The sequence below is a fragment of the Rathayibacter iranicus NCPPB 2253 = VKM Ac-1602 genome, assembly GCF_003149025.1.
Taxonomy (GTDB): Bacteria; Actinomycetota; Actinomycetes; order Actinomycetales; family Microbacteriaceae; genus Rathayibacter; species Rathayibacter iranicus.
On the sequence record NZ_QGDV01000004.1, the window covers coordinates 1 to 57,671 of the forward strand.

A 57,671-nucleotide genomic window follows, 5' to 3' on the forward strand; every position below is an offset into this window, starting at 1 on the left:
CCGAAGCGATCAACGGCCGCCTCGAACACCTCCGCGGCACCGCCCTCGGCTTCCGCAACCTCACCAACTACATCGCCCGCAGCCTGCTCGAAACTCGCGGCTTCAGACCCCGACTACACCCCCAATTACGATGAGCCCTTTAAGAGGAATGGAAATCATTGACAGTCTGTATCCAGACGGAAATATCGGCGAGCGCGTCCGCTTTCCTCTATGCGGAAGAAAAAGTCTGTATTTTTCGGGCTACTTGTCGGACGTCGCGGAACTCGCAAACCTTAGCGCCACCATAACCACCATCGGAAACGGCGCGATTGTCGTAAAACATTAGCTATTGCCTTATCGTACTTTTCCGTCTGCTCCAGATCGATACTCCCATCAACACGCCTGACACATCTGTCGCTTAGACTATTCATGCTCTTCCAACGTAGCTTGAAAGGCCAGCCGGCAGTTCAGCTATGGGATCGCCTCGACGAGTATCCTTACCCGGCCCTGGAATGGCAGAAACTCTCTGTGCCATCGCGGCTAATGCCATCGACCACGACCAACATTTTCGGGATCAACGATCGCTAAGGCGACGCCGATCAGATCACGCGAGATTCCTCCCAACTCTAGAGCGAACATCAGATCAGCCATCTGATGGTCTGAGACATCTTCCACACCTTGGTCAGGGACGCTTGATACACCCACGTTGTCTCCATGTCAATCGTGCCATCTGCTCGGACGACGTGGGCTTCCTCCAGACCACCGATCGTGTGCCCATAAGACAGTCGGACTTTTTTGCAGAGCCCGCGCATCTGTCCGAGCGTCGTAGCCCGACGAGCGAATCGCGCATAACTGGCAAACTTCGGAAAAAGATAAAACTTCTTCACCGTCAGAATTCTGACGGAAAGATCAGCAAGCGCATCCGCGTAATCATCTCTGCGCCGGTCGTTCACGGAACAAGGGGCCACGATTGCATCTCCTTCACGTCGTTCCACACCATCGGCATATAGGTCTGATGAGTTCCACCTGGGTACAACTCGCCAGCCGGCCCTCGCTGGGGGGCGATCGTTCCGCTGTAAGCCGGCCACCCTGCCGGCAGCTCTGACGCGAACCCCGTATTGACGTGGGAGGGATGTCCGTTGGGCCACTGCGGCGGCAGTTCCTTCTCAGACCATACACGGCTGACACTCAGCGGCGCGTCTGTCGACCACCACTCGCCAGCATTAAAGCCATTGATGTCTCCCGCCCGGAACGTCACCGTCGGTTCCGTCGGATACCGAGACCGACAGATCCAGTTATCGAAACGCTTCGTCTCTTTCAAAGACAACCGCGGAGGGATCCCCACCGTGGTCGCACCGATCAGCGCGTTCTCCGCGCCTGCCGCGAGGAGACCCTCAGGCGTTTGCGGCCCCGGCTCTGCCACATACGCGCCAACGCCCCCAACCGCACCACTCGCAGCGGCACCAACCGTCAGCGCCGCAGTATTATTCGACCCCAGCTTCGCAAAAGCTGCTCTCACTCCCGCGCCAGCCGCACCCGACACCGCGCCGACAGCGGAATCGATCCCACCCGCCTCGAAGCCGACCGAGCACTACTCCACTTTTGTGAAGTCACAGAGACTCGACCATTCGCAGACAGAAGGCGTCCCGCCCCTGCGCAACGTGAGCGCAGGGGCGGGACGGTCGATCAGCTTCCGCCGCCGGCGGCGAAGATGTTCTGCGAGATCGTCGCCAGCTGCCCACGCAGCTCCTCGAGTTCCTGCTTGGCCTTCTCGAGCGCCGACTTGGTCTCAGGCCAGGTCGAGGACCGGAACTGCGACGCCAGCGGACCGTCCCAGACGTTCGGGTCGGACAGCGTCCGCCCCTGCGCGTCCAGCTGACTGATCTGATCCGTTAGACCGCCGTTAATGATCGACTGCATCTGCTGGATCGCCGACTTCGCCTCTTCTGTTGAGAGAACACGAGACATGAACCACACCCTTCTTCCCAGTGCGGACGGGACCATCCCGCCCGCTCCCCCGCGGATAAACACCCGCTGAGAATGCCTCGTAAGCGTAGGGCCGAAATCGGCGATCCGTCATTCTGCGACAGTCGTTTGGCGCGAGACGACGGTCTCAGCCGCGCGTCGTAATCGCGAAGGGACTGCTCGAGAGGTCGGAGAAAGCGCCGACCCGCGCTCGTAGCTCGCAGGAGGGGGTCACCGACAGGGCCGTCACCGTCAGGCCGTCAGAGGACACTGCAACAGCTCCACCGCAACCGTCACTGAGCCGAACACCGCTCACGCCACCGGCGACCGCGTCGAGCATGCTGCTAGCGCGGCCGACGGAGGGAGTCACGAGCAACGGGTTCACCGGATCCGCTCCGCCCGGCCAGACGGGCACAAGCGTCACCGGCAGCGGGGTCTGACTGACTGTACGAGCCGGTGTCTCGATGCGGATGTCGCGGAGGCGCTGCACTGGGTAGGCCGTCCCAGCGACGGCAGGGTCGGAGACGGCCGTCGACGTCGCTGCCGATGCGCGGCGGAGCCACGCGTCCAGAGCCGCCTGGTCGGCCACAGGCATCGCGACAGTGGCGGTCACGACGACGGTCCCCTGCGCCGGAATGTCGAGCCCGGTCAGGTTCCAGCCGCAGGCGACTCCGACCCCCGTCACGCTCGGCTGGTTGCGCACGCCTACCGCTCCCGACCAGGTGACGGCGGGACAGGCCGCCGCGTCCTCGAGGCCCGGCAGGACCTCGAGGAGTGCCCCGCTGAGGGGCGCACTCTGTGCGGAATAGGAGAGCTCGACGATGAGCGACTGCCTCTGCGGATCCCACGACGCGGAGCGCGCAAGGCCGAGGCCGGTGGGGAGCGGCCTGTCCTGCTGCTGCGCCGAAAACGCGGCCGTCGATGTTCCACTCTGCACGTCCTCGCCCCGCGGAAGGATCGCCACGACGACAGCCCCGACGAGCAGGGCCGCAGCACCGACAGCGGCAGCGATCATCCGCGGGTCGAACCGCCGCCGAGCCGCAGCCACGGGCGCGGGCGCCGCCGCTGCACGCAGCTCGCGCCGCGGCCTCGAGCGCAGGACCGTCGCCTGGGAGGACGGTCCCAGCTCGGGTGCGGGCCCCTCTTCGGCGACAGGCGCCGGCTCCGCCTCTACTCCGGGGTGCGCGCCGCGCAGCACCGTCGCGGGGCGCGCTACCTCCTCGAACGTCGGCAGATCGGCGGCGCGGGCGAGCGCGGGAACGCCGGCGAGTCCGGTGACGAGACCACGCAGTATCCCGGCCGCCTCCGCCGCGGTGGGCCGCCCCGAGGGGTCCTTCGCGAGCATTCGGTCAAGGATGGCCCCGACACTGGCTGGCACGTCGATCGGGGGCGGCAGCATCGAGACGTGCCGGTACGCCACCGCAAAGTCGTTGCCGATCCCGGCGAACGGCGTGCGCCCAGAGAGCAGCTCGTAGAGCAGGATGCCGGTGGAGTACACGTCGCTGGGCGGCCCGGTCTCCCCCGTCGCGAGCATCTCGGGTGACAGGTATTCGGGCGTGCCGATGATTCCCGTCGTCGCCCGAGGGCCCTCCGCGACGACGTGCGCAATGCCGAAGTCGGAGACACGGACCGCCTCGCCGAGGTCGGGCACCTCCTGCGCGAGCAAGACGTTGTCGGGCTTCACGTCGCGATGCACCGTGCCGATGGCGTGGGCGGCAGCGAGAGCATCGAGGACGGAGGCGGTCGCCGCGACGGCTCGACCGGCGGCGAGCGGCCCCTCGGTGTTCAGCAGGTCGCGGAGCGAGCCCCCGCCGACCAGCTCCATCACGATCGCGAGTGTGTCGCCCTCGACGACCAGGTCGCGAACCGCAACCACCCGCGGATGCCGTAGCCGCGTCAAGACTGAGCGCTCGCGAACGAACCGCTCGACGAGCCCGGTGTCCTGGGTGTGCTCCCGTCGGAGGAGCTTCGCCGCGAGCTCGGACCCCTCACGCACGTCGCGCACGCGCCAGACCTCGCCGGCCGCTCCGGCCCCGATCCGGTCAAGCAGCCGATACCGCGCACCGAGGGCGTCCCCCACGTCCTCCGCCACGCCATCCTCCGATCCGAGATTCCATCGATTTCGAAGGAGATCGTATCGGGTACTGGCACCCTCACCGCTGCGCAGGCGCGGCGTTGCTAGAAGCCCTCAGCGAAGCGCGGCGCGTAATCGGCGCTCAGCGCCGCCAACTCGTCCTCACCGAGCGTGAGGTCGAGTGAGGCCACGGCGTCCTCGAGGTGCTGCATCTTGGTGGCGCCCACGATTGGCGCCGTGACCGCCTCCTGCTGCCGCACCCAGGCGAGCGCCACCTGCGCGCGGGAGACACCGTGCTCGCCGGCGATGCGCGCAACGATCGCCGCCGTCCGCCGGTCGGAGTCCTCCTGCTGCCGATAGAGGGTGCCGCCGAAGACGTCGGTCTCGGTGCGGACCGTCGTCTCGTCCCAGTCGCGGGTCAGGCGACCGCGCGCAAGCGGCGACCACGGGATCACGCCGACCCCCTGGTCGCTGCAGAACGGGTGTAGCTCGCGCTCGTCCTCGCGCTGGATCAGGTTGTACTGGTCCTGCATCGAGACAAAGCGCGTCCAACCGCCGAGGTCGGCGGTGTACTGGGCCTTCGCGAACTGCCACGTCCACATGCTGGAAGCGCCGATGTAGCGCGCTTTTCCCGAGCGGACGACGTCGTGCAGAGTCTCCATCGTCTCCTCAATCGGCGTCTCGGGGTCCCAGCGGTGGATCTGATAAAGATCGACGTACTCGATGCCAAGACGGCACAGACTGTCGTCGATTGCGCTCAAGATGTGACGACGCGAGAGACCACCGCCATTAGGCCCCGGGCGCATCTGGCCGTGCACCTTGGTCGCAATCACGACCTCCTCGCGGACAGCGAAGTCGGCGAGGGCACGCCCCACGAATTCCTCGCTGGTGCCGTCGGAGTACACATCGGCCGTATCGAACGTGGTGATGCCCAGCTCGAGCGCACGGCGCAGGAACGGGCGCGACTCCTCCTCCCCCATGCTCCAACCATGCGCGCCGCGGTCGGGTGCGCCAAAGCTCATGCAGCCGAGGATGATCCGGGAGACCTGCAGGCCGCTGGAGCCGAGTCGGGTGGAGTCCATGCGTGTTTCTTCCGGGTCGTAGGAGTCGTAGGAGGAGAGGCCACTCCAGCCTCGCATCCGAGCGGGAGAAGTCGCTAGCCGAGGCCGATTTCGCGGCGGGTCACGGCGACGACACTCGGGAGAAAGAGCGTCACGGTCGCGACGAGCGCGGGAGCCAGAAGCGCCCAGCCGATGTCGGGCACCGCGTACTGACCCTGGAAGGCGCCGAGGGCGATAGCCATCACTACCAGTTGCATCGTGAGCGCTGACCCGCGCATCCAACCGCGGCGCCGTACTGCGCCGAGAGTGGTGGCGACCGCCCAGCCGAGCGCGATCAGAGCGAGCACGATGATGGCGATTCCGCCGTCTGGCGTGTCCGCGGCGGTCGTCAGCAGCTCGACGACGAGCCAGATCGCGAGCGCCGCAACGGCCAGAGTCTCGAGCGCGAGGACCGCGATCAGGATGAGGAGCCCGACCGGTCTCACACCGGTGGTCCGGGGTCGGCGCGACCCGTTCTCCTCAACGGTCACAGCCACATCCCACCCAGATCTCTTGATTCGGATTCATCCTCGTGACAGGCTAGTCCAGTTCGTTTCACCGCTCACAGGGTCGTGGGTTTCCGTCGATGTGAGCATCCGATCCCGTCGTGTCGAGAGACACGGGGGCGAGTCGGGTGACCAACTCTGGAACCGGTAGTCGGCATAGTGCTTTCGCACCGTGCCGGGCCTGCCGGGCTTGAACCGAGCGCCGACCCGACCACCACCCGAAACACTCCGCGCCGTCGCGTGGAGTGTCGTGGCGTGCGCAGGTGAAGCGCGAGGTCCAGATGAAGGTCGTGATCGTCGGCGTGAATCGATCATCCCACCCGAACACTGCGTGGTTCCTCCGCGCACGCCTGCATACAAGGAGCACCCGCATGGACTGGCGCGACAAAGCCGCTTGCCTCACCGCAGACCCCGAGCTCTTCTTTCCGGTCGGCAACACCGGACCGGCGGTCGACCAGATCGAGAAGGCGAAGTCGGTGTGCGCTCGCTGCACTGTCACCGAGGTCTGCCTCCAGTACGCCCTCGAAACCGGCCAAGACTCGGGAGTGTGGGGCGGGCTCAGTGAGGACGAGCGCCGCGCCCTCAAGCGCCGCGCCGCGCGCGCGCGCCGCGCCTCGTAGTCGCGCCCAGCCGCTCAGCAGACCGACGACCCGGCCCCCGTCGCCCCTTTCAAATGACGGGGGCTTCGTCGTTCCGAGGGGCACGGGTCGACCCTCCCCGCAGGAGCTGTGCCGCGACGTCCTCAGGAGCGATCGCGCTCCAGCCAGCGCAGCGGCATCTCGATGGTCACCTCGGTGCCTCGACCGACCAACGTGTGCCAATCGATCGTGCCGCCCAGCTCACCCTGGATCAGAGTGCGTACGATCTGCGTCCCCAGACCGGAGCCGACTTTTCCCTCGGGCAGTCCGACTCCGGTATCGCGCACCTTCACGGTCAGCTCGTCGTCGCTGCGCGTCGCGACGATCTCGACGTCACCCTCGCGACCGGCCAAGCCGTGCTCGACGGCGTTGGTGACGAGTTCGGTCAGAGCCAGGGCGAGCGGAGTCGCATACTCGCTGGGCAGGTTGCCGAAGCTCCCGCTCAGCTTGGGGTGCACCGTTGTGTTGTGTGTCGACGCGACTTCGGCGATCAGCAGCAGGACCCGATCGAACACCTGGTCGAAGTCGACGTCCTGATTGAGCCCCTCAGAGAGCGTGTCGTGGACGACCGCGATGGCGGCGACGCGGCGCATCGCCTGCGTCAGCGCATCGCGAGCGAGGTCCGAGTGCGTACGACGCGCCTGGATCCGCAGCAGCGAGGCTACCGTTTGGAGGTTGTTCTTCACGCGGTGGTGAATCTCGCGGATCGTTGCGTCTTTCGTGATGAGTTCGCGCTCCTGGTGCCGCAGCTCGGTCACATCCCGACAGAGCACGACGGCGCCGACGCGCTCGCCCCGGTCGCGGATCGGGATCGCGCGCAGTGAGATCGTCACGCCGCGGGTCTCGATGTCGGTGCGCCAGGGCGCCCGGCCGGTGACGACGAGCGGGAGCGATTCGTCGATGACGAGCTTGCCGGTGAGCAGCGCCGTGGTGACTTCGGCGAGCGATTCGCCCTCGAGCTCGTCCGCGAAGCCGATGCGGTTGAACGCCGAGAGTGCATTAGGGCTGGCGAAGGTGGTGATGCCGTCGACGTCGAGGCGGATGAGCCCATCCGACGCGCGCGGAGCCCCACGGCGCGGGCCGGTCGGGGCGCCGAGGTCCGGGAAGTCGCCCGACGCGATCATCGAGAAGAGATCATTCGCGCAGTCGTTGAACGTCAGCTCTTGGCGACTCGGAGTGCGGGTCTCGCTGAGGTTGGTGTGTCGCGTGACGACGGCAATCGGTCGATCGGTGGTCGCGCCGTCGGAGGCGCCGAGCCGGCGCAAGACCGGTACAGCACGCACGCGCGTGGGCGTCTCCTCGAACCAGTCGGGCGCGGAGGTGTCGACAATGCGTGCGGTCTCGAATGCCTCGACCACCTGGGCGCGCCACTCCGACTTGATCCGCTGCCCCACGAAGTCGCGGTAGAAGAGGGTCGCGGCGCTGGACGGGCGAGCGTGGGCGACAGCCACAAAGCTCTCGTCGGCCGTCGGCACCCAGAGCACAATGTCGGCGAAGGCGAGGTCGGCGAGCAGCTGCAGGTCGCCGACCAGGAGGTGCAGCCATTCCACATCCGCTTCGTCGGACCGGCCGTGGGAAAGGACGAGATCGCTGAGGGTCGACACCCGGCCAGCCTAGGCCGCTGTTCGACGACGGGACGCGGCCGGGCGCACCGCACCGGAGAGGAGCGTCCTTGGTTATCCACAGACTGGCGCCGAAGTCACCTTGAGCTTACCTCGACTGATTCGATGGGGCTGTCCCTGCGCGCTTGACCCGAGCGCGCTTCACCCGACGAGCCGAGAGGTGACCCGAACCCATGAGTCGCTCGCCCTGCCACTGGAACACGCCGAATGAGCCTCCCACTCCACGCCTTCGATTACCGCACCCTGCCGTTCGACCCAGCCCCACCCGATGAAAAAGCCCCGGCGGCAGCCTTTTTCGCGGCGCAGCCTGCGACCCGGGATCAACTGCCCGACCCGGAGCCGCTCCTCGCTCGGCTCACCCTCGCCGTGCTCGAGATCCTCGAAGGCTCGCGCGAGATCGACCAAATCGCCCGCTGGCTGACCGACGAGGTCTACCACCATCTGCAGAAGCGCGTTGTGCTCTCGGCGCGCTCACGGAGCCTGAAACGCCGCACAGGGCAGCGGATCCCCTTCACGGTCGGCCGCGTCGTGATCACCGAGCCCCGCGACGGAGTCGTCGAAGGAGTGGTCATGGTACACACCCGCGTGCGCACGAGGGCCGTCGCCATCCGCCTCGAGGGCATGGACGCCCGCTGGCGTGCGACCGCGATCAACGTTCTGTGACCGCGGGCGACGCCTCGTCGTCGCAAACGTATCGGCAAGCTCATCATTGAGGCGGGCAGGACGGTCTCCACCGTGGTGAATCGTGCCCATTTCAGTGCACTCGGGCGTGAACCGCCCAGCTGCCGCCGTCTGTTCCGGCGAAGATGGCGCGTGTCGCGTTGGGCCAGCCGAACACGATGGACACTCGGACACACACCGACACCGGCGAGGTGGACGCATCGTCGTCCGTTCGTCGCGATGACGCAGGCGGACCAGAGGCTGGCGCCGTCGTCATGCGCCTGCGTGTGCGCGGCGAGGAACTCGGCTTGATAGCGATAGGGCAGGTTAGAGGTGTGCTCACGGGCGAGGCCCCGACGGACGAGCTGCTCGTTGAAGAGGGGGCCGCCGGGGATCCAGACGGACGGCTGAGGCTTTGGTTGACTCCTGGTGCGTGGTGGCTGATGGTCGCTGCTGGAAAGATGGTTGTCGTGCCTAAGCCGTATCCGGAAGAGTTTCGACGGGATGTCGTCGCGGTCGCGCGGAGAAGTGAAACGCCTCTAGCGCAGGTCACGAAGGACTTCGGGATCTCGGAGAACTCGATAATGAACTGGATGAAGAAGGCCGCTATCGAGAACGGGGCCAAGCCCGGAGTCACGGCGGCCGAGTCGACCGACGTGCGCAGACGGCTCGCGGCGACCATGGTGTACGGGCCGCCATAAACCCAAGCTCGGTAAGAAAATGTATAAAGGAAGTGGCCGAGACGGTGAGCGTGTCCACGCGGTGACTCAGATAGCGGCAAGTCTTACCGCGAGCCGCCCTCCATCTGTTATCGCCACCTCAGCTCCTCCTAGGTTCGAGATGGCGTATCACTGAGCGAGAACGATTACTGACGAGCTAGATCCCATGAAAGACGCCCTAAGATCCGGGTGACCGCGAGCGCGCCAAGCTAATGGTCCGGCCCAGCATCTATGATGCGCTAGCCCCATTTGACCTGACATGTTACGGGGCTTTGATATGCGCGTGTTCTTCCGTGTCACCAAGGCTTTCGCGTTTCTGGGCACGGTAAGAGCGGCGTAGGTATCCAGTGAAATCCTGCCAGATCAGCTCCCGTGTTGATAGTGCCTGGTTGGGCGGGACGTCTTTCCACAGAATTCCACCGTAGACATAATTGCCTACTAGTAGCGAGACAAGTAATACTATTCCACTAAAGAGAAGTGCTGGCCATACGAAGATCAGGACGGCTATCGTCATAGTAATCAACAATAAAATTGCAATTGCGGGTGCCATCCGACTTTGCGGCACGCGCGTGGTCGCAAGCAAAACACCCAAGCACACACCTACAAGGATGATCAATAAATATATCACGAGGTCTCCGCTCGTTTGCGAACCGGCAGTGGTCAGTTACATTCCGGGGAAAGCCATCGCATCGCTATAGGGGCGGGTACGGCCGCAACGAAAACGCACTGGTCTTCGTTCGCTGCCAACCCTGCTTGAATTCCCCAGTCTGCGCTAGCGACGATGCAAAACGTTTGCAGCGCGCCAGAAGGAATTTTGCCACACAATGCTCCCGCCCCTGCTGCGGCGGCGAGGTTCTTGGTCTCTGTCTTACTGAAGCCCGCGCCGTAGGCAGTGTTATACCACTGCCATGTGGGATCGGCGACAATGGGGCAGGAGGTGGCGTCAGTGGGTTCAACGACCTGAATTAGCGTGTCTCCTTGCGCCTCATAGTGAGTGGGCACCTCGTCTCCGTTCGCATCGCGGGCCCATGCCGGCGCGATGCTGAAGGATGTGAAAGATCCGGCCTCATCAAAACCAACGGCCCAGAATTGTCCAGCGGCATCTTTAGCCACCTGATAGCGATCTCCTACGGAATATACAAACTCATGAGCTGATGACGGAGAATTGATTACTGTCTGGATTCGGACGGCACCGCTGTCGAGGGACTGCACAGTTGCGGCCACACCATCCCGCTCCGGAAACACGACGGTGCTGTCAGCTGCAACCATACCGCGATTCACTGCGAGCCCTTGAGGCAGGGATACCTTTAGCAAGGTACCTGGCCCATGCACCGGAATCGGCGCAGACGGATCAAGTGAGAATTCATCTCCAGAAACAATTTGACCTTGGTGAGGAGCAACTTCTGCGACGAGCGTCGAAATCTGATTTGCATTTTCACCGCCGCCGCTTCGGTCTCGTTTGCTTTCATTTCTACAGCATGGGCGCTGGTGCCGACCCCAGCGAGTAGGAGAGCGCTGCTCGCAACAACAAGTGCTTTGGTGCCGAACCTCATTGGTGATTCTCCTTCGTGTTTCTGACCACTTCAGGTCGCCTACGCCACATCCTGTGTACTCTGGGTTACAGCCGTGGTCAAGGAAAAAGAAATGTTGTAAGCAAGCTCTAATCCGGTCCGCGCGACTTCACCTGTATCTGCGTCTCGAGATCGTCACCTGGAGCGAGGTCACCTACCACCGAAGACGCTGACAATGCGGCCTGGGTCACCCACCCCGATCAAGTTTGAGATGATCAACATCCCCGCACCCGGGGCATCGCGAATGAGTCAACGAAACCCTCAGCAGCCCCTGACGCCTGTCGCTCAGGACCAATAATTCGACCAGTATGAGTCGCATACGGCCGCATGGATCGTTGCTGGTGGTGAGAACTTTTTTACTCGTCTAAGTGCCGGGTTCCAGCCGGCGGACCCGCCTCCGACGCGTCGGTCTTCGCGACGCGCGGTCAAAGCGCTCTTCGGCGGGTCCGGCCGTGGCCGTTCAAGCCGTTAACCAGCGAGACCCGTCGATCCGCGTATGTATAGGGGGCGAGTCCGCTGCTTCAGATGACGGGGGAGGACCGTACCCGTTTGGTCGACTCGGGCATGTGTTGCTGGGGTTCTCGGGCCATAGGAGACTACTTCCACGGGTTCCACCCGACGAAGCTTCACCGAGGAATATGAGCGCGACGCCGTCGCGCTCATCAGTGAAGGCGGCTATTCCGTCGCAGAAGTCGCGAGACAGACTGACATAAGCGAGACCAGTATCAGAAAGTGGATGGCGAAAGCCGGTCTACCCGCCCACCGAGCCGGGCGGCGACGATGACGAGCCTGTGACAGGGGTGGCCGTGCGGAGTTGAAGCGTCTTCGACGTGAGCGCGCGCCTATGAGATGCAGATCGACTTCGCACACAAGTATCGACCTGGTTTGCGAGCGGCCAGCGGTAATACTCGCTGCCATCGCGGACTGGGCAGCATCCCACGCCTACCCCGTCGCCTTCATGTGTCACGAACTTCAGGTGTCGAAATCAGGGTTCCGCGCCTGGCAGAAAAGAGCAGTCAACGCTCGGGCGCTCAACAACGAGTCTCTACTTGCGGTCATTAGCGACGCACACACGTCCCCGAACGGTCATCCGGGAATGCGCCGCGATGCATGAGCGAACGACGACGACGCCCCGGCTCCCGCTGGTGCGGGACCGGGGCCGTCGTCATGGCGGCGTGTCAGCGGCGCTTGGCCTGCGCGCGACGCTCCTCGCGGTTGGCCGGCGCGGCTGGGGAGCCGCCCTTCGTCTGGCCGAATGCGCCCGTCGTCGTGGGGCCTTCGTCAGTGTCACCCTCGGGAAGGGCCTGACGGGCCTCCTCGGCCCGCGCCTTCGCGGTGGCCGCCTGCTGTACCTGCCCGCGCTGATTGCGAACCTCGACTCCGCCCGAGTCGCTCGGTGCGGAGTAACTGAGCTTCTCGGTCGGCGCGACCGACTCGGAGAGGCCCTTGGCAGCGACTCCGGCGACCTCGCCCTGCTTCTCAGTCACTTCGACCTCGAGGTTGAACAGGAAGCCGACGGTTTCCTCGCGAATTTGACCCATCATCTGCTGGAACAGGGCGAACCCCTCGCGCTGGTACTCGACCAGCGGATCCCGCTGAGCCATGGCGCGCAGGCCGATGCCGTCCTTCAGGTAGTCCATCTCGTAGAGGTGATCGCGCCAGCGGCGGTCGATCACCGAGAGGACAACGCGGCGCTCGAGCTCACGCATGGCCGGGGCTCCGAGCTGCTCCTCGCGGCGCTGATAGGCGAGGGTGGCATCCGAGAGGATCTCGCGGCGCATGAATTCCTTGTTGATGCGGCCACGACTGCCGGCCTCCTGCACGACCTCGTCGATGGTGAGACTCACCGGGTAGAGCGTTTTGAGCTCGGTCCAGAGAGCGTCGAAATCCCAGTCGTCGCCGTTGCCGTCGCCCGTATGCACCTCGAGGATTTCGTCGATCACGTCGACCAGGAACTTCTGGGTCCGCTCGTGCAGATCGTCGCCCTCAAGGATGTGGCGGCGGTCGGAGTAGATGGCTTCGCGCTGACGGTTGAGGACGTCGTCGTACTTCAGGACGTTCTTGCGAATCTCGGCGTTGCGGGCTTCGACCTGCGACTGGGCGCTGCGGATGGCACGCGAGACGACCTTCGACTCGATCGCGATGTCGTCCGGCACATTGCCGCGTCCCATGAGGGCCTCGGCCGCGCCGGAATTGAACAGGCGCATGAGGTCGTCGGTGAGCGAGAGGTAGAAACGGCTTTCGCCCGGGTCGCCCTGTCGGCCGGAGCGACCGCGCAGCTGGTTGTCGATCCGGCGCGACTCGTGACGCTCGGTACCGAGCACGTACAGCCCGCCCGCGGCCTGCACCTTTTCGGCCTCCTCGCCGACCTCCGCCTTGACGGCCGCGAAGACGTCGTCCCAGGCGGCCTCGTACTCTTCCGGAGTCTCGGAGGGGTTTAGGCCCTTGGCGGTCATTTCGGCCACGGCGAGGAACTCCGCGTTACCACCGAGCATGATGTCAGTGCCACGACCGGCCATGTTCGTCGCGACCGTGACGGCACCGAGGCGACCAGCCTGGGCGACGATAGCCGCCTCCCGGGCGTGGTTCTTCGCGTTCAGGACCTCGTGGCGCACACCCTTCTTGGCCAGCAGGCGCGAGAGGTACTCGCTCTTCTCGACACTGGTCGTGCCGACGAGGACCGGCTGCCCGGCGGCGTGACGCTCGGCGATGTCCTCGACGACCTGCTCGAACTTGACCTGCTCATTCTTGTAAACGAGGTCGGCCTTGTCGATCCGCTGCATTTTGCGGTTGGTCGGGATCGGCACGACGCCCAACTTATAGGTCGACATAAACTCGGCAGCCTCAGTCTCGGCGGTGCCCGTCATGCCCGAGAGCTTGCCGTAGAGACGGAAGTAGTTTTGCAGCGTGACGGTTGCGAGGGTCTGGTTCTCGGCCTTGACCTGCACGCCTTCCTTCGCCTCGATCGCCTGATGGATGCCCTCGTTGTACCGGCGGCCGGCAAGGATGCGGCCGGTGTGCTCGTCGACGATTAGGACCTCGCCGTTCAGCACGACGTAATCCTTGTCTTTCTTGAATAGCGCACGCGCTTTGATGGCGTTATTGAGGAACGAGATGAGCGGGGTATTCGCCGACTCGTAGAGGTTGTCGATGCCGAGGTAGTCCTCGACCTTCTCGATTCCGGGCTCGAGGACGCCGACGGTGCGCTTTTTTTCATCGACCTCGAAGTCTTCACCGTCGATGAGGCGGGTGGCGAGAGTGGCGAATTCGGCGAACCAGCGGTTGGCCTCGCCTGACGCCGGGCCGGAGATAATCAGCGGAGTGCGGGCCTCGTCGATGAGGATCGAGTCGACCTCATCGACGATCGCGTAGAAGTGACCGCGCTGCACCATGTCCGGCGCCTGCCACGCCATATTGTCGCGGAGGTAGTCGAAGCCGAACTCGTTGTTCGTGCCATAGGTGATGTCAGCGGCGTACTGCTCGCGGCGCTGCTCCGGAGTCTGACCCGAGAGGATCACACCCGTGCTCATCCCCAGAGCACGGAAGACGCGGCCCATCAGCTCGGACTGGTACGAGGCGAGGAAGTCATTGACCGTGACGATATGCACGCCGCGGCTAGCAATCGCGTTGAGGTACGCCGGCAGGGTTGCGACCAGGGTCTTGCCCTCGCCGGTCTTCATCTCGGCGATATTGCCGAGATGCAGAGCGGCACCGCCCATGAGCTGAACGTCGAAGTGGCGCAGGCCGAGGGTGCGACGGGAGGCCTCGCGCACGGCGGCGAACGCCTCCGGCAGCAGGTCGTCGAGGGACTCACCGCTCGAGTAGCGCTCGCGCAGCTCGACGGTCTCGTTCTTCAGCTCCTCGTCGCTCAGGTGTGTGAAATCTTCTTCGAGGGCATTGACGGCCTTCGCGTAGTTCTCGAGGCGGCGGATAACCCGCCCCTCCCCGACGCGAAGGACCTTTTCGAGGACAGAGGCCACGGGGTACTCCAAATAAGTAGAAGACTGAGGCCGCGCGCCGAAGCGCGGACCGCGACCAGCCTAGCCGGGGCCGGCCGTGGTCGGCCCGAGCCTCGTGTCCGCCCTGGGCGGACTCCCGGCCTGCTCGGCGCGCGCAGACGCGCAAGGGCCCCGATGCGGAGCACCGGGGCCTCTCGTGCTCGTCGATCAGCTGGCCGTCTGCTCGGCCAGCTCGTCGGTCTCGTCGCCCAGCCCGATCACTCCGTAGTCCCAGCCTTTGCGGCGGTAGACGACGCTCGGTCGATCCGTCTCGGAGTCGATGAAGAGGTAGAAGTCGTGCCCCACGAGTTCCATGTAGTCGACGGCGTCGTCGACCGTCATCGACACGGAGGCGAAGACTTTTTTGCGGATGACGACGGGGCAGTACGGCTCATCGACTTCGTCCTCTACCGGCTCCGGCTCCGACGCCTGCACGGGGACCACGCCGGTGCTGAGCTGCTCCAGCACCGCGGCATCGGCGGGCTGGATGGCGACGACGCTGAAGTCGTCGGCGGCCGCGTCGCGGAGTGACGTCGGCCGATGCTGGCCGCGATGGACTTTCCTCCGGTCCTTCGCTCGTCGGACGCGTTCGAGGAGGCGCCCGATGGCGACGTCGAAGGCCGCGTACTTGTCAGCCCCGCTCGCCTCGGCCCGCACGACGGGGCCTTTGCCGATCAGCGTGAGTTCTACCCGGTCGCCGCCGCTCGCACCCTTGCCCTCGGCGTGGCGACTCGCCTTGATCTCGAGTGCGAGAGCACGATCGGCGAGATGCGCCACCTTGTCCGACTTCTCCGTCGCGTACGCGCGGAAACGATCGGTGATGTCGATGTTGCGTCCTGTGATGTCGATGTCCATGACAACCTCCCAGTCGAGTACGGCGTGCCGCCTTGCTCCGGGGCGGACCGTTCACGCCGTGACCCCACCGTAGACCCCGGTCACCGGATCGTCACCGGGTGTTCATCGAGACGCGCCTGATATCGGCTCCGATCGCAGCGGGGTACCAGCTAGTGCGACCGCGCCGCGCACCGCGGCGCCTGCCGCACGTACTGCGCGCCGCAGTTCGAGCAGGGTCGCCCCCGAGGTGACGATGTCGTCGACGAGCACGACCCCCGGCGCGCCTGCAAGAGACCGGCGGGCGCGAAAGGCACCGTCGAGGTTGCCACGGCGCTCGACGCGACCCAAGCCGACCTGGTCGCGGAGAGTGCGCGTGCGACGCAACGAACTCTCGACGCGCCCGCCGGCACCCGCCACGAGGAGCGCGACCGGATCGATGCCGCGGCGCACACGGCTCGCGTAGGAGCCAGGTGGCGCGATCAGCGGCGCGGGACTCCCGTGGAGCGCGGCACTGAGCGCCGGTCGCAGGACACTGGCGAGCGGGCGGACAGCGGCCGTACGACCCTCCTCTTTGAGCGCGAGGACGAGCCTGCGGACCACTCCCGCGTAGGGCGCGCCCGTGACCACTTCGAGCGGATCATCCGGCGGGCCGAGTGAGCGCCGCGTCATCGCCGCCGACTCGGCCAGCTCCCGCGCGCAGGGGGCGCAGGGCACCCGGGACACGGCCGCGCCGCAGGCCGGGCAGTCGAGCGGGAGGAGGACGGCGAGGGCATCGAGGAGGTGATCGGTCAGCATTCCTCCACACTGTCGGGGCGGCGAGCCAAGCGGCGCCCGGAACGACCCTTCCGGGACGATTTGAGGGTGTAACGGACCTGTGGAGGAGCGTTCAGGATCCCATGCCGGTCTGCGCCGCGAGCAAGCGGATGTCGGTCGCGATCGTCTGCCAGGCCGACCCGCGCTGCTGCCGCAGCTCGCCGCCCTCGGCGAGGAGGCGGATCTGGGTGGACGCGTTGCCGGCCGCGATCTGCACGGTGCCGGTGGTGGTGCCCAGCGGAGTGGCTCCGCCGCCGAGGAGATTCATGGTGACGGTGTCCTCCCCCGTCGATCCGCGAACGACCGCAACCACGTCGAGCTCATCGGCCCACGCGGCGGTGATGGCGGTGCCGAGCAGGGAGCGGAGGACGACCGGCTCGCCGACCGCGACCGGATCGCCGTCGCGTGAGCGGGTGATGCCGGCGACGAGTACCGTCGCCTGCTGCCCATCCTGCGCCAGCGCGAGCATCCGCGTGCCGTCGCGCGAGACGGCGATCGAAGCGAGCGACTCGATTTCACTCCACGCAGTCGCGACCTGCATGGAGCGGGAGCCGTCGGCCGTGTAGGCGACCAGCTGTCCGGGCGAGCCGCCGGGCACCGACCAGACATAGCCGGACGGGTCGATCGTCGGCGCGATCAGCCCCGACCGTGCGTCGAGGAGTACGTCGCCGCGCTCGGGATCGAGCAGGCTCACTCCGGCGTCTGAGAGCACCGCAGCGGAGGCGTTCGAGTCGGCACCGCGTTGCGCGCCGAGCACGGCGGCCCGTGGATCGAGGTCCTGGATCCGCTCCGACAGGCCGGTCTTCGCGAGGCCGGACGAACCGAGGAAGCCGAACCCGTCCTCCGTCAGCACCAGTGGCCGGGTGTCGACCCGTGGCGACACCGGTAGGCCACTGACTTCTGCGGAGACGTCGATCGGGTTCTGCTCGACCGAGAGAGCGACTCCGGTCACGTTGGACACGTTCGCGAGGCTGCGGTTGAGCTGGAGCGCCATCAGCCGCCACTGGCGCTGGTCGGCCTCGAGCGCAGCCGGGTTCAGATCGACCACGGCGCGCTGCGACTCGACCGGGACGGTCTCGGCGGCGAGCGCCGTCCCCGTGGGAAATGCCGAGACGACCGCGGCGGAGTCGCGCAGCCAGGGCGTGGGTCCGCGCAGCAGTTCCGTCACGATGGTCGTGCTGGTCGAGCTGTCGGCGCGGGAGGCGAACCAGCGCAGGTCGGGCACGAGGTAGCGGTAACTCGGGTCGAAGAAGTAGAGCGCATGGGTTGAGAAGACCTGCTCGAAAGTGGTGCGATCGATCACGACTCCGCTCGGCGGTGCACTGATGCGCCACTGGCCGTTTTCCTGGACGAAGCCGTAGTCGAGGGTCAGCGCGGCCGTGGTGGCGACATCGGCGTAAACCCCTGTCGCGTCCACTTCGGCCACGGGAGTGATCGTGAGGGAGAGTGTCGACGCCGACAGGGAGGCGGAGGAGCGCTGGCCCTCGTCGACGGTCACGTGCTCGCCCGGCGTCCAGGCGGCTCCGGTGGAGAGGAACTCGCGGGCGATCTTGTAGTTGCTCTGCGGACTCGACGCGGCGTCGATGAAGCCGGTGAGGATGTCGCGCTGCGACGCACCGACGGCGGGGCCCGACGGGAGGAAGTCGTATTGCAGGTCTTGTGGCGCCGGATCCGGCCGTCCGACTCCGACGTCTCCGGAACGCGGGATGCCCGCACAGCCGGCCAGGCCGAGGGCAAGGAGCGCAGCGACAGCCGCCGCCCGGAGCGCGCCGCGCCTCACGGGAGGACCTCCGCCGTCTGCACGGGCGGCAGAACGATCGGCCCGCTGTAGGCCTGCTCCCCTGCGTCGACCGGGGGTAACGCGAGCGGGGAGGAGTCGATCCGCTCGCCGCGGTGCCGCGGAAGGGTGAGGCGGAAGCACGCGCCGCGACCGGTCGTCGACCAGACCTGCAGCCAGCCGTGATGCAGGGCCGTGTCCTCCTGCGCGATGGAGAGGCCAAGTCCCGTGCCGCCCAGGGTTCGGCGGCGGGAGGGGTCGGCTCGCCAGAAGCGGTCGAACACGCGGACCACCTCCTCGGAGTTCATGCCGTGACCGTAATCGCGGACGGCAAGGGCCACGGCGCTCGCATTGCTGTCGACGGTGACGATAATCTCGCGGCCATCGCCGTGCTCGATCGCGTTGCCGAGCAGGTTGCGCACGATCCGGCGGATACGACGCGGATCAAGCTCGGCATCGAAGTAGCCGCCCGGTGCCGAAAGAGTGAGCCGGGAGCCGTTTGTCTCGGCGATCCCTCGCATCGCCTCGATTTCGTCCCCCACGAGACGCACCAGGTTCACCGGCTCGAGCTCGAGTTCGGCCGAACCGGCGTCGTGGCGCGAAATCTCGAGCAGGTCCGCCAGGAGGCTCTCGAACCGGCCGATCTGGCCGTGCAGGAGCTCGACGGTGCGCTCAGCGACCGGAGGGAAGCCCTCGCGCTGGTCGTAGAGGACGTCGCCGGCGAGCTTCATCGTGGTGAGCGGTGTCCGCAGCTCGTGGGACACGTCCGAGACGAAGCGCTGCTGCACCTGGCTCAGGGTGGCTAGCTCGCTGATCCTGTCCTGCAGGCTGTCGGCCATGCCGTTGAAGGAGCGAGCGAGGGTCGCGATCACGTCCTGCCCGCGCTCCGGGATGCGCACGTCGAAATCGCCGGCGGCCAGTCGTTGGCTGGTGTCGGCGGCGACCCGCACCGGTGCGACGATGATCCGCACGACCACCCAGCTGACTGCACCGATGAGCAAGACGAGCAGGACGCCGGCGATGTTGAGCACCTGCTGCACGAACTGGAGGGTCCGCTCGGCGTCGGCGAGGGAGTAGCCGATATAGAGCTCGTAGCGCCCTGCCGAACTCGGCAGATCGAGGGTCGAGCCCACGAGAATGCCGGGCTGCTGCCTCCCGGAGCCGTCGAGCGTGACCGACTGCCAGTACTGACCATCGGAGCCGGCCTGCACCCGCTCCCGCAGCGCGGTACTGATGATGCCGTTCTGAAGCTCGCGGTTGTAGACGTCCTGCGGAGCGAGCGAGGACACCTCCTGTTCCGGCGAGCGGACGACAGCGATGAGGGCGGAGGAGGAGGCGTCGCGCACCGCGGTCCGTACCGAACTCATCACCTCCTCCATGTCCTGGCGAGTCGAGACAGTCGCCGCGTCGAGATAGCCCTGAGCCGCCCGGGTAGCGCGCGCGGTGTCGCCGGTGACCTGCGTGAGCCGCGACTGGAAGAGGTTGTCGCTGATGCTGTAGGAGAGGTAGATCCCCGTCGAGCCGATGGCGATGCCGCTGAGGAGCACCGTGATCGCGACCGCGCGAAACTGCAACGACGTGCGCCACACCCGCAGCACACGGCCGGGCCAGCGGCGCAGAGCGGGAATGGAGGATCGGGGCACAGTCAGCTCGGTTGGATGGCGCCGGCGCGGTAGCCCACGCCGCGCACGGTCGTCACGATCCGAGGGTCATCCGGGTCCTTCTCGACCTTCGCGCGCAACCGCTGGACGTGCACGTTGACCAGCCGAGTGTCGGCCTTGTAGTGGTAGCCCCAGACCTGCTCGAGCAGCATCTCGCGGGTGAACACCTGCTGCGGCTTCGAGGCGAGGGCGAGGAGCAGGTCGAACTCGAGCGGAGTGAGACCGATGCGGGTGTCGCCGCGGCGCACCTCGTGCCCGGCGACGTCCAGGCTCAGATCCCCCACCTGCAGCACGGCATTCGCCGCAGCCGACGCAGGACGCAGCCGGGTTTTGATCCGCGCGACCAGCTCCTTGGGGTCGAAGGGCTTGACCATGTAGTCGTCGGCGCCTGACTCGAGGCCCTGCACCACGTCCGCGGTATCCGACTTGGCGGTGAGCATGATGACCGGGGCGCCGGACTCCGCTCGGATTGCGCGACAGACCTCAATGCCGTCGATGCCGGGCAGCATGAGATCCAGCAGGACGAGGTCGGGGCGGGCCCGCCGGAAGGCCTCGAGCGCGCCTGTCCCGTCGGCGCAGAAGGACACGTCGTAGTCCTCTGCGCGCAGGACGATGCCGATCATCTCAGCGAGGGCGGCGTCATCATCGACCACCAGGATGCTCGCGCTCATCGTCCTCGTCCTCGTCTCGGGTCGCGTCCCTGCGCTGACCGCGCGGGCTCCTTCTCGCATCGCATCCCCTGATGGGTGCACGCGGTGACCGACTCAGGCTAACCGACGCGGGACGGGGAAGGGCCGGGAGCCCCCACACCGCTTCGGAGGACGGACAGCGACGGGAGAGGACCGCTCCGGCGAGCCTGTGACAGCATGGGAGAGATGACCGACGCAGCTCCGTGGCCACCGCCCGCAGGCCGCCCTGACGACGCGGACACTCCTGCCCAGGAGGCGGCTCGACACCCTCCTGCCGCCCCCGCTCCGAGGCCCCCCGCTCCAGTGGCACCTGCCTGGTCGCCGGCGTCTCCTGCTGGGGCGTGGTCGGCCGATCTGCGACAGAACTTTGCCCCTGCTCCGGGCTGGACTCCCCCGCCTCGGCCGGGCCTCGTGCCGCTGCGCCCGCTGGGTTTCGGGACGCTCCTGGGTGCGCCCTTTCAGGTGCTTCGCCGGAGCCCCCGGACCACCCTCGGAGTCGCCCTCCTCGTGCAGGGGCTCGGTTCGGTGCTCGCGCTGGCTATTTATGCGCTGATCGCCCTGCTGGCCGTCGGGCGCATCAGCCAGGCGGAGGCGGACGACCGCGACGCCGTGGGGGCCGGCTCCCTCGCCATCGTCATCCTCGCGGCCCTCATCCCCCTCGCCGTCTCGCTCGCGACCGGCGCGCTCGTGCAGGGTGTCGTCGTCCTCGAGGTCTCGCGCGGCGTGCTCGGCGAGCGCGCGACGCTCCGGCAGCTGCTCGGACGCCTCCGCGGCCGCTGGTGGGCGTTGATCGCGTGGACCGTGCTGCAGGGGCTGGGCTACCTGCTCCTCGTCGTGCTGGCGGCCGCTCTTGCGGTGCCGCTGTTCGTCCTCGGCGCGCAGGGGGGCGGCTCGGGCGCGATCATCGGCGGCGTCCTGGTGCTGATCGGGGCGGCGATTGCCGCCCTCATCCTGGGAACCTGGCTGAGCACGCAGCTCGCCCTCGTGCCGAGCCTGATCGTGCTCGAGCGGCTGGGTCTGCGACGAGCCGTCGTCCGCTCCTGGCAGCTCGTCCGGGGCGGATTCTGGCGGACCTTCGGCGCGCTCGCCCTGATGCTGATCATCATCCAGGTGGCGGGTCAGGTCGTGGCGACTCCGTTCAGCCTCCTGATCCCGATCGCTGGGGCCCTGATTGCGCCCACCGACCCGAATGCCCAGCTCGTCACGTCCATCGTTGTCACGATCCTCTCGGTCGCCGTCGGCCTCATCATCGGCGCGGTCGGCTCGGTTCTGCAGTCGGCCCTGACGGGGCTGCTGTATCTCGACCGGCGGATGCGCCGCGAGGGCTTCGACCTCGTGCTGATGCGGCACGTCGAGGAGCGTGCCGCCGGCCGTCCCTCCCCTGATCCGTTCCCCGTGCCGGAGCGCTCGTGATCCGGTCGGCGGTGCCGCTTGACCCGGACGCGGAGCAGGCGCGGAGCCTCCTCCTCGAGGAGCTTGCCGATCCCCGGTACCGCGCGGCCGAGCCGAACCTGTTCGACCGCGTGGTCCAGGCGATCCGCGACTGGTTCGCCGACCTGACTCTGCAGGGCGACGGACCATCGGTGCCGGTCGCCGCCGTGATCGGAGTTCTCGTGCTGGTCGCGCTCGTCGTGGCGGCGCTGCTGATCGCTGGGCGGCCCCGGACAGCACGGCGCAGCACCGTCATGGGGGCGGTCCTGGCCGCAGACGACACCCGCTCCGCGGCGACCCTGCGTGCGCTCGCGGACGCGGCGGCCGCGCGCGGTGCATGGGACGAGGCACTCGTTGAGCGGTTCCGCGCGCTCGTACGCGCACTCGATGAGCGGACGGTCCTGCGCCTGTCCCCGGGTACCACGGCGCACGGCCTGGCGTCGCGCGCCTCCGCCGCCTTCCCCGCCTCCGCCTCGACACTGCGGCGGACAGCGGACGACTTCGACCGCGTCCGTTACCTCGGACTCCCCTGCGGCCCCGCGGAGTACGAGCGGGTCGCCGCACTCGATCGCGAGCTGGCCGCGACGGCGCCCGTCTTCGAGCCGCTCGGCGCCGCTCGATGAGCGTCGACACTGTCTCGACGCCCCGCCTCGGTGCACGACTTCGCCGGGGACGCGTCTGGCTTGTACTGATCGTCCTCGTGGCCGTCGGCACACTACTGCTGACCGTCGCGACAGGGGCGCGAGTGCCCGCTCCAGACCTCGATACCGACAGCGCTGCACCAGACGGGGCCCGCGCCCTCGCCCAGGTCCTCCGCCAGCAGGGTGTGGACGTCGTGCGGGCGGACAACCTCGACTCCGCTCTCACCGCCCTCGGCCCCGGTGCGACGCTGCTCATCGAGGATCCAGATATGCCCCTCGACGAGGCGCAGTACAGCCGACTCGCCCGTGCGTCCGACTCTGTGCTCCTCGTCCGGCCCGGGGCTGCCGCGCTCGACTCGCTGCTGCCGGGAGTCCGTTTCGCCGGCTCACCGGCCGACACCGGCGTCCTCCGTGCTGACTGCGCGCTGCCCGCGGCCGAGCGCGCCGGCACCCTCCCCTCGGGCGGCAGCACGTACCGCGTCCTCGATTCCGGCGCAGTGGGTTGCTTCCCCTCGGGCGACGACGCGTTCGCCCTGGTGAGCGCCGAGGGTCCGGGAGGCGCCCGCATCACGGCAATTGGCGACTCCGACCTGCTACGCAACAGCACGATCACCGAGGAGGGTCGGGCCGCCCTGGCGCTCGGGCTGCTCGGCGGCGAGGAGCGCCTGGTCTGGTACCGCGCCGGTGCCGCCGATTCCCCAGCTGCCGCAGTGGACCCGTCCGACCTCGCGCCCGGCTGGGTGACTCCGGCTCTGCTCCTCCTGGTCGCGGTCTTCATCGCGTCCGCCGTGTGGCGAGGTCGCCGTTTCGGGCCGCTTGCCATCGAGCCGCTACCCGTCGTCGTGCATGCCAGCGAGACTGCCCGCGGCCGCGCCCGGCTCTACGCCCGCGGTGCACTGCGCCTGCGCGCGCTGGACGCCCTGCGCATCGGCACGCTGCATCGCACCGCCTCGCTCCTGGGCCTTGCCCCGGCGACGAGAGTCGACGACATCGTCGCCGTCAGTGCTGCCCGTCTCGAGCGCGATCCAGCTGCGCTCCGCCGCCTCCTCATCGACGACGAGCCCGCCGACGACGGCGCGCTCGTCGCCGCCTCTGACGAACTCCTCCGCTTCGAGAGCGCGCTCCGCGGTGCCCTCTCACCCGCTCCCACCCGACGACCGGAAGGCCCCCTCCGATGAGCGATCCCACCCTCTCCGCACGCCATCACGCGTCGATCCCGGAGGACGACCTGCGCGCTGAGCTGGACCGCGTCCGCGCCGAGGTCGGCCGGGCCGTCGTCGGCCAGGACGGAGCCGTCTCGGGGCTCCTCATCGCCCTCCTCGCCGGCGGCCACGTCTTGCTCGAGGGCGTTCCCGGAGTCGCGAAGACGCTCCTCGTGCGCGCGCTCTCGGTCTCGCTCGGGCTCGACACGCGGCGGGTGCAGTTCACGCCGGACCTCATGCCTGGCGATATCACGGGCTCGCTGGTCTACGACGCATCGACCTCCGACTTCGCCTTCCGCGAGGGTCCGGTGTTCACGAATCTCCTGCTCGCCGACGAGATCAACCGCACGCCGCCCAAGACGCAGGCAGCGCTGCTGGAGGCGATGGAGGAGCGGCAGGTCAGCGTCGACGGGCGCACCCTCGCCCTTCCCGACCCCTTCCTCGTTGCCGCCACCCAGAATCCCGTCGAGTACGAGGGCACCTACGTGCTCCCGGAGGCGCAGCTCGACCGGTTCCTGCTCAAGCTGGTGTTGGAGGTCCCCCCGCGCGACGTCGAGGTCGAAGTGCTCTCGCGCCACGCTGCGGGCTTCGACCCGCGCGACCTCGGTGCCGCCGGCGTGCGGCCCGTGCTCGACGCCGGGCGCCTGCGCGCTGCCCAGGAATCGGTGCGCCGCGTGGGCGCCGGCCCAGACGTGCTCGGCTACATCGTCGACCTGGCCCGCGCCACTCGCGAGAGTCCGAGCGTGAAGCTCGGCGCGAGTCCCCGCGGATCGACCGCTTTGCTCGCCGCCGCGCGCGCCTGGGCATGGCTGAACGGCTACGGCTCGATCACCCCGGACCACGTCCAGGCGATGGTCCTGCCGGTGCTGCGCCACCGCCTCCAGCTCGAGCCGGAGGCGGAGCTCGAGGGCGTCCGCACGGAGGCGGTCCTGGGCGCGATCCTGCAGCAGGTCCGCGTCCCGGTCTGAGCCGTGCACCTCACCGGACGCAGCGTCCTCGTCCTCCTCATCGGCCTCGTGCCGGTCGTCCTGCTGGGTGGCCGGGCCGAGGTTGCCTTCGCCGTACTCGGGCTCTGGCTGCTCGTGTGGGCCGCGCTGATCACGGTCGACATCGCCGCCGCGGGCTCGGCTCGCGCGGTCGCGCTTGACCGGCACATCCCCGACAGGGTGCGGCTCGGCGAGCGCGCCGAGGCCGTCCTCCTCGTTACGAACACCGGCAAGCGGAGGATCACCGGCGTGCTCCGCGACGCCTGGGAGCCCTCGGCCGGTGCCGTGCTGACGCGCTCAACGCTGCGGCTCCCGCCCGGGGAGCGGCGCGCGGTGACGACGATCCTGGAGCCGCGCCGTCGGGGCGAGCGCCGGGCGCTCCACGTCACCGTCCGCTCCCGCGGCCCGCTGGGCCTGGCCGGACGGCAGGCAACGCACGCCGCCGGCGCCTCGGTCCGCGTGCTGCCGGCCTTCCGCTCCCGCCGCCACCTGCCTTCCCGTCTCGCGCGCCTGCGCGAGCTCGAGGGGCGCACCAGCGTGATGATCCGCGGGCAGGGCACCGAGTTCGATAGCCTCCGCGAGTACGTCCGCGGCGACGACGTCCGCTCGCTGGACTGGCGGGCGACGGCACGGCGCCGCGAGCCCGTCGTTCGCACGTGGCGCCCGGAGCGTGATCGGCGGGTGGTCGTCGTGCTCGACACAGGGCGCACCTCCGCTGCCCGCATCGACGACGAGCCGCGGCTGGACACGGCCATCGAAGCCTCGCTGCTCCTGTCCGCCCTCGCCGCCTCGGCGGGCGACCGGGTAGACGTGCTCGCGTTCGACCGCGCCCGGCGCGCCCGGGTGCACGGCGCGACGGGCACGGAGGTGCTCACGCGCGTGGTCGACGCGCTGGCCCCCGTGCAGCCGCAGCTGGTCGAGACCGACTGGGCCGCGGTTCCCGCGCAGGTGCGCGCCCTGGTCTCGCAGCGCTCCCTCGTCGTGCTGCTCACCGCGCTCGACTCGGTGGGATCGGCGGAGGGGCTGCTCGCGGTGCTCCCGCAGCTCACCCGCGTGCACACCGTCGTCGTCGCCTGCGCGCTCGATCCGGAGCTGCAGCGGATGGCCGGAGACCGTCGCGACCGGGCCGCGGTGTACAGCGCCGCCGCCGCAGAGCGCTCCCTCGCCGATGTCGAACGCCTGTCCGCCGCTGTCCGGCGCCTCGGGGGCGATGTCGTCCTAGCTAGCCCCGAGCGCCTGCCGCCAGCGCTGGCCGACCGCTACCTCGCGCTCAAGGCCACCGGCCGGCTCTGAGGGCTCAGGACTCGGCGATGCCGCGCGACCCCGCCTCGAAGCGCCCGAGGTCGCCGGTCTCGCCGGCTCGAGCAGCCCGGCCGCCAACGACAACCATGTAGAGGAGGAACCCGAGCAGGGCGAGCGAACCTATCCCGATCTTGACCCACCACGGCCACGGTGCGGGGGTCACGAAGCCTTCAATCACGCCGGACACCAGCAGAACGAACACGAGCCCGATCGCGACGGTGAACAGGCTCCGCGCGTCCTCGGCCAGCGCCTGGCCACGCGTGCGGGGACCGGGCGCGATCCATGCCCAGAAGATCCGCAGTCCCGCTGCCGCCGCGACGAAGACGGCGGTGAGTTCGAGCTGGCCGTGCGGTGCGATGTAGAGGAAGAACGTGTCGCCCTCGCCCACGTGAAACATCACCGCGATCGAGGTGCCGAGGTTCTGCGCGTTCTGCAGGAGGATGTACGGCACGTAGACCCCGACGATCCCGAAGGCCACGCACTGCGCCGCGATCCAGGCATTATTCGTCCAGACCTGCCCGGCGAAGGATGCGGCCGGATTCTCGGAGTAGTAGTTGACGAAGTCGTCCTGGGCGAAGCGCCGCAGCTGCTCGTCGTCGCCGAGCGCCGCGAGCAGGCGCGGGTCGCCGAGAATCCAGACCGCGTAGAGCGTCGCCACCAGTGCGGTCCCGAGCGCCACGGCCAAGGTCAGCCAGCGGAGCCGGTACAGGGCCGCGGGGAGCGCGAGGACGACGAAGCGCGAGAGGGCCGCGAGCGGCTCCTCCCGGGTGCCGGTCAGCCTCCCCCGCGCGCGCGAGAGCGAGACGGCCAACCGGGTACCGACCGCGGTCGATCCGGCGGTGGAGGAGATTGCTGCGAGATCGGCGGACGCGGCCTGGTAGCGCTCCACCAGCTCATCCGCTTCGCTGCCGCTCAGCCGGCGCTGGCGAGAGAGTTCGTCGAGCCGCGTCCACTGCGGCTTGCGGGCGGTCGAGAGAGCGTCGATGTCCATCTCCTGACAGGATAGCCACCGGCACGCCGCCGCAACCGCGCACTCGGGAGGAGCACCGTGGACGATCAGCGCACCGACCTCTTCGATTCCCCGGATCTGCTGACCGGCGAGGCAATAGCCCTCGAGGTTCCCGTCACGTCGTTCGTCCTGCGCGCGGTCGGAGCGATCGTCGACCTCCTCGCCGAGCTGCTCCTTGCCCTCGGCCTCTTCCTGCTCGTCGCCGCGCTGTCCGGCGACGACGGCCTCGACCAGGCGGCATCCTCGGCACTCGCGATCACCGCGCTCGTCATCTCGGTCGTGCTGGTGCCGGTCGCCGTCGAGACCGGGACGCGAGGCCGCTCGCTCGGCAAGCTCGTCATCGGCGCCCGTGTCGTCCGCGATGACGGCGGCTCGATCGGCTTCCGGCACGCTCTCGTGCGCGGCCTCACCGGCGTGCTCGAGATTCTGATGACCGCCGGCGGCCTTGCGGCGGTGGTCGGCTTGCTCTCGCCGCGCTCCCGCCGTCTGGGCGACGTGCTCGCCGGCACGCACAGCCAACTCGAGCGCGTGCCGACGGCGGAGCCGTTGCAGGTCGAGGTCCCCGAGCCGCTGCGAGGGTGGGCGCTCACTGCTGACGCCGCACGACTTCCGGATGCCCTGGCGCGGCGGCTAGCGCAGTTCCTCCGCCAGCGGCATGGGATGACCGAGCCGTCGCGCTCCTCCCTCGCGGCCGCTCTGGCCGATGAGGCCGCCGCGTTCGTCTCCCCGTTGCCCGACGCCTCTGCCGAGGACTTCCTCGTCGCCGTCGCCGCGCTGCGCCGCACACGCGAGGAGCGCGCTCTGCGGCTCTCTGACCAGCGCCTCGAGCGCTTGGCACCCGTGCTGGCGAGCGCTCCGCCCGGCTTCCCCCAGCGCGACCGCGCCTAGACCTCCAAGGCCGTGCTGCCAGGCGCGTCGCTGCCAGGCGCGTCGCTGCCAGGCGCGTCGAAGCGGACGGTCCGCCAGCCCTGCGGAACCAGGAGCCGCCGGTCATGCGACGCGCAGAGATCGTAGCCGTGGGGATCGGGAGTCGGGCTCAGCGGGCCGACCGCCACGAGGGAGTCGCGGTAGTCGTAGGTGAGGGTCACGGCTGCCTCCGCGCGGCAACCTGTCCGCGAGCACTGCCGTCCGGTCATCGCGCCCACAGTAGCAATAGGCTGAACGCATGTCCCGCGCCCGTCGTCCTGTCGCCCGTCCGGCAGGCCCGCTGCGCGGAGGTTCTCGCGATCGGCACGGGCGGGGCGTCCGCGGCCCGATCACCGGCCCGCTCCTGCCGCCGCTGCAGACCCGCACCGACTTCTTCGAGACGACAATCGGCTCGGCCATCGACTATCTCCGCGGAACCTGGCCACAGGATCTCGTCGGCATCCGGGTGGATGTCGCGGCCACACCGGACGTCGATCCGAAGAGCCTCGACGGAGCGGGGATCGCGCGGTGGAGCGTGGACCGGGCCGCCCGGCGCATCATCCTGTACCGCGTGCCAATCGAACGCCTCGCCAAGCTGCACCGCCGCGACGACTGGCACCAGCGGATGCTGATCGAGAGTTACGTGTTCCGTGCCGTCGCCGAGCTGCTCGGCCGCGACCCCTGGGACCTCTCCCCAGACCGTTTCCGCGGCCTCTGACACCACCACGCGCTCAGCGCGCTAGTGCGAGTAGACCGTGATCGGCGAGGAGAGCGGGCCCGGCGGGACCACGGCATAGGAGGCAATCCCTCCGTCGCGGGCGACCGAGACCGACGCCTGCACGGGCTGGGTGCTCGAGACGACGGCCGAGTCGCGGCCGAGGGAGGTGGAGAGCACGGCGAAGGGGCCCAGCTCAAGCGTGCGCGATTCGCCCGCTGAGGCGATCTCGACAGCGGCGGTCGAGTCGCTACCGTTTGCCAGATGCAGGACCGAATCAACGTCGCCCGCGCTGCCGACGCCGAAGGCTGTCGATGTCGCCGTGCCTGCAACGAACCAGGCGAAATCAGTACCGGCGCTGCCGGTGGACGTCGAGCGAGCCGCGGCGACGATAGGCTGATCGGCGCTGAGCGTGATCCGGTACGAGCCGTCGGCAAGACCCGAGATCGGGACCTCGCCCACCCGGCCGGCGGGCACGACGACCTGGGTCGAGGCGCCCGAGCCGCTCGGGTTCTCGTTCGAGACTTCGACCGAGACCGTACTGTCGCTGTCGCCGGGCACGAGGATGCGCAGGATCGGGACCCCCGCTCCACCACTGCCGTCGTCGCTCCCGGTCTGCGTGGGCGGGGCGGTCGCGGTGAAGCCCGCGATGACCGCGGTTGTGCCAGGACCTGCCGTCGGCCCCGTCACTTCGACGCCCTCGGGAGTGAGCCCTGAGATCGTGCTGCTCTGTATGCTCGCCGCGACCTCTCCTCCGCGGGAGGTCACGTGCACGACCGGCTGGAGGATGCCGGGAGCCAGTCCCGCCAACGGGAGTTCGCGCACGGAGCGAGCGGGGACGACGATGCCCTTCGCTCCGGTGGCCTGGATGGCGCCGTTCTCGCCGAACAGGGTGAGGTCGACGGTAGCGGCGACGGCGCTGGGGTTCGCCAGGATCAGGACCGAGGTTCGGCCAACGTCGGTGGACCCGGCGACCAGCCAGCTGTCGGCGGAGGGCTCGGCGCAACCGCGAGCCGAGAGCCCTGAGACGGTCTCGTTCGCGATGGACTGGACACGGACGCCTCCCGGAGCCGGATCTGCTCCCGCGGGCACGGCGAAACCGACGATGCCGGTACCGGGCGAGGCGACATCGGCCTCTGTGAGCCGGGTCGAACCGGTCGTGGACCCCTCAGGCCACACCGTCGAGGCCGAGCCACCGAACGCGCGAAGCTGCTCGGGCTCGCTCGCGTCGATCAGATCGCCGCCGCAGACGAGCGAGCCGTCCGCGGCGACGGGGGTGATCACGACGCCCTCGGCGGCGCGCGATGCAAGCGGCAGCGGGAGCAACTGCGGGAGGACGACCGCGGCCGCGGCGATCACGACTCCTGCGATTCCGACGGCGCTGCGCAGCGCGGTACGCCGACGATGCGCGGCGGACGGAGTGCGGGCCGGCGCGGAGTGGGCCGGCGCGGAATGGGCCGCGGCGGCGTGCCTGTCTGTCCGAGATCGGCGGGCGGCGGGGTCGGTCATGCGCTTCTCCTGGTCGGCAGGCTCAGACATCGTCGTTCCCATCGTCGAACTGGCCGGTGGCCTCGCCCGGCTCATCGTCGATACCCGCCACTGCGGCTCCCGAGCGGGCGCGCTCGAGCGACATCCCGGTCGGCACAGCCAGCAGGACCGCAACGAGGAAGACGAGCAGGAGAGCGATCGTGTAAGCGACGCCGAACGGGCCGACGACATCCGTTGGAGTCGCCTCGGTCGTGGTGCTCTCCGCGTCGACGGCGCTCCAGAGCAGGCCGTAACGCGTGTCGCCGACCGCCGAGAAGGCGGCGTTGCCATCGAGAGAGACCGCAGCGCGGGCTCGGACGGCCGTCGCAACATCGCCGACCTGCGAACCGGCGGGCTCGGTCAGCACGACAAAGCGCACTCCGAGGCGTTTGAGCGCCGAATCGACGTCGAAACCGGTGCGCGAGACCAGGTTGCCCGCGAGTTCGTTGATCGCGTCGGCAGGCTCAGCGCCGGTCACGACGAGCGTGGACTGCTGATCGAGCGTCGCCCCGGCTCCGCGCTCGAGTCGCGCGAGGATCCCGCCATCGGCCTGGGGGACGAGGACGATCGTGCCGACGCGCGGGTCGGTCTGCGCCTCCGCAGCGACGTAGGCCGGCAGCGAGCGGTCCGATGTCGAGGCGACGGATGCCGAGCCGGTCGGGAACGCGATGGCCAACGGGCCGGCCACGACCGCGACGGCCGCCGTGATGACGAGCGCCGGCACGATCCGGAACGAGGGGACGGCAGCGATCGACAGCGAGAAGCCGATGACCAGTCCGAGCCAGTAGAGGCTCAGCCCCGAGCCGCTCCAGACGCTGATGGCGACCGACCCGGTCGTCGCGACCTGCACACTCTGGGCGAGCGCGGCGGTAAGGAGTCCCGCCGCCGCAACGCCCACTCCGCCGAGCGCCGAGAGATTGTTCGGCAGCAGCAGTGCGGCGAGCGCGGCGACGATCAGCGGTAGGACCAGCACGGCGGTCACGAGCGGCACGGCGGAGGCGCTGACGCCGAGGCCTCCCAGGAACGTCAACCAGGCGCTCGGCAGTCCGCCGGGGACGCCCGCGAGCAGGGTGAGCATGTCAGCACGCCCGGACGGCAGCGGCACACCGGGGTCGGCGAGGATCGCCAGCCAGTCGCTCCGGGGCGCGCGAGCGAGCACCAGCGGAAAGAGCAGCAGGAGGGAGGGAACCGGCAGGCCGAGGAAGCGGCCGACGCTGCGGCCCGCGGTGACCACGACGACGAGCCAGATCACGAGCAGTGGGACGGCGAGCACCGGAGCGCAGGCAACGACCACCGCGGCGAGGATCGACGCGCTCGCCGACGCTGACCACGACCGGTAGGCGCCGAAGCCGGCGAAGAACAGCCACGGCAGCAGCAGATGTACCAGCATCGGACCCGGACGTCCGTCGGCCTGGGCGGCGAAGAACGCCGGAGCCAGCAGATAGACCAGGGATCCCGCAGCCCGCGCGGTGGCGCGCGGGGTGAGTCGCGCGATCATCAGCCAGGCACCCATCGCGGCCACGGGCAGAGCGAGCAGGTACAGCAGAACCATCGAGAGGCTCGGCGACCAGAAGGTGAGCGAGCCGAGCATGGCGAGGACGGCGGCGAACGGATCCGCGGCTCCGATGAATCCGGAACCGAGATCGCGCCAGCCGTAGGCGGCGTTGCGCCAGAGGTCACCGACCGTGGGCGACAGGGTCAGCAACCCGCCGCCGCTGAGGGCGGGCGCGGCAATCAGCGGTGTGTAGAGGACGAGGCCGACGATCGCGGCCACGAGGACGACCCAGACTCCGCCTCCCGAGAAGAAGGTGACGGGATGCCGGTCGCGCCCGGCCTGCACCCGCACCGCGTCGTGGCGCACGGAGCGAAGCTGGCGCACCACGTCGAGCGGGATGCGTAGCGGTGCGATCGCCTTCCAGCCCACGTTCTTCGAGGAGCGCAGGATCCGCCTTGCCCGCAGCACCTTCGTCCCACCGAATGCGACGACGATGGCCGCGAGCAGCTCGCCGCCGACCAATCCGGGCTGCTTGCGCAGGAGCCGAACGACCGCGCGGCCGATCGCCAGCGGCACGAGCGAAAGCCAGTGCAGCAGGACGAAGGCGACGGGCGCATACGCGAGACGTCGGTGCAGCTGGGCAGTGCGGTGCTGCCGCGCGCGGCGGCGCTCCCCGCTGTCGATCCGCCGACCGTCGGGTCGCTGCAGGCCGATCCTGGCGGTGGTGACTCGGGCGTCGGGCACGCGGCTGACGCGGTGCCCGGCGAGGCGCGTGCGGATCGAGAAGTCGAGGGCGTCATCGACGACAGGAAGTCCGGGGTCAAAGCCGCCCAGTTCCTCCCAGAGAGAGTGGCGCACGAGCATCCCGCCTGCGGCGACTGCGAGTACGTCGGGGGTGGAGTCGTGCTGGCCCTGGTCGAGTTCGTCCTCGACGAGGTGCACCGTCGTGCCGTAGTTGGTGACCGATTCGCCGTAGCTGCGGATATAGCCCGAGCGGGTCCAGTCCATGATCTTCGGGCCCGCGACGGCGACCGAGGGCGCTACTTCGACCGCACCGAGCAGCGCCGCGAGGGCGCCAGGCTCCGGGGCCGAGTCCTGCGCAAGCAGCCACAACCACTCGTCTTCGCCGGCCGGCGGCTGCATCACGCGCACGGCGCGAGCGACCGCCTGCCCGAAAGGAAGATTTTCGCTGACCTGGACCAGCTGTGTCGGGCCCCAGGACGCGAGCAGCGCGTCGGTCGAGTCCTTCGAGCCGCCGTCAACGAAGACCGTCGCATCGGGCTGCCGAGTTTGGGCCCGGAGCGCCGTGAGGGTTCGTTCCAGATACGCCGCGCCATTACGCGCAACGAGGACGGCAGTGACTCGTGGATACATCGCGGACCACCCTAAGCGATGCTCGGTCGCCGCCCGCCTCCGGCTCGCCGCCCCGTCGATCTGGCGCGGACCACGTCACCCCACCGCGCGCACCATCAGGAGGACAGCGCTCAAGCCCGGCGGCGCAGCTTGCGGCGCTCGCGCTCGGAGAGGCCGCCCCAGATTCCGAAGCGCTCGTCGTTCTCGAGTGCGTACTCGAGGCACTGCGCGCGGACCTCGCAGGAGGTGCAGATCTTCTTCGCGTCGCGAGTCGATCCACCCTTTTCGGGAAAGAAAGCCTCGGGGTCGGTTTGCGCACATAGCGAGTCGACCTGCCACGAGAGAACCCCGCCGGGCGCCTCGCTCTCGGTGTCGATGCCCGGCCGGACCCCGGGAACGCCGAGGCGTACGGGATCGACGAACCAGTCCTCGGGGACTCCGGAGCGTTGTTCCGGAAGCGTCATACCGTCTCCTACCCCGTTTGCGAACCGATGGACGGCGAGCCACTCCTTCCGGAGCCGCTGCCTAGGTAATTACAGCGGTGTCATTCGTCCAGGTCAAGTCGCGGACTCTAAACCCTCAACCCTCCGTGGAGGGTTCGCGACACACCGGCGTGTCGTGACCGTCAGTTCCGATCAGAGCGCAACCGCTCTGCGGGCTCGCCATGCGCTCTCGACCATTTGGCCCAGAGTGTGGCGCATCTCCCACCCGAGATCGCGGGCGGCGTTCTCGCCTGAGGCGACGATGCGGGGCGGGTCGCCGGGACGACGCGGCGCCACCTCCGGCGTGAAGTCGATACCCGTGCTCTCGGCAATCGCGCGCATGATCTCGCCGACGGAAACCCCGGATCCGCTGCCCAGGTTGTACGCGGAGTCGATCTGCTCGCCCGCGGCCAGTCGGCGTGCAGCCGCCACGTGCGCCAGAGCGAGGTCGGCAACGTGCAGGTAGTCGCGGACGCAGGTGCCGTCGGGTGTCGGGTAGTCATTGCCGTAGATCCGCGGGGGGCGTCCGGCCAGCAGCGCCTCGAACACGAGCGGAAACAGGTTGTGCGGGCTGGTGTCAGAGACGTCCGCGGAGCCTGAGCCGACGACGTTGAAGTAGCGGAGAGAGGTGTGCCGTATTCCGTACGCACGTCCCGCATCCGCGAGCAGCCACTCCCCGATCAGCTTCGACTCGCCGTAGGGCGATTCCGGGCTTTTCGGCGTGCTCTCGGTGACGAGTTCCACGTCGACCGCGCCGTAGACGGCTGCGCTCGACGAGAAGACGATCGACGTGACGCCGGCTCGTACCATCGCCTCGAGGACACGCATCGTGCCGGTGACGTTCTGCTCGTAGGTGTGCAACGGTCGCTGGACCGAGACTCCGGCGTACTTGAAGCCGGACACGTGCACGACACCCTCGATGTCGTGCTCCGCGAACACTCGGTCGAGCAGTGCCTCATCGAGGATCGACCCCTGATGGAACGGGACCCCCTCCGGTACGAACGTGGCGTGCCCCGAGGACAGGTCGTCGAGCACGACCGGTTCGATCCCCTGCTCCGAGAACGCGCGCACCACGTGCGCGCCGATATATCCGGCTCCTCCGGTGACCAGCCATGCCATGCGCATCCTCCTTCGTGCCCGGCGCACGAGTCCGCTCGCCGGAAGACACCCTAGCGGCGCAGAGCGATAGGCCGAGCGGCCAGTCGCGACCCTGCTTCGGCGCGCCAGCGACGAGGCCGAGAGTCATCAGGCGCCCCGTATGAGGAACGTGACGTCACACGGTGGCGACGAACAGCGTCCCGCGCCCGGTCACCGAGAGAGCGCCCTCGGACGGCGTCACGAACATGCTCTCGCCGCGCTCGACCCGCGCAGAGCCCTCCGCGCCGGCGAGGGAGAACGAGCCCTCGGTCGCGATGACGATCGCCGGTCCGCGTAGCGTCACCCGTGCGGCGGCATCGGACTCCGGCTGCACCACGACGAGCACGAAGTCGGGAACGTCTGGCCGATACACGCGAACGCCGGGCGCCACCTCCTCTGCCGAGAGGTACGGAACCGGCAACGGCGAAAAGTCGAGCACGCTCACCAGCTCGGGGACGTCGATGTGCTTGGGCGTCAGCCCGCCGCGCAGCACATTGTCCGACGCAGCCATCAGCTCGACCCCGGTGCCGGCAAGGTAGGCGTGGATATTTCCCGCCGGTAGGTAGAGGACCTCGCCGCGCGCGAGACGCACGCGATTCAGGAGCAACGAGAGGACGATGCCCGGGTCGCCCGGGTAGCTCCCGGCGAGGTCGCCCACCGTGATCGTTTCGAGGCGGTCGTCCCCCGCGCAAGCCGCGACAACCGCCGCGACCAGGGCGGAGACCTCAGCGCGGTCCCCGTCGGCGAGAAGCCAGGAGACCGCACGGCGGAGTACGGCAGCGGGGTCGCCGTCGAGCGTGGCCGCGAAGCGCGTGATCGCCTCCGCCGCCTCCCCCGATGAGCGCGCGGCGAGTTCGGAGAACAGCGTCCGAGCCGCTTCGGGCTCGCGAAACCCGCAGAGCGCATCGAAGCTCTCGCTCAACGCGTACATCAGCTCCGGCTTGTGGAAAGGGTCCTTGTAGTTGCGGTCGGCCGCGTCGCGCGCGATGCCGGCCTCCTCCTCGTCGACAAAGCGCCGGCGGGCAGTCTCGGCGGAAGGATGCGCCTGAAGCGAGAGGGGGCCTCCGGCGGCGAGGACCTTGAGCAGGAACGGCAGGCGGGGCGCTCCCGAGACCGGGTCGACCGATCCCGCCACTCCAGCGAGCGCCGCGTCGGGCTCGCGCGCGATCCATTCGGCGAGGGTCCCTGCGCCGACGGAGGCGGGATCGAGGATGCGCGCGGGCGATCCCGGGTGCGCGCCGAGCCAGAGTTCGGCCTCGGGCGATCCGGAGGGAGTCGTGCCGAGAGCCTCGGAGAGGCCGGTGAGCGATCCCCAGGCGTAGTCGCGGGGAGTATTGCCGATCGGGATAAACACGGGAACTGTCGCCTTCTGTATCGGGAGCAGATCGGAGGCGCTCGTCCGGATCCGCCGGGGCCGCCCCGCCCGACGGTAGCAGGATCCACAACGCCGACCGCGGAGGAGGGACTGCCCGTTGGTGCTCACCGCCAGAGGACGTCACGCTCGCGCCGGTCGTTCGTACGCTGAGCCGAGCGACACCGTCCCTGCCCACGGCGGCAGCGGTGCCGCATCCGATAAGCGAGGGAGCATGGAGCATGGACAGCACGACCTTCGAGACCCTGGCGGCCGACTTCTATGGGTTCGAGGCAAGCCTCTCCCCCGCCGAGAAAAAACTGCTCGTCGGCGTGCGCGCCTTCCTCGAGAAAGAGGTCCGGCCGATCGCCGACGACTACTGGGAGCGCGCCGAGTTCCCGCGGCAGCTGATTCCCGGCCTCCACGCGACCGGGGTCATCGGCCTCTCCTGGCCTGAGACCCGGTCGATCGAGAACTCGGCGGTGTTCCGCGGCTGGGTGGCCCTGGAGCTGGGCCGCGTCGATGCGGGCATCGCGACCTATGTCGGCGTGCAGAACGGCCTGGTGATGGGCACCGTCGGCGTCGCCGGTTCCGCCAAGCAGCGGGCGGAGTGGCTGCCGAAGCTGGCCTCAGGCGAGGTGATCGGTGCATTCGGATTGACCGAGCCGCACTCCGGCTCCGATTCCTCGCAAGGATTACGCACGACCGCACGGCGCGATGGCGACTCGTGGGTACTCGACGGCGAGAAGCGCTGGATCGGCAACGCGACCTTCAGCGATGTCACCGTGATCTGGGCGAAAGATGTCGCTGACGGCCAGGTGAAGGGCTTTCTCGTACCGACGTCGACGCCTGGCTACCGAGCCACGGCTATCGCCCGCAAGCAGAGCCTGCGCACCGTGCAAAACGCCGACATCGTGCTGGAGGGCGTGCGCGTGCCGGAGTCACTGCGCCTCCAGTCCGCCGACTCCTTCCGCGATACGGCAAAGGTCCTTCGTCTCACCCGCGCCGAGGTCGCCTGGCAGGCGATCGGAGTCGCGATTGGCGCCTATGACGCTGCGCTGCGCTATGCAAAGGAGCGCGTGCAATTCGGCAAACCGCTTGTCGGCCACCAACTGGTGCAGGACCTCCTCGTGAAGAGCATCGGCAATATCACTGCGAGCATCGCCCTAGCCACCCGCGTCTCCGAAATGCTCGATGCCGGTGAACAGCGCGACGAGCACTCGGCACTGGCCAAGGCATACACGACGGCCCGGATGCGCGAGACCGTGGCGTGGTGCCGCGAGGTCATGGGCGGCAACGGCATCGTGCTCGACTACGGGGTGGCCCGCTTCTTCGCCGATGCGGAGGCCCTTTACTCGTACGAGGGAACGCGCGAGATGAACACTCTGATCGTCGGCCGCTCGATCACCGGCACCGCCGCGTTCGTGTGAACGTGCGGGGTGTCCGTTACCTTCACCCCTGTGCTCCCACAGAACGTCGTCGACCTTGGGGAATGGACGATCGTCTACGATTCGGCAATCGGCTCCATCGCGGGCGTGGTCGCAGCGATTGTCGCTATCGCTGCCCTGGTTTCGACGGCACAAGACAGCAAAGCTCGCTCGCAGCCGATGCTCGCAGCCGAATTCCGGCCTGCGCCGCATAACGATAGTTCGATCGAGTTCGCGGTCACCAACCTCGGGCCTACCCGTGCACGAGATGTGAAGGTCGAATTCGACCCGCCGATCGCGCTCCCGAAGGACACAGACCACCTCATGAAACCGTCACCCCCGCTACTTACGGCGTCTCCTCGACTTCGACAAAGGCCCGACTCAAGAATGTCGACACGACGCTGCAAAAGATTCGCGACCACCTCGCCACGATCGCTCGCAAGTAGGCAAGGTTCCTCGCCAGGCTTACGGACTGATACTAAATGGGGAGGGGAGGACAGGAGAGATGTCGCGGCACGAGCAGGTTCTACCGGTGCCGCGACCGATGATTCTCAGGGGATGAGGATCAGGCACTCACACTGATGCTCCAGGTGACACCGAACCGGTCGGTGAGCATGCCGAAGCCGGCGCTCCATGCCGACGCGGCCAGCGGCTCGACAATGACGGCCCCCACCGCGAGGGAGTCCCAGTAGCCCTGGAGTTCCTCGAGGGTGTCTGAGCCGATCGAGACGAACAGTGCCTGGTCGGTGACGGTGGTGCCGTTCTCGCGACGGGTCGAACCGCCGCCGGCGATCGGCCCCCCGGTCTGGCCAGGGACGTCGTAACCCATGACGCGGAAACCGTTCTCGGCGACGACGAGGCCGAACACAACCTTGTCGGAACCCGGCACCTCGGACGGCATTCCGACGTTCGCGTAGGTGTTGATGACGGTGTGGCCGCCGAACACGGACTGGTAGAACTCCAGCGCCTGGCGGGCGTCGCCGCGGAAGTTGAGGTGGGTGGTCGTCTGGATGGTCATCGCATCTCCTTCATAAATCGGCCCGAGCGGCTCGATACCACAACCTTCACAGGCATCTAGGTCAGCTTTTGGCCTAGATCACACATAGGGTCGAAAAATGACCACGACATCGCGTCTACTGAGCCTGTTGTCACTACTGCACACCGGGCGGGACTGGCCGGGGTCGCTCCTCGCGGCGAGGCTGAAGATCAGCGGTCGGACGGTCCGCCGGGACATCGACCGCCTGCGGGAGTTGGGGTACACCATCCACGCCACCATGGGCACGAATGGCGGCTACCGGCTCGACGCAGGCAGCGAATTACCGCCGCTCCTGTTCGATGATGACCAAGCCGTTGCCATCGCCGTTGCACTGCAGGCCGCCCCTAGCATGGGCGTCGGTGTCGAGGAGGCCGCGATTCGTGCCCTTGGCACGATTCGACAGGTCATGCCCTCGAGGCTGCGGCACCGCCTCGACGCCCTCCAGGTCACCGCCATAGGCCGCGCGGGTGACGCGCCCCTGGCACCCCTCTCTTTCGAGGTCTTAATGACGGTGGCGAACGCGATTCGCGATCGCGAGATCCTGCGTATCGAGTACCTTCCGCGCGCTGCCGACGACACCGAGGCAGACGACCGTCGTCTCTCGCGCCGCGTCGAGCCGCACCACCTGGTCACTTCTCACGGACGGTGGTACCTCGTTGGATGGGACCTGGACCGAGACGACTGGCGGCTCTACAGGGTCGACCGAATCCGCATGCGGGTCCCCAACGGTCCCCACTTCATCCCGAAAAGCATTCCCGGCGGGGACGTCAACGAATTCGTCTCTGCGCACTTTAAAGGAGCAGACATCAACGAATGGCCATGCCGTGGCACCGTAATTCTGGATCTCCCTGCCAGCAACGTTCTCCCCTTCTCCGGTGATGGAACGGTGAAAGCCCTTGACGAGCGCAGGTGCACGCTCGAATCGGGGTCCTGGTCGTGGGGCTCGCTCGCTGCGTCTTTGGGGCGATTCGACGTCCCGATGGAAGTGGTCGGCCCTCCGGAGCTAGCCGCTGCTTTCGCCACCCTCGCAGCCCGATACATCGCAACAAGCCACAGTGAAGCGGCCGTAGACGCTTAGCCAGCGAACGAGAACACGCCGTCAGCCCCTATGCACCGAGCGCATCGGCGTCCGCCGCCGCACCGCGCCCGCTCCCTAGACTGGTCGCCATGATCCGACCCGCCGCCCCCGCCGCTGCCCAAGTGCTGGCGGTGGCGGTTCTCGCGGTGATGCTGGCCGGTCAGTCTCTCCGCAACAGTGTCGGCTGGTGGGGCTGGGGCGCGGTCATCGCCGTCCTCGTCATCGCCTCGATCGCCGTCCTCGTGCGCGCCCGTCCGCGCCTGCGCTGGGCGCGTGCTCCGAAGTCACTGGTCGCCTTCCTCGCACTCGCGGTGCTCTCGCTGCTGTGGTCGGCCTATCCCGGGGCGAGCGCCATCGGAGTGACCGCGCAAGTGGCCACGACGTTCGGTGGCGTCGTGCTCGCCCTGACGCTGAGCACCGGCGAGCTGGTGACCGCACTGGGCCGGGCCCTGCGAATCTCGGTCGGGCTCTCTCTCCTCTTCGAGCTAGTGGTCGCGGTCGTCGTCCGTCAGCCGATCCTTCCCGTCGGGATCGAGGTTCCCGCCGACGGGCGCGTCCCCGCCGCCTTTTACTGGTCGCAGGCCGCCCTGTTCACGGGCGAGCCGATCCAGGGCATCGTCGGCAATCGCAACCTGCTCGGCTTCCTCGCGCTGCTGGGGCTGGTCGTCGTGGCAGTCGAGCTGGCAGCGCACTCGATCCGCCGCCGCTGGGGGGTGATGTGGATCGTTCTCTTTGCCGCCGCGCTCGCCCTCACGCGCTCTGCCACCGTGCTGGTCTGCGCGGTCGCCGTCGTACTCGCCGCCGCCTTCGCGCTCTGGGCCCGCCGCCGCGGCGAGTCCGCACGACGGCCCGTTTACCTCACCGCGGCCGGACTCGCCGTCGTCGTGGTCGCGGGAGGCATCGCGGGCTGGTCATCCTTGCTCGCCCTCCTCGGCAAGAGCGAGGACGCAACTGGCCGGCTCGACATCTGGCGCTCCGTCGCCGAACTGGCAGCGCAGCGTCCCGTGCTCGGCTGGGGCTGGGTCAGCTACTGGGCGCCGTGGGTCGCCCCGTTCGACACACTGGCCGAGCGGAAGGGCGTCCTCTACCTCCAGGCGCACGACGCCTGGCTCGACGTCGCGCTCCAGCTCGGCGCGGTCGGCCTCGTCCTCTTTGCCGCTGTCGCCGTCTCGACCCTCTGGCGTTCGTGGTTTCGAGCCGTCGACCGCCCGAGGCTCACGGCGGCGACGGTCCTCCCCTATTCCGCCGTCTCCCTCGCGCCGCTCCTGCTCGTCGTCGCACTCCTCGCGCACTCCCTCGTCGAGAGCCGGATCCTGATCGAGGGCGGCTGGCTGCTCCTGGTGCTGCTCGCCGTGCAGACCAAGCAGCCAGCGACCGAGGCGGCCGATGTCCTCTCCTCGACACCGCTCCCTCTCGCGGGTGCCCACCCGGAGCGATGAGGCCTCGCCGCCCCTCGCTCCCCTCCTCCGTCGCCGACGCGGCGGCCTCGCCGCAGTTCGCCGCGGCTCTCGCGCAGACCACCCTCGTCACGGTCCTCTGCGCTCCTTCCGTGCGGGGGATGATCGGCTGGCCCGGCTACGTCGCGGCGATAGCGAGCCTGAGCGTCCTCGCCGCAGTCATGCTGATCCTGCGTCGCGGCTTACTCGACTGGGAAGGCCTACTACCGACGAGCATCCTGATGTTCCTCGGCTGGACCGGCCTGAGCGTGCTCTGGAGCGGATATCAGTGGGCGACGGTCTCGAGTGTCGCCTACCAGTTCGCCCTCGCCTTCCTGGCGATCGTGATCGGGCTCACGCGGGACGTCATCCAAATCATCCGCTCGGTCGGCGACGTTCTGCGGTTCGTGCTGATCGCCTCGCTCGCGATAGAGGTACTGGCCGGGGTCCTGATTGACCGGCCCCTGCGCTTTCTCGGCGTCGAGGGTTTGCTGGCGTTCGGCGGACCGATCCAGGGGCTGGTCGGCACCCGCAACCAGCTGGGACTCGTGTGTCTTCTGGCGATCGTGACGTTCTCGGTCGAACTGATGACGCGCTCCGTCGCCCGCGGCCCGGCGATCGCCTCGATCGTGCTGGCGGTGGTGACCCTGCTGTTCACCCGCTCCGCCGTGAGCGCCGGCGTCCTCGCGGTGGCCGCCGTGGTCGCCCTCGCCCTGCGCTGGGTGCGCCACGGCGACGGCACGCAACGCCGACGGAGGCAGTACCTCGTCCTCGGCGTCGCTGTCGCCGCGGCCCTGACCGCCTGGCTCCTGCGCTACCGCGTGATCGAACTGCTCAACGCGGGCAGCGAGTTCGAGTTCCGGCTGCGGCTCTGGCAGCAGGTCTGGCGCTTCACCGACCTCGCGCCGGTCATCGGCTGGGGGTGGGTCGGCTATTGGCGCACCGACCTCTCCCCCTTCGCCGCAATCGACTACCTCTCTGGCCGACCGCACTCGTCGAGCCTGAACGCGCTGTTGGATGTAGCGCTACAGGTGGGCGCGGTCGGAGTGGTGCTCTTCGTCGTGCTGGTGGGCCTCGCGCTGTGGCGCTCCTGGCTGATCGCCTCCCAGCGCCGCGCGGTCGTGCATGTCTGGCCGGTGCTGGTGTTGACAGTGCTCATCGTTACCGGCTTGGCCGAGAGTTCGATCCTGCTCGACGCGGGCTGGCTCCTCGTCGTGCTCTGCGCGATGCGGGCGGCGCAGGGGCTGAGTTGGCGCCGCCTGGTACACCCGCGCGACTGAACCCGACCGACAGCGACCTGCGGTCAGCGGCGGCGCTGCTCCCCCACCGCGCGAAATACCGCGAGGTGCTCCTCCCGGCAGCGTTCCCAGCTGAAGCGCCGTGCCCGCTCGACACCCCGGGGGCCGAGGTCGGCGGTCCTGGCGATCGCCTCGATGATTCCGTCGGCGATCGAACGCGGCTCCAGCGGGTCCACGTAGACCGCGGCCTCGCCGCAAATCTCGGGCAGCGCGCCCGAGTCAGCCGCAGCGACCGGGCAGCCGGACGCCATCGCCTCGATCGGCGGGAAGCCGAACCCCTCGTACAGGCTCGGGAACGCCAGCACCGCGGCGCGACGGTAGAGGTCGGCAAGTTCGTCAGGAGTGACGTGACCGCGCCAGTCGACGAAGTCCGGCAGCGGGCCGAGCCGGTCCAGATCGCCCCCGGTGAGCACCAGACGCAGGGCGTGCCCCTCCGCCCGCAGCAACCGCACCGCCTCGAAGAGGCGAGCGTGGTTTTTGTGCGGCCAGGCCCGCGCCGGATAGAACACGAAGTCCTCGCGCGGGCCGAAGTTCGGGGTGAAGCGCTCGGTGTCTACGCCGAGGTGCGACACGTAAATCCGTTCCTCGGGGATGTGGAGCAGTTCGACAATCCGCCCTTTCGTAAAAGCACTGATCGTGATGATGGCATCGGCCCGCCGCGCGGTCGCCTCGTAGGCGATCCGGCGGAAGAAGCGTTCGACACGGGGGAAGAGCTGCGGGAGATCCCGGTGCTGCAAGTCAAACACCATCTGCACGTGACCCTGGCGACGCGACGGCCACGGCAGCGGAACGGTGAAGGGAAAGTACAGGACGGCATCGGGGCCCAGGCGCCGACGCAGGCGCGGGATGCGCAGCAGCGCCTGGAGCATCCCCATCGCCCGGCGACGGTGCCCGGACCCGCTCACGACCCCCTCCGCCACGAGCTCGGGCACCCCCTCGCTAAAGCCGCGCGCGTTCTCAGGTACGAGCACCTGGACCGCGAGCCCCTCCTCATCTGCTCGCGGCACCAGGAGGCGCGTCAGCGCCCGGGCGTAGGTCTCGCCGCCGCCCATGCCGCCGGGGTCGACGGTGAGCACGGCGAGCGCGACGGAGAGCGGGTGCGGCATGGCGTCCAATCAGGTCTGGGCCGGCCCAGAATACCGGCGCTGCCACGCCGCTCCCGATGCCCACTGACGCCCGCGGGTAGGATAAAGCCCGCTGTCATCGACCCCGACGAATTGGACCACCACGTGCCCCGCGCTCTGATTACAGGAATCACCGGCCAGGACGGCCTCTACCTCGCCGAGCTGCTGCTCTCGAAGGGCTACGAGGTCTTCGGCCTGGTCCGCGGGCAGAACAACCCGAAGTACGAGCTGGTGCGCCGCACCGTTCCCGAGGTGAAGCTCCTCACCGGCGACTTGACCGACGTGTCGAGTCTCGTGCGCGTCCTCGCCGCCGCCCAGCCGGACGAGGTCTACAACCTCGGCGCCATCTCCTTCGTCGCCTACTCCTGGGAGAACGCGTCACTGACGACCGACGTGACCGGCAAGGGCGTCCTGAACATCCTCGAGGCGACCCGCCTGTACGCCGGCGACAACATGTCGCGCGTGAAGTTCTATCAGGCCTCCTCGTCCGAGATGTTCGGCAAGGTGCAGCAGGTCCCGCAGAGCGAGGAGACGCTGCTCTGGCCGCGCTCCCCCTATGGCGTCGCGAAGGTCTTCGGCCATTACATGACCATCAACTACCGCGAGTCGTACGGGATGCACGCGTCCTCCGGCATCCTCTTCAATCACGAGTCGCCCCGCCGCGGCCCCGAGTTCGTCACCCGCAAGATCAGCTTGGCGGTCGCGCGCATCAAGCTCGGCCTCCAGGAGACTCTCGAACTCGGCAACCTCGACGCGAAGCGCGACTGGGGCTTCGCCGGCGACTACGTCGATGCGATGTGGCGGATGCTGCAACAGCCCGAGGGCGACGACTACGTGGTCTCGACCGGGGAGACCCACGAGATCCGCGAGTACCTCGACATCGCTTTCCGCTCCGTCGGCATCGACGACTGGACCCCGTACGTCACGCAAAACCCCGCGTTCATGCGTCCTGCCGAGGTCGACCTCCTCATCGGTGACGCGGCCAAGGCTCGTGAAGTCCTCGGCTGGGAGCCGAAGGTCTCCTTCCCCGAGCTGGTGGCGATGATGGTCGAGAACGACCTCGCCGAGCAGTCCGCGCTGATCAAGTAGCCGCCATGCCGTCAGCGTTCGTCACCGGGGCGAGCGGGCAGGACGGGGGCTACCTCGTCGAACGCCTGCTTGCCGACGGCTGGGAGGTCTCCGCGCTCGTGCGCAAGACCGACGACTCAGCCCTGCCCGCCGCTGTGCGCCCTTTCGAGGGCGACCTGCGCGATCCCGCCCGCCTCGGCCGCATCGTCGCTGAGGCGGAGCCAGACGCGGTCTTTCACCTCGCCGGCCTCTCCTCGGTCGCGCTCTCCTGGCAGGAGCCCGTGCTGGCCGCCGAGATCACCGGTACCGCGGTCGCCGCGCTCCTGGAGGCGTCCCTCTCGCTCCAGGAGTCAGCCGGACGCGAGGTGCGATTTGTCCAGGCCTCCTCCTCCGAAATCTTCGGAGCGGCGGCCGAAATCCCGCAGTCTGAGCAGACTCCGATCCGTCCCGTCTCGCCGTACGGCGCAGCAAAGGCATTTGCGCACCACCTCGTCGCCGTTTATCGCGGGCGTGGGTTGCACGCCTCCTCCGGCATCCTCTACAACCACGAGTCCCCGCGTCGGCCGCTGAGCTTCGTGACTCGGAAGATCACGGCAGGGGTCGCCGCCATCGCGACGGGCACCGAATCGGAACTCTCCCTCGGCAACCTCGACGCGCGCCGCGACTGGGGCTGGGCGCCCGACTACGTCGACGCCCTCCTACGTGCCTCACGCGCCGACCAGCCCGACGACTACGTCGTGGCGACCGGTATCGCGCACTCGGTCCGCGACTTCGTGCGCGCAGCCTTCACAGCCGCCGGGATCGACGACTGGGAGCGGCGCGTCACCATCGACCCGCGGTTTGCCCGACCGGTCGATGCCCCCGAGATGCGGGGGGATGCCTCTCGGGCCCGGGAAGTCCTCGGCTGGACGCCGACGGTCGGCTTCGAGCAGATCGTCGCCCGCATGGTCGAGCACGACCTCGACCTGGCCCGCCGCGCAGACTGATCCGCGCGCAGGTGGCCCCCGCTCCCTGACTCGGAGCAGGGGCGACCTGCACGCGGTTGACGTCAGTCAGGCGGTCCTCGAGACCGCGGTTGCGGCGCGGTCCTCAGCAACACCCTCACCGTCAACGAGATACGACCAGACCCGCTCGGCGTACTCGTCCCAGGTGCCGCCATCGATCGCGAGCGCCTCCGCCGACAGCCGCGCGTGCAGCGCGTCATCGGTAAGGAGGCGCTCCAGAGCGGAGGCGATGTCGTGGTCGTCGTGCGGGTCGACGAACAGCGCGCCGCCACCCGAGGCGACCTCGCGCATACTGCCGAAGCCCGAGGTGACGACCGGCGTCCCGACCGAGATCGACTCGACGATCGGTAGCCCGTAGCCCTCATTGATCGAGGGGAACACTGTGCACCGGGCAAGGCGGTATGCGCTCCAGAGCAGCGCGTCCGTGATCTTGGACAGGGAGCGGACCGGTCGACCGAAGCCCTCGAGCACCTCGAGCCGATACTCGAACTCCGCGCTGCTCCACGCGTTGCCTCCGATGAAGACAAGGCTGAACTTCAATCCCCGGCGCCACAGGATCTCGGCCGCCTGCAGCACGGCGAGGTGGTTCTTGCGCGGCTCATGGCTGCCGACGCAGACGACCAGCGGCAGGGTTCCGGTCACGAGCGAGCGCGCTGCCATGGCCAGCTCCTGCTCCGAGACGATCTCCGGCTGCGAGGGAAGCAGGATCGGGAGGATGTCGGGGCCCTGCATTCCGACACTGCCCAGCATGTGCCTCCAGCCGGAATACTCCGTGGCGGCCGCCTCCGAAATGGTCGCGATACGGTCCATGTGCGAGACAGCCACGAGCGTGCGCGAGAAGGCGGCGCTGATGCCGGTGCTCGCAGTCTCGGCGGTGGTGACTGGAACGCAGTCGAACCCGATGGTGCCGGTGCGATTGCCACTGAATTCGGCCAGAGCAGAGACTCGCGATGTTCGCTCGTCCTCGACGGCAAGCTCGGGCAGGATGTAGGTGCCCTGCCAGGGCACGATCACGCGAGACCGATCCTCGACCGCATCGGGGACACTGCCGGAAACGGCGTTGCTGCGTTGCTCCGGAGTCAGCATCACGAGCGACTCATGCGTGGAATCCCATCCGACCAGGACGATCTCGTGGTCGCGAGTCCACCGGACGATGCTCTGGCGTACTACCCGCTGAATTCCCGTCGCGAGGCCGGTGCGCGCGGTGTGGTGGACGTCGACCACGACGGCGCCGACGATCACCTCGACCTCAGGGTGGTGGAACCGCGCGAACACGCGGGTGGAGGCGATGCTCGACGCGGCGTGCGCGAGCAGCGCCGCAGTGCCGTCCAGCCGAGCCCGTCGGCGCCCGTCGACGACGTCCTCGCGGCGAGGCAGGGTCCCGCGGAGCACGGCCAGCACCAGCCAGACCTCGCGGTCGGAGGGGGCAGGCAGCAGCACGCTGAGCTGCCCCGTCAACGCGTCGACGCTCTCGAGCGGCTCGACCGATGGCGCGAGCGTGCGCACCAGTGTGGCAAGACGATCGACCAGATACTGCTTAGAGCGCACGGGGCTCCTCCTCCTGCTTACTGAGCGTCGACCGTCCGATGAGGGCGTTCCAGAGCTCGCGAGCGTAGTCGTCCCAGGTGCGCTCCGGCCGCTCGGCCGCTTCGTGCCTGAGCGAGTCGATCAGCTCAGGAGACGTCAGCAAGCGGCGCATCCCGTCGGTGATCTCTTCGTCTGATTCGGGGTCGATCAGGACGCAGCCGCCGTGCTCGGCGATCTGCGCGGTGCTTCCATAGCGGGAGGTGAGCACAGGAAGTCCGATCGAGAGTGCCTCGGCGACCGGAAGGCCATAGCCCTCGTGCAGCGACGGGAACGCCAGGAACAGCGCCTCGCGGTAGCTGGCGACCAGGACATCGTCGTCGGCGCCGCGGAGGACCTCGACCGGTCGCCCTGCCGCGACCAGCTCGCGCACGCGCGGATCGAAAACCTGATGCGCCCACGGATTCGCCCCACCGATGAAGCGGACGCGGAACCGGAGACCCTCCCGCCAGAGGACCTCGGCGGCGTGCAGCACAGCGAGATGATTCTTGCGCGGCTCCTGACTACCAACGCAGAGCACGAGCGGCACGCCGGTCGAACCGCGATCGTCCGAGCGCAGCCCGTCCGGCAATTCGACAGGCAGCGGCACGGGTACCACGGCAGGTCCGGTCAGCCCCTGAGCGGGGAGGGCTCGAACGAAACCGTCGAACTCGAGTGCGGCCGCCGCGCTCACCGTGGCAACGCGCTTGGCATGTTTGACGACGGCCAGGAAATTGACGAAACGCACCGTCTCCTCCGGCGGGACGGTGTCGGCGCTGACGACCGGGATAGCGTCGTGGCCGAGAATCACGACCTCGTTGCCGGAGTATTCAGCAAGCGCCGCGAGGGGTCCGCACTGGTTGTAGTCAGGCACCGAGGGGATGAGGACGATGCTGCGATACGGGACGACGAACTCGGTCTGTTCCGGATCACCGTGCTCCCAATCGCGCCGGGCCGAGGAGGACCAGTCAACGACGCGCTCGTGCTCGATGGCACTGAGCCGCCGGAAAGACATCGAGCCGTGCACCCAGGCAACCGGCACGATCTCCTGCTCCGCGTCCCAGCGCGAGACCGTCTGACGGACGACGCGCTGCACTCCGGTGTTGTGCGAATGCCGCGCCGGGAAGTCAACGTCGACCACGACCGCTCCGGTGACCACCTCGACGCGGGCGTCAAGATCTGCGAAACCTGTGGCGGTGCGCGAACCGGCCTCGAGGAAGATGCGCAGGGCCGCCGCCTCCGGCGCAAGCTCGAGAGCGCGGCGGAACCAGTCGAAGAGTTCACTCGTCGGATATGCGGCGGTAAACGAGACAAGCGCGACCCACGTCAGCTCGTCGTCCTGGCGGAGGCGAATCTCGCGGGCCACCTCGTCGAGGTAAACCCCCGCTCCGCGCGCGCGCAGCGCCGCCCGACGTTCCTCGGTAAAGAGCAGGGTGCCGATTTGCTCGAGTCGCTGCAGCATCGCTTCGGTGCGCACGACGCGCGCGGCATCAGCGCTCTCGGTCGTGACCCTGGGCCGCTCGCTCATCGCGCCCGACCGGACAGGCGGCGCTTGACGAACCGTGCGCTATGGCCGACGGCGCCCGGCAGACCGAGCTGCTCAACGCGGATCTGGAAGGTGCGGACGAGTCGCAGGGGCTTAGTCACCCGCCAGGACAGCGTGCGCTCGAAGCCGGAGGCGGTCACCCCACCCACCTGGATTCGCTTGACCCATTCGTCGAGAGGATCATTGAGGAGGGCGTCGACCTGTGTGCGCAGTCGTGCGAGTTCGGCGCCCTCGGACTCCTGCTCAGCGGGAGGCGGGACGGCGGCAGCAGCCGCACGCTGGGGGGTAACCCGCACGGACGCGACGTCGCTGCGCGAGACAACCGGAGCATTTGGGGAGCCGTCAACAGCGGCCTCCAGGCTCGGGTCGGGCGCGAGTGGAGCGTCCTCTCCGGAACCGCCGAGGACGGGAGCCGGATCCCCTTCGCGGTGCGGCTCTGGGTCCAGCGGAACATCGGTTGGCTGCGTGGGCATGGCGAACACCTCGTTTATGTCGTTCAGTCGGCGAGCGGGAGCAAGACTACCCGCGAAAGGGCGAGACCCGGCACGCCAGCCGGGTTGCCCAGTGAGCCCGCACGTATAATGATGCGGTCCGTCGCCCGGCGGAGGCCGAGAGCTTGGAGTTCCATGCCCAGCAGTGCTGTGGATCGCGCGCGCGCGATCGTCGACGAGCCTTTCCAGATCGCCGGTACCACGTCGGCCGTCGGTGGCGGCTCTGGCGGATTTCTCGCCTCTCTCGCCGAGATCCTGCGTCACCGCGAGTTGCTCAAGCTACTGGTCGGCCGGGAGCTCAAGTCCCGCTATAAAGACAGCAGCCTTGGCTTCATCTGGAGCCTCGTCCGGCCCCTGATCATGCTCCTCATTTATTACGTAGCAATCGGGCAGATCCTCGGAGCCTCGCGCGGCGTCCCGAACTTCGCGATCTTCGTCTTCTCCGGCCTCACGCTGTGGGGCCTCTTTAGCGAAATCGTCACGGCCGGCACCACCTCGATCCTCGGCAATGGCGGGCTGATTAAGAAGGTCTACTTGCCGCGCGAGATCTTCCCGGTCGCCGCAATCGGCTCGGCTCTGTTCAACTTCGGTGTCCAGTTCGTGGTCCTGATCGCGGGCGCACTGATCACCGGATCGCTGGTCTTCAATCGGAACCTGCTGTACATGGTTCCGGCACTCGCAATCGTGCTGGTCTATGGCCTTGCCCTAGCGCTGGCCCTGTCAGCGCTCAACGTCTACCTTCGCGATGTTCAGTTCCTCGTTGAGGTCGGGCTGCAGATCTTCTTCTGGCTCTCGCCCATCGTCTACGCCTGGAACTTCGTCGTCACCGCATCGACCGGCGCCGGCCACGGCTGGGCCGAGCAGCTCTATCTGATCAATCCGATCTCGAACGCGATCCTCGCCTTCCAGCGGGCCATCTGGGGTGACGGCTCGCGCACCAGCGTGATCGAGGGCACGCCAATCCCGCCTCAGGTCTGGCCCCCGGACATGGAACTCCGCCTGCTCATCGTCCTTGCCGTCGGGGTGGTGTTCGTGTGGATCGGCCACCGGATCTTCCGACGCCTCGAGGGCAACTTCGCCCAGGAGATCTGATCGTGACCCTCACCAGCAAATCCGAGGCCGCACCCGTTTCCGGCGGCGCCCCCACCGTGGTTCGCGTGCGCAATGCCTCCAAGCGCTTCGTGATCCGCAAAGACAAGTCGTTCAAGGAGCGGATCGTCAACTTCGGCCGCGGGCGCAAGCACCGTGACGAATTCTGGGCCCTCCGCGACGTCGACCTCGAGATCCCCCTGGGGTCGACAGTCGGCCTCATCGGAGCGAATGGCTCGGGCAAGAGCACGCTACTCAAGCTCATCGGCGGGATCGTGCAGCCCACCACCGGCACGGTGGAGCGCCGTGGGCGGCTCGCCGCCCTCCTCGAACTGGGCGCCGGCTTCCACCCGGACCTCACCGGCCGCGAGAACGTCTATCTCAACGGCGCAATCCTCGGCCTGTCCAGGAGTGAACTCGACGACAAGTTCGACTCCATCGTCGACTTCTCCGAGATCGCCGAATTCATCGACACGCAGGTCAAGTTCTACTCGTCGGGAATGTACGTCCGTCTTGCGTTCGCCATCGCGATTCACACCGACCCCGATCTCCTCCTGGTCGATGAGGTTCTGGCCGTCGGCGACGAGCCGTTTCAGCGCAAGTGCATGGACCGCATCCGGGCCTTCCAGCGTGCAGGGAAGACCATCGTCCTCGTCACCCACTCGCTGGAGCAGGTCGGCGAACTTTGCGATCGCACGATCGTCCTCGAGAAGGGCGCCGTCGTCTTCGACGGTGAGACGTCTGAGGGCTTGCAGGTCCTCCGCGAGAGCTTCGAGGACCGCCGTGCCGCACGCCAAGAGCGCGAAGCCGCGGCCGCCGAGGCCATCGACGAGCCAACTCCTCAGCTCATCGAAATTCTCGGCTGCCAGTTGCGCGGCGGCTCCCTCGAACATGGCGGCACGGTCGTCCGCAGCGGCGAGTCGCTCGAGTTCGACGTCACTGTGCGCACTAGTCGTCCGGTCGACGACTGGAACATCGGCATGGGCATCGACACGCCGCTCGGCCAGCGCGTCTTCGGCACGAACACCGAGCGGATCAGCACCCCGCTGACAGCCGTCGACGGCGAGATGACCGTCACTTTTACTCTGCCCGACCTGCACCTCGGCGGTGGCAACTACGCCGTGCACGCCTCCGCCGCCACCTTCTCCCAGGGCGAGACCATGCGGATCCCGGTCGCCGCGACCTTTACGGTCGAGCGCTCCTCCGTTCACGACGGCGTTGTCGACATCGACTCGACCGTCCGGCTCAGTCGGCCGTGACCGCGCGGCGCGGTCGCCTCCTCGTCGATGCCACCGCCCTCGCGGCACCGCGACTGACAGGAGTTGGCCGCGTCCTGCTCGGCCTGCTGCGCGCGCTCGACGCCGACGAGATCGCCGAGCGTGTCGATGTACAACTCGTCGTCCCGGCGAGCGAGGCCCGCGTGCTCGAGCGGTTTGGATTCCGCACGTTGCGCCTGCGACCAGTCCCACTCCCCCGGCTCCTCTGGAGCGCCCTCACGCGGCTCCCCGCTCCTGGGATCGATCTGCTGTTGGGCCGCGGAACCTACTTCTTCCCCAACTTCCGCCGCTGGCCGCTCACGCGCTCCCGCTCGCTCACCTTCGTGCACGACGTCTGCTTCGCGGTACTACCGGATTTGGTACCGCAGGAACGCCGGCAACTGCTCGCTCGCTCGGTGTCGCGCTGGATCGGACGCAGTGACCTCGTGCTCACCGGCACGCCGTCCTCGGCGGCCGAAGTTGAGAGCGCACTCGGCGTCGATCCCGCGCGGGTACGGGTCCTGCCGACCACCATAGACACCGAGCTCTTCTACTCGCGCGGGGATGCGGAGGTCGCCCGCGTCCGCGCGGAACACTCGCTCGGCTCCTACCTCCTCTTCGTCGGCTCGATCGAGCGGCGAAAGAACCTGGTGACCCTGGTCGACGCCTACCGCCTCGCCGACCGACCCGGCGGGCACACGCTCCTCCTCGTCGGCGCCGACGGCTGGGACAACGAGGACGTGCACGCGGCCGTGACCCGCGCGGTCGAGGCGGGAGCCGACGTGCGGTTCGCCTCCGCCTATGTGCCGGATGACGACCTGCCCGCCCTCCTTACGGGCGCGGATGCCGTGGCAATGCCGTCCTGGCACGAGGGGTTCGGTCTGCCTGCGCTGGAGGCTGTCGCCTGCGGGACGCCCGTGCTCGCCGCCGATATCCCGGGCCTGCGGGACGCGTTGGCGGGCCGCGAGGACGATGCAGTGTTCACAGCCCCCGGCGACCGTGCTGCATGGACGGTCGCGATCGAACAGGCGCTCCGCTCCCCCCGCAGAGTCGCCGCCCGCCCTATCCCCGGCTGGAACGTCGGCGCCCGGCAGCTCCTCGCCCTCGCCTTCGCCTTCGAGGAGCCGAACCCGCGACGCCGACGCGACAACCGTCGTGCGGCTCCTCGTGCCGGAAAAGGCGAGAAGGAGAGAAGATAGAACCGGGCCGTCCCGCAAAGAGAAGGCCGACCCGGCTCGATTCACTCACTGATCAGGCGTGAATCTTCTTCGTAGCATTCCATCCCGTCTGGTCCACGCTCTTTGCATTCTGCGGCATCTTGAAGTAGGCGTTACCTTCATCCACCTGTGCGTTGTGCACTCCGCGATACGCATTGTAATACTCGCGTTCGTTCGGTGCTATCTCGACCCAGCGTCCTTCGCCGTAGATGGCAATCTTCAGGTAGTCGGGGCCGTCAGAAGTCCGGTTCTGTTCAATAGCCAGCATAATATTTTCTTCCTTCTTGTTTGATATATCCGGAGCGGGAGCCGGCGCAGATTCAGTAAAGTAGTCCCAGAGATTTACACGAGTGCCATCCTGTAGGATCATGTGAACATGCAGGTGCGGATCGTAATAATTCGCAGACCCTTTTCCTGATGCCCCAGACTTCGCGATGACATCCCCACGGGCGACACGGGTCGAGTTCGCGACACCCCGAGATGAGAGGTGCATGTACTGGATCGTCCGCCCGTCATCGAGCCGCAGGCTGGCTGTCATGCCGCCGCTGCCGGAGTAGTTCGATGACGTCGTGACCACGCCGTCAGCATTCGCGAAGACGTCCGCGCCGAGGGGGTAGGCGAGGTCGACCCCGCCAGCTGAACCGCGGCCCAGGTGGTGCCGCCAGGACACGTAAGGGTCCCGATCGTCATCGAGGGCTATCGGGTACGAGAAATTGTTGTCGATCTGGATCATTGGATCCCTCCAGCTGGCATCACGCGATGCATTTCGGCTTGTCGGCGGCGAAAGCCTGAGGCGCCAGGATCATCGAACCGATTCCCAGAGCCCCAGCCACGACAGCTGACCGCCGTGACACGGCAGTAGTGACCCGTATCGCCTTTATCACGCGCACCACATTATTTATCTGCGCCCCATTGTTTTGCGGCTGTGCACTCTTCGTTCTCACTTCTAGCATTGATACTCCATTCTTGTGCGACCTCGCTTGTGGTCGATAAAAGGTGTTGTCGCAGCGCTTCACAGGGTCTCTTGATACAGGACGACGGATACCATCCGCGCTCACAGGCAGGGAGGATGTCCACCGGACTAACCGGCAACGGCGGACGCATCATCCTCGAACAGCGCGGCGGCGGCCCGAACGTCATCGTGTATGGTTTCTCCAATCGTGTGGCGCAAGGCGAGGAGCGATCTCTCCTCGAGAGCACCCGTCTTGCGATTGATCGAAGGAACTTCGCTCGTCACGCCCACGCTGAGCACCGACAGGGGAGCCGGGGGAAACTTCCAACAGTTATTCGCCTTGAGCAGAGAGCTATTCATTCCAGATGAGTCTTGTCTAGCCACGCAAACGTCTTGTCTCGCCACGCAAACGGGGGTCTTAGGGGATGGATCGTGCTTCGTCAGCGAGGGCATCCTCCTGCGCTCGGAACAGACCAGCCGCAAGCGCCGTAGGTCGCTCGGGGAGCGCACCGGCGGGCGCCTCGTGGGCAGGGTGTCCATCGATGACCGGCCCGAGGAGGCGACGGATCGGCGGGTTCCCGGCGCGTGGGTGGGCGACCTGATCATCGGAGCGCACGGCAGGACGGCCGCGATCAGGCTCGTGGACCGGCATTCGCGCTAAGTCATCATCCTGGGCCTGCCCGACGGGAAGGACTCCGACGGCATCGCCGACGCCCGCATCGACCGGATCAGCGAACTGCCCGCGCACCTACGCGGCCCGATGACGTGAGATCAGGGCACCGAAATGGCCCGCCACGCGCAGCTCACTCTCGCGACCACGTTGCCCGTCTACTTCGCGTACCCGCGGTCCCTGTGGGAGCGGCTCTCGAAGGAGAACACCAACGGGCTGATCCGCGAATACCTGCCCACAGGCGTCGAGATCACCAACCATCAGCCCTACCTCGACGCCATCGCCGATGAACTCAACGACCGACCTCGCCCAACCCTCGGCTTCCGAACACCACGCGAGACATTCGAGAAACTCCTCACCGACCACACCGTTGCTTAGACGACTTGACACCGCCGGGTGCTCCCGGGCCCCGGCGGGGCTCGGGAGCACATTCAGTGTGCGATTAAAGTGGCTCGGAGGGTCCCCAACCCGTCGCAGGATCGAAGTACGACTGAGTAAGACGCCCGTCGCTGCCACGCCAGAACACGTTCTCTCGCCCGTTCGGTCGCCAGATTGCGGAGACCGCCGGCGTGGAGATGCTGGAGGTGCCAGGCAAGTCTGAGGGAGCGGACCATTCGGTCGAGTACCAGACGTGCGCAAGATTTCGTGAAGCGTTCCCGTAGAACACGTCGATCTGGTCACCGCTGCCCGTGGAGACCGCGACGGGATCAACGGTCAGACCGGATGCGAGAGCGGATCCAGTCTTCTGCCAGCGGTTGCCGTCGAAGTAGGCCTGGACAAGGTTGCCCGAAGTGCTCCGCCAGAAGAGGTTAACCTTTCCGTTCTTCGCGATAGCGCTCGGTGTGCCTGCGACGTTCTCATCGGCGGGCAGTGCCGCGCTCGAGGACCATCCGTCTGGCTGGCTGTAGACGTGGAGGAGTTGCGCGTCGGGTCCTGCGTAGTACACGTTCACCACACCAGAGGTGGTGACCACCGCGAAGGGGTCGGCGGTAAGACCGGATGCGAGGTTCCCAGCGGCACTCCAGACTCCGCTGATCGCGTAGGCATGCCCGAGTGATCCATTCGACTCGCGCCAGAAGACGTTGACATCACCGTTCTGACGGCGGACCGCGCTGATTCGGCCCGTGATTGAGGTACCCGCTGCGATAGGGGAGTCGCCGGTCCAGTCGGTGCCATTGAAGTAGTTGTGGCGCAGCGTTCCGGTCTGACTCACGTAAAACACGTCGATGGTACTCTCCGAGAGGAGAACGGTCGGCGCCGAGGCAAGCCCGCCGCCCAGCGGGAGGCTCGCACTCCAGCCGCTTTCTCTCTGATACCGGTGGTAGAGCTGGGGATCTTTATCGCTTCCACGCCAGAACACATCCACGCCGGCCGGGTGAGGAACGGCGCTCACCGTGAATCGTGTCGTGTCCACGACGACGGGGTCGGGAGTCGAGGCGGCGTCGAGTCGCGCGTTGATGAAAGGGTATGGATCGACAACCGTTCCGCCGGTGTAACCGGAGGCCGTGGTTGCGATCGTGAGGTGAAGATGGTTCCCCTCCGACTGGTTCCCCGTGTTTCCGACGTTCCCGATGGTCTGGCCTCGAGTCACGGACGTTCCAACGCCGAGGCCGGGATTGATCAAATGGCAATAGCCCGAGAAGTAACCGTCGGCGTGAGAGATGACCACCACGTTTCCGAGTGCCCTATTCCACTCGCTGATGACGACCGTGCCATCTGCGACCGCTGGGACAGCTTCTCCTGCCGGCTGCGCATAGTCGAGCCCGTTGTGCGAGCGACCCGAATTATTGACCGCTGGAGCTTTCGCGAAACCATCGGCCAGATCCGGATTCTTGAAGGGATGACGGTACTGGACGGTGGCGACTGCCTGCGCGGACCGTGGTAATCCGACGAGGCCCGCTACCGCGAGCGCCCCCGCACCCCCCAGTACAAAACGCCTGCCTAGTTGTGCCCGAACGTCATCGCGCATGGTTTCTCCAATCGTCTGGTGTAAGGCGAGGGGCGATCTCTCCTTGAGAGCACCCGTCTTGCGACTGACCGAAGGAAGTTCGCTCGTCACGTTTACGCTGAGCACCGACCAGGGGAGCCGAGGAACTTCCAATGATTATTCGCCTTGAGCAGAGAGTTTCTCACTTCAGATGAGTCTTGTCTAGCCACGCAAACGGGGGTCTTAGGGAATGAATCGTGCTTCGCGATGTCGACCGAACCGGTGCCCCCAAATCAATGACACGTTAGAATATTGGTATGACAATTACCTCGTCGGTCTCAGCGCGCCACCTTGGACTGAGCCGCCCAACGTTTTCTGGACCATATGAGGCTTATGCAAAATCCGCTTGATCAGTCGCCGACGCCGACCAGCCGGATGTGAAGAGCACGCGTCAGGACAGGAGGTGGCTGCTTTTCGCCACCAGCTCGTGAGACAGCATCCGCGATGATTTGACATGCCATTCTCACTGGAGAAAGTAATCTTGGCTGTCGCGGTTCCTCGTCGATGCCCACGCGACCCTAGCGGTGCTTCCCGCCGAATCTGATCGCCACGACCAGCAAGAGGTTTTTCAGTAGCGTGTCACCGGGGATCTTTGACGAGCCGATCGTGCGGTCGAGGAACACGATCGGGATCTCCTTCACGCCTTTCGCCTGCCGCAACGCGCGGAATTTCAACACGATCTGAAAACCGTAGCCGGCTGCATGGATTGTCTCGATGTGCAGGGTCCGCAGCAGATCGGCACTGAAAAGGTTGAAGCCTCCGGTCCAGTCGGTAATCCTCGAGCCGAGGAACAGGCGGGTGTAGAGGTTGCCGCCGCCACTCAGTAGCTTGCGGTCAAGAGTCCAATCAGGCGTTCCCCCTCCGGCGATGTAGCGGGAGGCGACCACGAAGTCGGCCCCCGCGCGCACCTCCCTCAGAAACGCGTCAATGTAATCGGGATCGTGCGAGAGGTCAGCGTCCATTTGCAGCAGGTAGTCGTAGCGCCGCTCCGCGCCAAGGAGGTGGTGGAACGCCCAGATATAGGCGGCACCGAGGCCCTCCTTTTTCTCGCGCGAGAGCACGAGGACCTCGAACGTGTCGGACCCGAGTTCCTGCGCCAGCGTCCGCGCCCTGTCCGCCGTACCGTCCGGGGAGTTGTCGTCGACCACCGCGACCGTGACGTGAAAGTCGGGGTTGCGTGACGCGGCGAGCGCCACCCTTGGCAACACCGTCGCGATGTTCGCGACCTCGTTGTAGGTGGGCACGACGACGGCGAGGGAGCGCATAGACGAGGAGATCCGTTCTTC

Annotated in this window: 49 protein-coding genes and 3 pseudogenes; 20 read left to right on the plus strand and 32 right to left on the minus strand. The window is 67.7% G+C overall.

Translation table 11 applies throughout. The annotated features are described in order from the left end of the window. Positions 1-617: 617 nt before the first annotated feature. The 5 genes from B0H03_RS05915 to B0H03_RS05935 form a co-directional block, all read right to left on the minus strand. A complete protein-coding gene (locus tag B0H03_RS05915) occupies positions 618-932 on the minus strand; it encodes a hypothetical protein (protein WP_104264894.1) in 315 nt (104 codons plus the stop codon). A gap of 733 nt (positions 933-1,665) precedes the next feature. Then, positions 1,666-1,947: a pyrophosphorylase gene (locus B0H03_RS05920; protein WP_104264895.1), complete on the minus strand. Its 282-nt coding sequence runs from the start codon at positions 1,945-1,947 to the stop codon at positions 1,666-1,668. A gap of 145 nt (positions 1,948-2,092) precedes the next feature. Next, on the minus strand, positions 2,093-4,036 hold the full coding sequence (locus B0H03_RS05925; protein ID WP_104264896.1) for a serine/threonine-protein kinase: 1,944 nt from the start codon (positions 4,034-4,036) through the stop codon (positions 2,093-2,095). An 86-nt stretch (positions 4,037-4,122) separates the two neighbouring features. Further along, a complete protein-coding gene (locus tag B0H03_RS05930) occupies positions 4,123-5,100 on the minus strand; it encodes an aldo/keto reductase (RefSeq protein ID WP_104264897.1) in 978 nt (325 codons plus the stop codon). Between the two features lie 74 nt (positions 5,101-5,174). Then, positions 5,175-5,609, minus strand: a complete 435-nt coding sequence (locus B0H03_RS05935; RefSeq protein ID WP_104264946.1) for a hypothetical protein — start codon at positions 5,607-5,609, stop codon at positions 5,175-5,177. 386 nt (positions 5,610-5,995) lie between these two features. On the opposite strand from B0H03_RS05935, the gene B0H03_RS05940 reads away from it, so the two are divergent. Continuing rightward, positions 5,996-6,244, plus strand: coding sequence for a WhiB family transcriptional regulator (locus B0H03_RS05940; RefSeq protein WP_055788231.1), 249 nt, complete (start codon positions 5,996-5,998; stop codon positions 6,242-6,244). Between the two features lie 122 nt (positions 6,245-6,366). Here B0H03_RS05940 and B0H03_RS05945 read toward each other — a convergent pair whose 3' ends face one another. Next, a complete protein-coding gene (locus tag B0H03_RS05945) occupies positions 6,367-7,866 on the minus strand; it encodes a sensor histidine kinase (protein WP_104264898.1) in 1,500 nt (499 codons plus the stop codon). A gap of 225 nt (positions 7,867-8,091) precedes the next feature. Here B0H03_RS05945 and B0H03_RS05950 point away from each other — a divergent pair, with 225 nt between their 5' ends. Continuing rightward, positions 8,092-8,547: an Rv3235 family protein gene (locus tag B0H03_RS05950; protein ID WP_219814973.1), complete on the plus strand. Its 456-nt coding sequence runs from the start codon at positions 8,092-8,094 to the stop codon at positions 8,545-8,547. A gap of 308 nt (positions 8,548-8,855) precedes the next feature. On the opposite strand, the pseudogene B0H03_RS17420 reads toward B0H03_RS05950, so the two are convergent. The 3 genes and pseudogenes from B0H03_RS17420 to B0H03_RS05960 all read right to left on the minus strand — a co-directional run. Beyond that, a pseudogene (locus B0H03_RS17420) lies at positions 8,856-9,050 on the minus strand (hypothetical protein); the annotation flags it as partial. A gap of 873 nt (positions 9,051-9,923) precedes the next feature. After that, on the minus strand, positions 9,924-10,532 hold the full coding sequence (locus tag B0H03_RS16135; RefSeq protein ID WP_127843944.1) for a hypothetical protein: 609 nt from the start codon (positions 10,530-10,532) through the stop codon (positions 9,924-9,926). Positions 10,533-10,570: 38 nt separating this feature from the next. Next, on the minus strand, positions 10,571-10,816 hold the full coding sequence (locus B0H03_RS05960) for a hypothetical protein (protein WP_104264900.1): 246 nt from the start codon (positions 10,814-10,816) through the stop codon (positions 10,571-10,573). Between the two features lie 643 nt (positions 10,817-11,459). On the opposite strand from B0H03_RS05960, the pseudogene B0H03_RS17425 reads away from it, so the two are divergent. Beyond that, positions 11,460-11,618, plus strand: a pseudogene (locus B0H03_RS17425) (transposase); the annotation flags it as partial. A 394-nt stretch (positions 11,619-12,012) separates the two neighbouring features. Here the strand turns inward: B0H03_RS17425 and secA are convergent. The 6 genes from secA to mtrA all read right to left on the minus strand — a co-directional run bounded on the left by secA (position 12,013) and on the right by mtrA (position 20,588). Beyond that, positions 12,013-14,814, minus strand: coding sequence for a preprotein translocase subunit SecA (secA, locus tag B0H03_RS05970; RefSeq protein WP_104264901.1), 2,802 nt, complete (start codon positions 14,812-14,814; stop codon positions 12,013-12,015). 186 nt (positions 14,815-15,000) lie between these two features. After that, positions 15,001-15,687, minus strand: coding sequence for a ribosome hibernation-promoting factor, HPF/YfiA family (gene hpf / locus B0H03_RS05975; protein WP_104264902.1), 687 nt, complete (start codon positions 15,685-15,687; stop codon positions 15,001-15,003). Positions 15,688-15,789: 102 nt separating this feature from the next. Next, positions 15,790-16,461: a ComF family protein gene (locus B0H03_RS05980; protein ID WP_104264903.1), complete on the minus strand. Its 672-nt coding sequence runs from the start codon at positions 16,459-16,461 to the stop codon at positions 15,790-15,792. 91 nt (positions 16,462-16,552) lie between these two features. After that, positions 16,553-18,259: an LpqB family beta-propeller domain-containing protein gene (locus B0H03_RS05985; RefSeq protein WP_127843945.1), complete on the minus strand. Its 1,707-nt coding sequence runs from the start codon at positions 18,257-18,259 to the stop codon at positions 16,553-16,555. Then, a complete protein-coding gene (gene mtrB / locus B0H03_RS05990; RefSeq protein ID WP_241560423.1) occupies positions 18,256-19,899 on the minus strand; it encodes an MtrAB system histidine kinase MtrB in 1,644 nt (547 codons plus the stop codon). Before mtrB ends, B0H03_RS05985 begins: the two co-directional genes overlap by 4 nt. A 2-nt stretch (positions 19,900-19,901) precedes the next feature. Further along, positions 19,902-20,588: an MtrAB system response regulator MtrA gene (mtrA, locus tag B0H03_RS05995; protein WP_104264906.1), complete on the minus strand. Its 687-nt coding sequence runs from the start codon at positions 20,586-20,588 to the stop codon at positions 19,902-19,904. Between the two features lie 429 nt (positions 20,589-21,017). On the opposite strand from mtrA, the gene B0H03_RS06000 reads away from it, so the two are divergent. From B0H03_RS06000 to B0H03_RS06020, 5 genes are read left to right on the plus strand one after another with little or no spacing between them, the layout of a single operon-like run. Continuing rightward, positions 21,018-22,019 carry a DUF7847 domain-containing protein gene (locus tag B0H03_RS06000; RefSeq protein ID WP_104264907.1) on the plus strand — a complete coding sequence of 334 codons (1,002 nt, stop codon included), beginning with the start codon at positions 21,018-21,020 and terminating at the stop codon, positions 22,017-22,019. After that, positions 22,016-22,660, plus strand: coding sequence for a DUF4129 domain-containing protein (locus B0H03_RS06005; RefSeq protein WP_104264908.1), 645 nt, complete (start codon positions 22,016-22,018; stop codon positions 22,658-22,660). The genes B0H03_RS06000 and B0H03_RS06005 overlap by 4 nt, the downstream gene beginning before the upstream one ends. After that, complete coding sequence (locus B0H03_RS06010; protein ID WP_104264909.1) at positions 22,657-23,856, plus strand: DUF4350 domain-containing protein; 1,200 nt, start codon at positions 22,657-22,659, stop codon at positions 23,854-23,856. The genes B0H03_RS06005 and B0H03_RS06010 overlap by 4 nt, the downstream gene beginning before the upstream one ends. Further along, complete coding sequence (locus tag B0H03_RS06015) at positions 23,853-24,848, plus strand: AAA family ATPase (RefSeq protein WP_104264910.1); 996 nt, start codon at positions 23,853-23,855, stop codon at positions 24,846-24,848. The genes B0H03_RS06010 and B0H03_RS06015 overlap by 4 nt, the downstream gene beginning before the upstream one ends. Before the next feature lie 3 nt (positions 24,849-24,851). Continuing rightward, positions 24,852-26,159, plus strand: coding sequence for a DUF58 domain-containing protein (locus B0H03_RS06020; RefSeq protein WP_104264911.1), 1,308 nt, complete (start codon positions 24,852-24,854; stop codon positions 26,157-26,159). A gap of 4 nt (positions 26,160-26,163) precedes the next feature. On the opposite strand, the gene B0H03_RS06025 is transcribed toward B0H03_RS06020, so the two are convergent. Beyond that, complete coding sequence (locus tag B0H03_RS06025) at positions 26,164-27,159, minus strand: stage II sporulation protein M (RefSeq protein WP_104264912.1); 996 nt, start codon at positions 27,157-27,159, stop codon at positions 26,164-26,166. A gap of 57 nt (positions 27,160-27,216) precedes the next feature. On the opposite strand from B0H03_RS06025, the gene B0H03_RS06030 reads away from it, so the two are divergent. Beyond that, on the plus strand, positions 27,217-28,065 hold the full coding sequence (locus B0H03_RS06030) for an RDD family protein (protein WP_241560424.1): 849 nt from the start codon (positions 27,217-27,219) through the stop codon (positions 28,063-28,065). On the opposite strand, the gene B0H03_RS06035 is transcribed toward B0H03_RS06030, so the two are convergent. After that, positions 28,062-28,313, minus strand: a complete 252-nt coding sequence (locus tag B0H03_RS06035) for a DUF3499 family protein (protein ID WP_127843947.1) — start codon at positions 28,311-28,313, stop codon at positions 28,062-28,064. The two genes, B0H03_RS06030 and B0H03_RS06035, sit on opposite strands and share 4 nt — an antisense overlap. A 29-nt stretch (positions 28,314-28,342) precedes the next feature. Here B0H03_RS06035 and B0H03_RS06040 point away from each other — a divergent pair, with 29 nt between their 5' ends. Then, positions 28,343-28,801, plus strand: coding sequence for a metallopeptidase family protein (locus tag B0H03_RS06040; RefSeq protein ID WP_104264914.1), 459 nt, complete (start codon positions 28,343-28,345; stop codon positions 28,799-28,801). Positions 28,802-28,822: 21 nt separating this feature from the next. On the opposite strand, the gene B0H03_RS06045 is transcribed toward B0H03_RS06040, so the two are convergent. From B0H03_RS06045 to manA, 5 genes are all read right to left on the minus strand, one after another. Then, entirely contained in the window at positions 28,823-30,307 is a 1,485-nt protein-coding gene (locus tag B0H03_RS06045; RefSeq protein ID WP_104264915.1) for a DUF5719 family protein, read from the minus strand. Positions 30,308-30,329: 22 nt separating this feature from the next. After that, a complete protein-coding gene (locus B0H03_RS06050; RefSeq protein WP_104264916.1) occupies positions 30,330-33,194 on the minus strand; it encodes a glycosyltransferase family 2 protein in 2,865 nt (954 codons plus the stop codon). A 110-nt stretch (positions 33,195-33,304) separates the two neighbouring features. Next, a complete protein-coding gene (locus B0H03_RS06055; RefSeq protein WP_104264917.1) occupies positions 33,305-33,637 on the minus strand; it encodes a WhiB family transcriptional regulator in 333 nt (110 codons plus the stop codon). Positions 33,638-33,808: 171 nt separating this feature from the next. Next, positions 33,809-34,774: a UDP-glucose 4-epimerase GalE gene (gene galE, locus B0H03_RS06060; RefSeq protein ID WP_104264918.1), complete on the minus strand. Its 966-nt coding sequence runs from the start codon at positions 34,772-34,774 to the stop codon at positions 33,809-33,811. Between the two features lie 154 nt (positions 34,775-34,928). Beyond that, positions 34,929-36,146 (minus strand): mannose-6-phosphate isomerase, class I, encoded by a 1,218-nt coding sequence (manA, locus tag B0H03_RS06065; protein ID WP_104264919.1) that lies wholly within the window; start codon positions 36,144-36,146, stop codon positions 34,929-34,931. 239 nt (positions 36,147-36,385) lie between these two features. Between manA and B0H03_RS06070 the strand changes: the two genes are divergently transcribed. Then, the gene (locus B0H03_RS06070) at positions 36,386-37,573 is read left to right on the plus strand and encodes an acyl-CoA dehydrogenase family protein (protein ID WP_104264920.1); all 1,188 of its coding nucleotides are present in this window, start codon (positions 36,386-36,388) and stop codon (positions 37,571-37,573) included. A 562-nt stretch (positions 37,574-38,135) separates the two neighbouring features. Here B0H03_RS06070 and B0H03_RS06075 read toward each other — a convergent pair. Next, positions 38,136-38,588, minus strand: a complete 453-nt coding sequence (locus B0H03_RS06075) for a VOC family protein (RefSeq protein ID WP_104264921.1) — start codon at positions 38,586-38,588, stop codon at positions 38,136-38,138. Positions 38,589-38,685: 97 nt separating this feature from the next. On the opposite strand from B0H03_RS06075, the gene B0H03_RS06080 reads away from it, so the two are divergent. The 3 genes from B0H03_RS06080 (at position 38,686) to B0H03_RS06090 (ending at position 42,400) form a co-directional block, all read left to right on the plus strand. Further along, complete coding sequence (locus B0H03_RS06080) at positions 38,686-39,684, plus strand: helix-turn-helix transcriptional regulator (RefSeq protein ID WP_104264922.1); 999 nt, start codon at positions 38,686-38,688, stop codon at positions 39,682-39,684. 89 nt (positions 39,685-39,773) lie between these two features. Next, complete coding sequence (locus B0H03_RS06085; RefSeq protein ID WP_104264923.1) at positions 39,774-41,123, plus strand: O-antigen ligase family protein; 1,350 nt, start codon at positions 39,774-39,776, stop codon at positions 41,121-41,123. Next, a complete protein-coding gene (locus B0H03_RS06090) occupies positions 41,120-42,400 on the plus strand; it encodes an O-antigen ligase family protein (protein WP_104264924.1) in 1,281 nt (426 codons plus the stop codon). The genes B0H03_RS06085 and B0H03_RS06090 overlap by 4 nt, the downstream gene beginning before the upstream one ends. Positions 42,401-42,423: 23 nt before the next feature. Here the strand turns inward: B0H03_RS06090 and B0H03_RS06095 are convergent, their stop codons facing one another. Then, complete coding sequence (locus tag B0H03_RS06095) at positions 42,424-43,524, minus strand: glycosyltransferase family 4 protein (protein ID WP_104264925.1); 1,101 nt, start codon at positions 43,522-43,524, stop codon at positions 42,424-42,426. A gap of 123 nt (positions 43,525-43,647) precedes the next feature. Here B0H03_RS06095 and B0H03_RS06100 point away from each other — a divergent pair, with 123 nt between their 5' ends. Both B0H03_RS06100 and B0H03_RS06105 read left to right on the plus strand, forming a co-directional pair. Continuing rightward, a complete protein-coding gene (locus B0H03_RS06100; RefSeq protein ID WP_104264926.1) occupies positions 43,648-44,631 on the plus strand; it encodes a GDP-mannose 4,6-dehydratase in 984 nt (327 codons plus the stop codon). Positions 44,632-44,636: 5 nt separating this feature from the next. Further along, entirely contained in the window at positions 44,637-45,596 is a 960-nt protein-coding gene (locus B0H03_RS06105; protein ID WP_104264927.1) for a GDP-mannose 4,6-dehydratase, read from the plus strand. 66 nt (positions 45,597-45,662) lie between these two features. Here the strand turns inward: B0H03_RS06105 and B0H03_RS06110 are convergent, their stop codons facing one another. The 4 genes from B0H03_RS06110 to B0H03_RS17235 are packed head-to-tail and all read right to left on the minus strand — an operon-like array spanning position 45,663 to position 49,351. Then, complete coding sequence (locus B0H03_RS06110; protein WP_104264928.1) at positions 45,663-47,162, minus strand: glycosyltransferase family 4 protein; 1,500 nt, start codon at positions 47,160-47,162, stop codon at positions 45,663-45,665. Then, entirely contained in the window at positions 47,152-48,705 is a 1,554-nt protein-coding gene (locus B0H03_RS06115) for a glycosyltransferase (RefSeq protein ID WP_104264929.1), read from the minus strand. The genes B0H03_RS06110 and B0H03_RS06115 overlap by 11 nt, the downstream gene beginning before the upstream one ends. Beyond that, positions 48,702-49,196: a hypothetical protein gene (locus B0H03_RS06120; RefSeq protein ID WP_104264930.1), complete on the minus strand. Its 495-nt coding sequence runs from the start codon at positions 49,194-49,196 to the stop codon at positions 48,702-48,704. The genes B0H03_RS06115 and B0H03_RS06120 overlap by 4 nt, the downstream gene beginning before the upstream one ends. A gap of 23 nt (positions 49,197-49,219) precedes the next feature. Then, entirely contained in the window at positions 49,220-49,351 is a 132-nt protein-coding gene (locus B0H03_RS17235; protein WP_258062002.1) for a hypothetical protein, read from the minus strand. Between B0H03_RS17235 and B0H03_RS06125 the strand changes: the two genes are divergently transcribed. Genes B0H03_RS06125 through B0H03_RS06135 form a run of 3 tightly spaced genes read left to right on the plus strand, consistent with a single transcriptional unit; the run spans position 49,350 to position 52,758 of the window. After that, positions 49,350-50,306, plus strand: a complete 957-nt coding sequence (locus tag B0H03_RS06125; protein ID WP_104264931.1) for an ABC transporter permease — start codon at positions 49,350-49,352, stop codon at positions 50,304-50,306. The two genes, B0H03_RS17235 and B0H03_RS06125, sit on opposite strands and share 2 nt — an antisense overlap. Then, positions 50,306-51,562 (plus strand): ABC transporter ATP-binding protein, encoded by a 1,257-nt coding sequence (locus B0H03_RS06130; protein WP_419956898.1) that lies wholly within the window; start codon positions 50,306-50,308, stop codon positions 51,560-51,562. The genes B0H03_RS06125 and B0H03_RS06130 overlap by 1 nt, the downstream gene beginning before the upstream one ends. Then, positions 51,559-52,758, plus strand: a complete 1,200-nt coding sequence (locus tag B0H03_RS06135; protein ID WP_104264933.1) for a glycosyltransferase family 4 protein — start codon at positions 51,559-51,561, stop codon at positions 52,756-52,758. The genes B0H03_RS06130 and B0H03_RS06135 overlap by 4 nt, the downstream gene beginning before the upstream one ends. Before the next feature lie 52 nt (positions 52,759-52,810). On the opposite strand, the gene B0H03_RS06140 is transcribed toward B0H03_RS06135, so the two are convergent. Together B0H03_RS06140 and B0H03_RS16140 are read right to left on the minus strand one after the other, a co-directional pair. Next, positions 52,811-53,509 (minus strand): M23 family metallopeptidase, encoded by a 699-nt coding sequence (locus B0H03_RS06140; RefSeq protein WP_104264934.1) that lies wholly within the window; start codon positions 53,507-53,509, stop codon positions 52,811-52,813. Between the two features lie 348 nt (positions 53,510-53,857). Further along, positions 53,858-54,088, minus strand: a complete 231-nt coding sequence (locus B0H03_RS16140; RefSeq protein WP_127843948.1) for a hypothetical protein — start codon at positions 54,086-54,088, stop codon at positions 53,858-53,860. 85 nt (positions 54,089-54,173) lie between these two features. Between B0H03_RS16140 and B0H03_RS17430 the strand changes: the two are divergent. After that, positions 54,174-54,776 (plus strand): annotated as a pseudogene (locus tag B0H03_RS17430) (IS30 family transposase); the annotation flags it as partial. A gap of 64 nt (positions 54,777-54,840) precedes the next feature. Here B0H03_RS17430 and B0H03_RS06155 read toward each other — a convergent pair. Both B0H03_RS06155 and B0H03_RS06160 read right to left on the minus strand, forming a co-directional pair. Next, positions 54,841-56,367, minus strand: coding sequence for a peptidoglycan DD-metalloendopeptidase family protein (locus B0H03_RS06155; protein WP_104264937.1), 1,527 nt, complete (start codon positions 56,365-56,367; stop codon positions 54,841-54,843). 536 nt (positions 56,368-56,903) lie between these two features. Further along, positions 56,904-57,650 (minus strand): polyprenol monophosphomannose synthase, encoded by a 747-nt coding sequence (locus B0H03_RS06160; protein ID WP_104264938.1) that lies wholly within the window; start codon positions 57,648-57,650, stop codon positions 56,904-56,906. Positions 57,651-57,671 lie beyond the last annotated feature (21 nt).

Coding starts and splice junctions, on each gene's coding strand:
- B0H03_RS05920 (WP_104264895.1), bottom strand. CDS start 1,947: ATGTCTCGTGTTCTCTCAACAGAAGAGGCGAAGTCGGCGATCCAGCAG.
- B0H03_RS05930 (WP_104264897.1), bottom strand. CDS start 5,100: ATGGACTCCACCCGACTCGGCTCCAGCGGCCTGCAGGTCTCCCGGATC.
- B0H03_RS05940 (WP_055788231.1), top strand. CDS start 5,996: ATGGACTGGCGCGACAAAGCCGCTTGCCTCACCGCAGACCCCGAGCTC.
- B0H03_RS05950 (WP_219814973.1), top strand. CDS start 8,092: ATGAGCCTCCCACTCCACGCCTTCGATTACCGCACCCTGCCGTTCGAC.
- B0H03_RS16135 (WP_127843944.1), bottom strand. CDS start 10,532: ATGGTTGCAGCTGACAGCACCGTCGTGTTTCCGGAGCGGGATGGTGTG.
- B0H03_RS05960 (WP_104264900.1), bottom strand. CDS start 10,816: ATGAGGTTCGGCACCAAAGCACTTGTTGTTGCGAGCAGCGCTCTCCTA.
- hpf (WP_104264902.1), bottom strand. CDS start 15,687: ATGGACATCGACATCACAGGACGCAACATCGACATCACCGATCGTTTC.
- B0H03_RS05980 (WP_104264903.1), bottom strand. CDS start 16,461: ATGCTGACCGATCACCTCCTCGATGCCCTCGCCGTCCTCCTCCCGCTC.
- mtrA (WP_104264906.1), bottom strand. CDS start 20,588: ATGAGCGCGAGCATCCTGGTGGTCGATGATGACGCCGCCCTCGCTGAG.
- B0H03_RS06010 (WP_104264909.1), top strand. CDS start 22,657: ATGAGCGTCGACACTGTCTCGACGCCCCGCCTCGGTGCACGACTTCGC.
- B0H03_RS06015 (WP_104264910.1), top strand. CDS start 23,853: ATGAGCGATCCCACCCTCTCCGCACGCCATCACGCGTCGATCCCGGAG.
- B0H03_RS06025 (WP_104264912.1), bottom strand. CDS start 27,159: ATGGACATCGACGCTCTCTCGACCGCCCGCAAGCCGCAGTGGACGCGG.
- B0H03_RS06035 (WP_127843947.1), bottom strand. CDS start 28,313: ATGACCGGACGGCAGTGCTCGCGGACAGGTTGCCGCGCGGAGGCAGCC.
- B0H03_RS06040 (WP_104264914.1), top strand. CDS start 28,343: ATGTCCCGCGCCCGTCGTCCTGTCGCCCGTCCGGCAGGCCCGCTGCGC.
- B0H03_RS06045 (WP_104264915.1), bottom strand. CDS start 30,307: ATGACCGACCCCGCCGCCCGCCGATCTCGGACAGACAGGCACGCCGCC.
- B0H03_RS06050 (WP_104264916.1), bottom strand. CDS start 33,194: ATGTATCCACGAGTCACTGCCGTCCTCGTTGCGCGTAATGGCGCGGCG.
- B0H03_RS06055 (WP_104264917.1), bottom strand. CDS start 33,637: ATGACGCTTCCGGAACAACGCTCCGGAGTCCCCGAGGACTGGTTCGTC.
- galE (WP_104264918.1), bottom strand. CDS start 34,774: ATGGCATGGCTGGTCACCGGAGGAGCCGGATATATCGGCGCGCACGTG.
- B0H03_RS06070 (WP_104264920.1), top strand. CDS start 36,386: ATGGACAGCACGACCTTCGAGACCCTGGCGGCCGACTTCTATGGGTTC.
- B0H03_RS06075 (WP_104264921.1), bottom strand. CDS start 38,588: ATGACCATCCAGACGACCACCCACCTCAACTTCCGCGGCGACGCCCGC.
- B0H03_RS06080 (WP_104264922.1), top strand. CDS start 38,686: ATGACCACGACATCGCGTCTACTGAGCCTGTTGTCACTACTGCACACC.
- B0H03_RS06085 (WP_104264923.1), top strand. CDS start 39,774: ATGATCCGACCCGCCGCCCCCGCCGCTGCCCAAGTGCTGGCGGTGGCG.
- B0H03_RS06090 (WP_104264924.1), top strand. CDS start 41,120: ATGAGGCCTCGCCGCCCCTCGCTCCCCTCCTCCGTCGCCGACGCGGCG.
- B0H03_RS06095 (WP_104264925.1), bottom strand. CDS start 43,524: ATGCCGCACCCGCTCTCCGTCGCGCTCGCCGTGCTCACCGTCGACCCC.
- B0H03_RS06105 (WP_104264927.1), top strand. CDS start 44,637: ATGCCGTCAGCGTTCGTCACCGGGGCGAGCGGGCAGGACGGGGGCTAC.
- B0H03_RS06115 (WP_104264929.1), bottom strand. CDS start 48,705: ATGAGCGAGCGGCCCAGGGTCACGACCGAGAGCGCTGATGCCGCGCGC.
- B0H03_RS06120 (WP_104264930.1), bottom strand. CDS start 49,196: ATGCCCACGCAGCCAACCGATGTTCCGCTGGACCCAGAGCCGCACCGC.
- B0H03_RS06125 (WP_104264931.1), top strand. CDS start 49,350: ATGCCCAGCAGTGCTGTGGATCGCGCGCGCGCGATCGTCGACGAGCCT.
- B0H03_RS17235 (WP_258062002.1), bottom strand. CDS start 49,351: ATGGAACTCCAAGCTCTCGGCCTCCGCCGGGCGACGGACCGCATCATT.
- B0H03_RS06140 (WP_104264934.1), bottom strand. CDS start 53,509: ATGATCCAGATCGACAACAATTTCTCGTACCCGATAGCCCTCGATGAC.
- B0H03_RS16140 (WP_127843948.1), bottom strand. CDS start 54,088: ATGAATAGCTCTCTGCTCAAGGCGAATAACTGTTGGAAGTTTCCCCCG.
- B0H03_RS06155 (WP_104264937.1), bottom strand. CDS start 56,367: ATGCGCGATGACGTTCGGGCACAACTAGGCAGGCGTTTTGTACTGGGG.
- B0H03_RS06160 (WP_104264938.1), bottom strand. CDS start 57,650: ATGCGCTCCCTCGCCGTCGTCGTGCCCACCTACAACGAGGTCGCGAAC.